We start from the raw sequence: 57,671 nt of genomic DNA on the forward strand, positions 1-57,671 counted from the left end.
CGAACAACTTAGCCATGAAGCTCGACGAGCAAAATGTACCTATTCTTGGTACGGCGGCGCAAGATATTGATGGCGCTGAAGACCGCGCTAAGTTCTCAGCCATGCTTACTCGCAATGGAATCAACCAACCCGAATGGAGTGCTTTGACCAGTATGGACGACATCGGAAAGTTTGTCGAGCGTGTAGGATTTCCGGTATTGGTTCGCCCATCGTATGTTCTTTCGGGGGCAGCGATGAATGTTTGCTCTAACGAAGAGGAACTTGTGAAGTTCTTACAACTTGCTGCTAACGTCAGTGAAGACCATCCTGTGGTTGTATCGAAGTTTATTGAGCACGCCAAGGAAATCGAGATGGATGCCGTAGCTCGCAATGGTGAGATTCTTGCATATGCCATCAGTGAGCACGTAGAGTTTGCCGGTGTGCACTCAGGAGATGCTACCATCGCTTTCCCACCGCAGAAGTTGTATGTTGAAACTGTTCGTCGTGTCAAGCATGTGAGTCGCCAGATAGCTAAAGAACTGCATATTAGCGGTCCTTTCAATATCCAGTTTATGGCTCGTGATAACGATATTTTAGTTATCGAATGTAATCTTCGTGCCTCACGTTCGTTCCCATTTGTCAGCAAAGTGTTGAAGATTAATCTCATCGAGCTGGCTACCAAAGTGATGTTGGGACTCCCTGTAGAGAAACCAAATAAGAACCTTTTTGACCTCGACTACGTAGGAATTAAGGCCAGTCAGTTCTCTTTCAGCCGTTTACAGAAGGCCGATCCGGTCTTAGGAGTGGATATGAGTTCTACTGGAGAGGTTGGTTGTTTGGGTGACGATACCAATGATGCATTGCTCAAGAGTATGCTTAGCGTCGGCCATCGTATCCCTGCTAAGACCGTTCTGCTCTCTACGGGTGGTGCAAAGGAGAAGGCCGGTATGCTTGATGCTGCTAGAGAATTGGTCGAACATGGCTATAAACTCTATGCAACGGGTGGTACCAGCAAGTATCTTGCAGAGAATGGAGTGGCAAACGAACGCGTTTTCTGGCCGTCAGAAGAAGGACAAGAGCCCCAAGCCTTGACCATGTTACATGAGCATAAGATTGATATGGTGGTTAATATTCCTAAGAACTTGACGGTTCATGAACTTACCAACGGTTACAAGATACGCCGTGCAGCTATTGATTTGAACGTTCCATTGATTACCAACAGTCGTTTGGCAAGTGCTTTCATTCATGCTTTCTGTAGCGTACCTTTGGATGAAATAGAGATTAAGAGTTGGTCTGAATATTAATCAGCTAGGCCATATAATATATAAAGAGCGGATGTCCGGTAGGGCATCCGCTCTTTTTCTTTGTGCTTTATCAGTAGTTTCCTTATGCTTGTTTCAACTCTGTGGCAGCTTCGTGTTTTCGCTGTCGCTCTATCACCATATCGAGAAGCTTCTTATTGCGCTTCGGTGTTACCATTCGACGAACGAAGATGTTGGGAATAGCCAAGCCTATGGCGATGAACAAGATAATCAGTGTAGCTCTGATACCATTGTACATAGCCACCGTTACCTCGCCCACAATACCGTGCATATCGATGAATGCAAACAGTGAACGATACATCAATACGCCCGGAATCATAGGGATAACGCAGGGTATAGACAGGCAATGATGAGGCATGTGGAACCAGTGCATGGCTTGCGTACAGATGATACTGATGAGTGCCGAACCCACAAATGAACCTGTAATCAAGCCCATATCCAATCCTATATTATCAGTACTGGGACCTAGATTCACGAAGTTTCGTGTACAGACTGCAATGATTCCGCCTATGGCTAACACTGGTAACAGACGTTTGGGGAAGTTGTATATGGTTGCGAATCCCATGGCCGAGATGGCTGCGGCAATAGAGAATTCAAGATAAGTGTGGTGAGGTATCATACTCAGGTCTTTGACAAAGTTGTCAATACCGCATACTTCTATCGCTAATGCGATACCAAATGCCATAGACAGAACAAACATAAGCGTGATGACAGCACGTGTTATGCCTATCTGGACGTAATTTGTCAGCATGTCGCTTACTGAATTGATGATGGGCACACCCGGCACTATGAATAGCGTACATGCCATCAATGGATGCCACGGAGTGTCTGTATGAAGTACCGAAGCCAGCATATCAGGCATAGCAGCCATAACTTCTGTAGAGAGTGAGAAGTTGGCAAATAGCCAAGCAATGAGTGTTGCTACGAAAGCCGAAATAGCAATATTCACATACGTGTTCGACCCTTTCTTATTCAAGTATGTCTTCAGTTGCATGCCAAACATGGCTGCTATTGAAGCATAGAAGAAGGCGGTCCAGTCGCATCCGAACTGTATACAGAAGCCACCGCAGGCAAATCCGCTGCAAGCTGCTACTTCCCAATCGGTATAACTGTTCTTCTTGTTCTTGATTTCATTCAATGCTTCCTCGTATTGTTCGAGCGAATAGTCTTCCTTTATAGCCAGCCATGATAGTTTACTGATGGCAGTGATGGTGGCCATGTTGATGCCGTGTTTGTCGCAACGCTTGTATTTGCTGTATAAATGGCCGTCGATACACACGTTGACCATCAAGATATTAAAGTTAAAGTAGATATGCATGTCTTCCTCAATGATGCCTAAGAATGCGGCAACACGCTTCATATTGCGCGAAATACGAGCTGTGTCGGCGTTACTCGACATGAGGAGACATCCTGTGTCTAAGAGTAGTTCTAACTTCTTAATGACGATTGCTTCTGAATTACAATTATTATCCATGCTTCTTTTGTAGTCTTTGAAATGATGTTATCTGAATTTTCTGTGCAAAGTTAGTCAAATAAATATTGACGTAAATATGTTTCTGAAGAAATATAAAAAGTCTGCTATCGATTTTGTAGATAGCAGACTTGTAGAATGGGTTAATTCTTGTCTAAATCTAAAATACTAATCTTCTTTACCCCATTGCAAATATCATTATCTGTACCGTAACGATGCGTAAGAACATCGAGAACGGATATACGGTCGCGTAAGCTATGGCAGCCGAGTCGGTCGTAGTCAAATCGTTGCTGTATGCCAGTGCTGCCGGGTTGGTGTTGGCACCCGATAATACGCCCAGCAACGTGAAGTAGTTGAGATGGTATACATAGCGACCTATGAGTCCACCTATTAAGATTGGAAGCAGTGTGATGATGAAACCGAAGGCTATCCAAGTAGCTCCTTGTCGGCTGATAACAGTTTCTACGAACGAGTTACCGGCTCCCAAGCCCACACACGCCAAGAAGATACAGATACCAATCTCGCGTATCATGAGGTTGGCGCTGATGGTATTGTAGGTCACGATGCGATATTTAGGACCGAAACATCCCATCAATATGGCTACGACAAGCGGTCCACCAGTCAGTCCAAGTTTCAAAGGTGCAGGAATACCCGGTATCACGAAGGGTACGTTTGCTAGTATACAACCTAATGCAATACCCCAGAATATGGAGATAATGTTTGGTGTATTGAGGCGTCGCATGGAGTTACCGAGTATCTTCTCGGTATGTCCTATGGCTAATTCTGAGCCGACAACCGTCACACGGTCGCCCATCTGGAGTTGCAATTGTGGTGTGGCTACAAGGTCTACACCCGAACGATTCACTCTCGTAATGTTAGCATTGAAGTTGCTTCTGATTCTTAATTGAGCCAAACTTTTGCCGTTTAGTTCCGGTTTGGTAATTAGAATCCTTCTCGAAATCAACTCTTTCTCGTATGGAGACCAGTCCATCTCAATGGAGTTACCCATCAGTGCGATGATAGGTTCAATGTCTTTAGGGTTGGCGATAATCAGCAATTTGTCGCCAAGATGAATGGTTGTTTGTCCGTTGACGAGTGCATTGTGAGCTGCATTATTGGCATGGACAATACGCGAGATGACGAACTGGCGTTTCACCATAGGACGAATGTGTTTGATGGTCATGCCATCAATCATCTCATTGGTCACCTCTACAGTGAATGTTCTTACGCTTAACTCCTCCAAGTGTCCTAATCCGGTGCGTGCATCCTCATCTTCTTCTTCCTTATTAATTCTAAGGATGTATCTCAAAAGCATGAAAGCTAAGATGACACCGAATATACCTAATGGATAAGTTACGGTGTAACCTAGTGCGATTTCCGGTGCATCAATACCGTTCAAGTCGCTGTTTGCCTGCTGAGCAGCACCTAGTCCCGGTGTATTGGTCACGGCTCCGGAGAGTATACCGGCCAATGTGGTGATAGGAGTCTGCGTGGTGAAGTGCAGCGTGATGGTGATAATCACACTCAAGAATATCGTGATGATGGCTAGCATGGTAAGTGTTTTACCACCCTTACGGAATGAAGAGAAGAAACTTGGACCTACTTGCATACCGATAGAGTAGACAAAGAGAATTAGTCCAAACTCTTTCATGAAGTGCAATAGATGCTCGTCGAGGTTCAAATTGAATTGGCCGAACAGGATACCGAAGAAGAGTATCCACATCAGTCCAAGCGATACATTACCTATTTTGATTTTTCCTAGCGACAATCCCATTGCTATAACAAGGGATAGAATAAGTACGGAGTGGGCTACACCGCCACCCCATAGTCCGGGCATTCCTTGAAATAAGTGCTCGATAATTTCCATGATTGATCGTAATTGATTTTGCAATTGCAAAGTTATTACATTTAATATAGAACATCAAGTGGTGGTAATTATATTCAGAGAGTGCTGTTATTAGTATTTTCGATAGCCATAGTTGTCTTATTGCAAAGTGTCGGCAGCGTTACTGCAATGGCCGAACAGCGTTGCTGCAGTGCTTGTTCAGCATGCTTGCCTCGACTTTGCAGCGAGTTAAGGGGGAGAAATTAGGAGTGGGAAATAAGGAACTTGAGGATGGGAGATAGGCACAATAAAAGGGGAATCGGGTTTAGCCCGATTCCCCTGATGGTCGTTTGTAATATCTTTCTGTTTAATAGTTGTCGTCGTCAGACATATCCTCGGCTTCCATATTGAGGTCGTCCGGATTTTCCTCAAAGGTCGTGCGATAACTCTCTTCTGTCAATTTGTCTTCGTCGAAAACATCCTCATCGTCATCGGGCTCGTTGTAACTATCCTTGATTTCCGGTAAGTCTTCATCATCGGTATCAATGGTATCTCCATCTAAATCCAACTTATCCATATCGTCATCACTATCAAATCTTACCCTTGGTCTTTCTAATTCAGGCTTCTCTTTAGCGAAGATGGCTTCAATCCATCCACCCTTTGGAATTTCAAGCACATCAAATCCGTCGGCTACCTTCTTCTCATACATGCCACCTTTCTTGTGTAGTCTGTCTTTGGGAAGAGTAGTAGTGCTGATGTCGAAACCATGTTCGATGATGTCTCTGATGCTTTGTGAAAGTGAATCCCAGCCACCGCCAAAATTTCGGTCGATGCATTCTAGCAACTTTGTAGCAGAGATATGGTGTATATTTTCGTAGGTAAGATCGGATACACGCATGATGGTGCGTTTCTTCAATGCCCACTTGTTCTTGTTGTTTTCGTCTATTCTGATGCGTCCAATCTTGAATCCGCGGTCTTCATACTTCCTGATGACCTCTGGTTTATCAATCTTAATTTCTTCTGCATCGAATGCACTTTTGATGACATCTATGTAATGTCTCATGTTATCCTTGAGGTCTGCATCTTTCTCAGCAGCCTCCCACATACGGAATATGTCATTCTCCTGAATATCCCATACATTGCTTTTGCTTAGCGTCTTTAGGGTTAATACTTTCTGTTGTCTCATATGTGTGATTGCTATTTATCTTACCTTAAACTCAGTCTTGGATAGCGCTGCAAAAGTACATACTCTGTATCATATTCACAAACTTTTCAAAAGGATTTTTTGTATTTCTCCCCCTTATTCTCTATTTTTGCATACATATATGAGTGAACCGTTAGCAGAGCGAATGCGACCCAAAACTTTGGACGATTATGTCGGCCAAAAACATCTCGTAGGAGAGGGAGCCGTATTGCGCCAAATGATAGACACAGGTAGGATTTCCTCGTTTTTGTTATGGGGACCACCGGGTGTTGGAAAGACTACACTTGCACGTATTATTGCCAATAAGTTAGACACTCCGTTCTATACTTTAAGTGCTGTGACAAGTGGAGTAAAGGACGTTCGCGACGTCATAGCAAAGGCCAAGGAAAGCAGATTCTTCAATACCGCATCGCCAATCTTGTTTATTGACGAGATTCATCGGTTTAGTAAATCGCAGCAGGACTCCTTGCTTGGTGCAGTGGAGCAGGGGGTGGTGACATTGATCGGGGCTACGACGGAGAATCCTTCGTTTGAAGTGATTAGGCCGTTGTTGTCACGTTGTCAGTTGTATGTTTTGAAATCGTTGGAGCAAGACGATTTATTGGAACTGCTCCATAAAGCTATTACGACGGATATATATTTGAAAGAGCGCCGTATAGAACTGAAAGAGACCGGAGCCATGTTGCGGTATAGTGGTGGAGATGCGCGTAAATTGCTGAATATATTGGAACTGGTAGTAGAGTCGGAGGGGAAGAACGATGTGGTGATTACCGACGACTTGGTAGTAAACCGGCTGCAACAGAACCCTTTGGCCTATGATAAAGAGGGGGAAATGCACTACGATATCATCTCAGCATTCATCAAGAGCATCCGTGGGAGCGACCCTGATGCAGCCTTATACTGGATGGCTAGGATGATAGAAGGCGGTGAAGATCCTCAATTTATCGCTCGCCGACTGGTCATTAGTGCCTCCGAAGATATAGGATTAGCCAATCCCAACGCTCTGTTATTGGCTAATGCGGCTTTCGATGCGGTCATGAAAATAGGCTGGCCTGAGGGGCGTATCCCGTTGGCGGAGGCTGTTGTGTATCTCGCTACGAGTGCCAAAAGCAATTCAAGTTATCTTGGTATTGATGCAGCGTTGGAGAAAGTGCGACAGACAGGAAACCTTCCTGTGCCGCTACATTTGCGTAATGCTCCGACCAAACTGATGAAACAGTTGGGTTATCATGATGGTTATAAGTACAGTCATGACTATCCTGAGCACTTCGTACAGCAACAGTATATGCCCGATGAACTGGTGAACGACAGGTTATGGCATGCACAACCCAATGCGGTAGAGACGAAGTTGAAAGATCGCATGACTCGTTTTTGGGGTGATAGATATGAGAAGTAATATATATAAAGGTATAAAGATATTGATAAAATGAAAATCGTTGAATTGGATGCTCATGCTATCAACCCCGGAGATCTGTCTTGGGAAGGGTTGAAATCATTAGGCGAATTTGTGGAATATGAACGTTCTACGGGCAAAGAAGTTGTAGAACGAGCCAAAGATGCTGACGTGGTACTGACCAATAAGGTGTCTATTCGTGAGAAAGAAATGAGCCAATTGCCTAAGTTGAAGTATATTGGTGTGATGGCAACAGGCTATAATACCATAGACTTGGAGGCAGCTCGGAAACGTGGTATTGTCGTGACAAATATTCCGGCATATAGCACTGATAGTGTGGCGCAGATGACTTTTGCCCATATTCTTAATATTATGAATCGGGTAGACCATTATGCTGAGCTTAACAGACAAGGCAAATGGAGCGACAATCCCGACTTTTGTTATTGGGATAGTCCGTTACATGAGATTGCCGGTAAGACGCTTGGTATCATTGGATTAGGCAATATTGGTATGAAAGTAGCAATGATTGCTAAGGAATTCGGAATGGATGTATTTGCTTATACAAGCAAGAATTCGGCTGATTTACCTGATGGCATTCAGAAAACAACGCTTGATGGACTGCTCTCTGTGAGCGATATTCTGACTTTGCATTGTCCACTTACGCCCGAAACAAGGGAGATGATTAATAAGGAAACCATCAAGATGATGAAGCAAGGTGCTATTATTATCAATACCGGGCGTGGTCCGTTGGTTGATGAGCAAGATGTGGCTGACGCGTTGGAAAGTGGCCAATTGGCTGGATATGGGGCTGATGTGATGTACGAGGAACCTCCTCGTAAAGACAATCCATTGCTCCGTCAGCCCAATGCTTTTATAACTCCGCATGTGGCATGGGCCACTTTTGAGGCACGCAAACGCTTGGTTGATATTTGTGTAGAGAATGTGAAAGCTTTTATTGATGGTCATCCTATTCATGTAGTAAACTCATAATAACATGTTCTATCAAGATCCTGAGGTTGTTCGTACGGTTCAACAAGTTCTAGAATTCGTCGGTACTTTCGCGTTTGCTATATCAGGTATCCGTCAGGCGGCGGCTAAACATTTCGATTGGTTTGGCGGTTTTGTGTGTGGATTTGCTGTTGCTATTGGTGGCGGAACGCTGCGCGACGTCATGTTAGGGACCACTCCTTTTTGGATGACATCGTCTATTTATATCGTTTGTACGGTTATTGCGCAGTTGTTTGTGATTGTTTTTGCACGGTCACTTAATAAGTTGGACAATGCGTGGTTGGTTTTTGACACCATAGGTTTGGCTCTGTTTACCATTGCCGGTATGCAGAAAACCTTGCAATTCGGTTATCCTTTCTGGGTTGCCATCATCATGGGATGCATTACCGGAGCCGCTGGTGGAGTGATAAGAGATGTGTTTCTCAATAAAGAACCGCTTATTTTCCAGAAAGATATTTACGCCATGGCTAGTATCTCAGGCGGTTTGGTGTATTGGGGGCTTGTCTCTTTAGAGGTAAATGTGGGTATAGCGTCTATTGTTACGTTTTTGATTATCTGCGTCATTCGCTTCTTGGCCGTTCGATACCATATATCATTGCCTATTTTGAAAGATGAAAATGGAGGTTGATATTTACCAACAATAAAGCCCGACAAGTGTCGGGCTTTATTGTTTTATGCTTGTTTGATTATTTATTCAAATACAAATTTCAGGATAAAGATAATGGATAGAGCTATCAACATGGGGTTGAGCACCTTGAATTGTCCTGTACATAACTTGATGATGACATAGGCAAGGATACCTAAGCAGATACCATCTGCGATAGAATAGCAAAGTACCATCGTAATCATTGTGATGAAAGCAGGGAATGCTTCGCTCACATCGCTAAGGTTAGTCTTCTTTACACAGTCAATCATCAAGACTCCTACGAGTACCAATGCACCACTGGTAGCTGCGCTGGGAATAACCAAGAATAACGGACTCAAGAACAAACTGAGCAGGAACAGGCATCCTACAATGAACGAGGTGAGTCCACTTCGACCGCCTTCAGCAATTCCTGAAGCGCTCTCAATGTATGTTGTGATAGTGGAACTTCCTAGCATTGCACCGCAAGTAGTACCGATAGCGTCGCTCATCATGGCCTCTTTTACATGTGGAATGCTACCGTTCTTTTCTACGATACCGGTTTTTTCTGATAAGCCAACGAGTGTTCCGATGGTATCGAAAACGTTGACAATAAGAAGTGTGAACACCACGATGACCGTGTTGAAGTTCATCAATCCGTCGAAATCAAACTTCCAAAAGACAGGTGATATATCCTGTGGAGTGGAGACGGGAGACCATCCTGACTCCATTTGAGTGACTCCCATGGGGATTCCAATGATGGTTGCTGCCAAGATGCCATAGAACAAAGAGCCTTTCACATTCCTTGCCATGAGGATTCCACTGCCCAAGATGGCGATGAGCCCTAATATACATTCAGGTGTAAAAGCACCTAGACCAACGAATGTTCCTTCCTTGGCTACGATGATACCGGCATTCTTTAATCCGATAAAAGCGATGAACATACCGATTCCGGCACTGATGGCGTAACGCAGATTCAGCGGGATTGAGTCGAGAATCATTTCTCTGACGTTTAAGAAAGTAATCAAGATAAAGATGATACCTTCTATCAACATGATGGTCAAACTCTGTTGCCAAGTGTATCCCATAGCCTGACATAGGGTGTAGGCAAAGAATGCATTCAGTCCCATACTGGGTGCTTGGGCAAATGGAAGCTTTGCCATGAAAGCCAGCAAGAGCGTGGCTATGGCGGCAGCTATGGCCGTTCCGGTGAATAATGCACCTTTATCCATACCTGTTGTAGCTAGGATAGCGGGGTTAACAGCAAGAATGTAACTCATCGTTAAGAAGGTTGTGGCGCCTGCAATAAGCTCCGTCTTCACCTTCATGGTCTGTGGATTGAATCCAAGTGCTTTTTCAAGAAAACTCATATTGATTATTTATGTTAAAGGATTTATTTGTTGTTAGTTAGCCAGTCGTCCAATATCATGCGGGCAATACTTAGTTTTTCGGGGATGGTAGGTAAGGTCTCTTTAGTGAACCAAGCCCCTTTGCTCAGCTCATCGGTCTGCAATTTGATTTCACCGGACACATAGTCGGCATTAAAACCTACCATCAATCCACTGGGATAGGGCCACGGCTGCGACCCAAAATAGCGCAGATTGGTGATGGTGATGCCAGTTTCTTCCATCACTTCGCGATGAACTGCCTCTTCCAAGGTTTCACCTGTCTCCACAAAACCGGCTACAAGACCGTAGAAATTGGTCTTGAAGTTCTTTGCATGAACCAACAAGACTTCATCATCGCGATGTATCAACACGATAATAGCGGTTGCCAACTGGGGCCAAACTTCCTTTCCACACGATGTACAACGCTTACTGATGTCGGTATGCATGCGCATTGGGGCACCACAAACACCACAGAATTGCGTATTCTTATCCCAATATAACAGCTCATGACATTTACCTGCTTTCAGGTAAAGTTCCATGCTTAGTTCATAATACGATGCGCGTAATCCGCACATTTTGAATCCCGGATAATCTGTTATTGGCGCATCAACGCTGAAAGCCTTGGCCGGTGTACCGTCTTCTAAGGCTGGAATGTTGATTACATGTGTCCATGGTTTGAGGGCAACAGGTGGTTCTTCTTCACATGGGATGGAACAACTACCGTCTTCCCGACACTCTAATAGAATGTCTGATTTACAAAATACAAACCAATAAGTCTTCATTATTTAATGTCTTTCGGATCTTGTGCGCGGCCGAAGAGTAGCATACTGTCGCGTTTAGCAGCTTCACGTGTCCATGCTTCCGGTATAAATTTCCAGTTGTTATTGGGCTTCGGATCCATTACCTTCGTCTTTTCTATTTCCTTCATCAAGTAGTATCGTTGGTCTTTCTCGCTTCTCCAGACGATACGACTCTCCAAGCTATCACGCGGAATACCTGCTCCTCGTGTGAGCAACTCGCCTCCACCGTTTCCCCGATAGCTGTTGATAGCTACCTTATACCATTCATTCTCTTTGAACGGACGGCCGTCGGCCATACTGATAATACGTACCTTTTGTCCGTCGGGTTTAGTCACATCTACCTCATAGATGATTCCTGCAGCGCTGTCAAAGTTGAATGTAAAGTTCTTGAAACCAAGTCGTTGTTGGTCTCCTTTGGTATCGGCCAAAAGTAAAAGATGGTCGTTCGGGCTCTTCATCGTGTTCACCCATTGATCGTAACTCATCTCCAAATGCTTACGAATTTCTTCACCTGTGAGCCGCATCACGTAGAGTTGGTTCTCAAACCTATACAGGTTGAACATATCAGATACATGCAACGTGCCGGCTTTGATGCTTGCATCGAAAGCCAAAGGAGCGTTGAAGGCTACATCGGCACCGGTAATCTGCAATTGCAAATTGAGTATTAAGTCGGTAAAAGCAGAGCTGCCGAAATAGCTATCGCGTGTATAAATGGTGTTCTTAAAGCTACCTATTTCACGATTAACAAAGGTATTCACTTTGTCTATATGATCTTTGAAGTAGGCCATGTAAGCCTCGTCAACAGGTTGATTAATCATATCTACCAGTTTTCCTACGACCTTTTTGTCAATCATCTTACCCTTTTTGTTGAGGGTGACGGTAATCTCTGCGTCAGCCACAGTAATAGCGTTGTTAGCTGGATCTAGGCAAACTACCAGTTTACCAGCCACATTTTGTATAGTCTCATTAGAACGTGTGTGGTCGTGACCGAACAATATGAGGTCGAATCCGGGTACCTCTTTGGCTACACGATGTGAAGCGTTCTCCTCGTATTCGTCTGTCTTGATACCGTTGTCTTTACCACTATGGAAGAGGCCGATAATGATATCGGGATGCTCGGTATCTTGAACTGTCTTCACCCACTTACGTGCCGAAACTACCATATCTTCAAAGTAGAGTTCCGACCATAGATTCTTAGAGAGCCAACTGGGGATAGCCGGAGTCAGCATACCGATGATAGCAATCTTCACACCATCCTTATTTAATATGGTATAAGGCTTTACATACGGTTTTTGAGTCTTGGTATCGATGATGTTACAACCCAACATGGGGCAGTTAATCTCTTTTATCCATTTGTCGTACACAGCATGTCCTGTCTCTACATCGTGGTTTCCTACGGACTCGGCATCATACTTCATGTAGTTGATAATGTCTGCTGCCACGTTCCGTTCTTGCGTAGCTATGTAGTTATAGTAGTAACATGTAGGTTGTCCTTGGAGTATATCGCCATTGTCGAGCAACACTACGTTGTTGCCATAATCTTTGCGTAGCGAGTTCACATAGCTGCTCACTCTAGCCAATGTACCTGCTTTTGGTTTGCGATTGATAAAATCGTAAGGGAAAAAACTTCCGTGTACATCGCTCGTTTCAATCACTCTGATATTGATGGTTTTATTCTTTCCCATGGCGTATGTGGAAAGGCAGAGAGCCATGAGACATGCAATGAAGATTCTTTTCATTTTGCTTTTTCATTTATGTGTGCAAAGATAGCGTTTTTTTATGAATGCGGCATGGTTTTTGCTTACTTCTTATTAAAGAATAAAAGAGTACAGAAATTATGGCATTTATAGATTATTACAAGATTCTAGGCGTCGATAAGAGCATCCCACAAAAGGATGTCAGGGCGGCTTATAGGAAGCGTGCAAAGCTGTTCCATCCCGATTTGCATCCCAATGATCCGAAAGCGAAAGCCAAGTTTCAAGCATTAAACGAGGCTTACGATGTGTTGAGCGACCCTGAGAAACGCCGCAAATACGACCAATATGGTGAGAAGTGGCGCGAGGCCGATATGTTTAATGGTGGCAGAGGTGGTGGAAACTACCAGTGGTCTTCGGCCGGTGGTGGTAATCCTTTCGAGGGATTCGACTTTAATAGCTTTGGTGGAGGCGGTTTCTCCAGTTTCTTTAAAGACCTTTTTGGAAGTGGTCGAACTGCCAATACTGGTCGTTCGGCTCGGCAAAGTTCGGGTAGTGTGAATGCCGAAGTGAACATAGACTTTTATACAGCTTTGCTTGGTGGCGAGGTAATCGTACAGTTGGGTGATGGAACTAAGATTAAGTTGAAGATTAAACCCGAAACACAGAATGGCACAAAGGTGCGATTGCGTGGCAAGGGAATGAATCGGGGAGATGGTACTTTCGGCGACTTGATAGTCACCTACAACGTCACTCTGCCCACGGGATTGACCGAACGACAGAAGCAATTGCTTCGGCAGATGCAACAGGGATAAAAGGATGAGGATGCAGAATTGTTCGCATTCTCATCCTTTTTTGTATCTTTGTATTCGTATAAACAAATAAAACGATGCAAGTAGTTTACGAAGATAATCATCTCATCATCGTCTCTAAACGTAGTGGAGAGATTGTTCAGGGCGATAAGACTGGCGATACACCGCTTAGCGAGACGGTGAAAGCATACATCAAAGAGAAATACCAAAAGCCGGGTAATGTATTTATAGGTGTGATACACAGGCTAGATAGGCCTGTGTGGGGACTCGTTGTCTTTGCCAAAACATCCAAGGCTCTTTCGCGAATGAGTGAGATGTTCCGTACCGGAGAGGTGCATAAGACCTATTGGGCTATTACTCGTAACGTACCCAAACAGCTCGAAGGAACCCTTACACATTGGCTTGTGCGCAACGAAAAGCAGAACAAAAGCTATGCTTACGACCATGAAGTGCCACGTTCGAAGAAAGCTGTTTTAAATTATAAGGTAATAGGTAGGTCGGACAACTATACGTTGATAGAGGTAGAATTGCTCACTGGACGACATCATCAGATACGTTGTCAGCTCGCAGCAATGGGGTGGCCTATCAAAGGCGATTTGAAATATGGGGCTCAGCGTAGCAATCCCGACGGCAGTATCTCACTGCTCTCGCATCAAGTAGCGTTCGTTCATCCTGTGTCTAAAGAGTCATTGTGTGTTGTAGCTCCATTACCCGAAGACCGTTTGTGGAGTGCTATTGCGCCGTGAAAGTAGCCATTTATGCCTTTTAAACTTATCCTTCCTCGTTTCAAAGTTTTGTTTCTTGTCTACTCGTTAACTTGTCTACTACCTGACTGCAAGGCCGTGGCAGTTTTGCTGACTAACCCTTGCAGTATTGCTGCCGAGCCTAGACATGAATGTTGCCAAGCCACTGCAGTAATTTCAGAGTGAGGAGCTAGGGGTGAGAAGTGAAGAGTTTGGAAGATACAAATAGTAATGGTAATGATGTGTTGACAAATTGACGAGTAGACAAGTAAATAAATATTAGGGAAAAGATGTGAATGGGTGAAAGATACTGGTAGTTGTAGTAGAGATGGGAGGTCGCCCGTCTCTACTGTAATTAATGTAGGCTTTGGAGCTCAGAGATGGTAAGTTGGAATCGGTAGATCAGTATCGAGAACCTTAAATAATGCAGTTATAGGCTTATCCCACCTATTATAATATAGGCCTTTTTGAAAATTATAGCTGAAGGCATTCGCCATTCTATTAAAAAATAGCTAACTTTGCATGTAGCTAAGAATGGGCTGTCTGCTGCCCGAAAACAGTATTAGATTTCTATGAAAAAGAAGCTGAAGTGGGTCGCTGTCGTTATTCTGACGCCGATACTCTTGTTTGTCGTGCTCGCATTGTTGCTCTATTTCCCTCCCTTTCAGAATTGGGCGGTAGCTAGAGTGGCTGCCTATGCTTCTGAAAAAACCGGTATGGAAATCTCTGTAGAGCATGTGAATCTGGAGTTTCCGCTTGATTTGGGAGTCGAAGGCATCAAGGTGATTCAGCAGAATGATTCTCTTCCACAGCAAAAAGATACGGTGGCAGACATCCGTAAGGTTGTAGCCGATATTCAACTTTGGCCTTTACTCAAGCAACAAGTGCAGATAGACGAACTCGCATTCATCCAATTAAAAGTGAATACGACTAACTTTATTCACGAGGCAAGGGTGAAAGGTACGATCGGAGAACTCAATCTGAAAGCTCATAGTATAGATTTGAAGGCCGATTCTGTGAAGATTGACGATGCCAATCTGAAAGATGCACGAGTGAATATTGAGTTGAGTGATACTGTTCCACCGGACACTTCACAGCAGAAAAGCTACTGGAAGATATCAGTGAATAGGCTTAATGTGGAGCGTACAGACGTGACTGTACACATGCCGGGCGACACCTTGCAAGTGCAAGCTTATATGGGTAAGGCTGTGGCTGAAGGGGGGTATTTTGATTTATACAAAGAGTTGTATCAGGTAAGGAAACTTGATTGGACAGCAGGACGGCTGAAATATGATAACAATTTTGAAATATTCGCTAAAGGATTAGATTATAATCATCTATCAATCAGTAATATATCGCTGGGCCTAGATTCCTTGGATTATTGCAATCCGAAGCTTGTTATGAACTTACGTGAGTGCCAGTTCGACGAGAAAAGTGGCTTGCAAGTGCAGCAAATAGCTGGGCGTGTGCTGATGGATTCGACGAAGTTGTATCTCTCAAAGGTTACATTTAAGACGTCGGAATCATCGCTTCATGGTGATTTGGATATGGACTTGAATACTTTTGCCGATCCCTCCCCCGGGAAATTCAATGCTACCGTGCATGGAAGATTCGGCAAACAAGACCTTATGATATTCATGAACGACATGCCGCCAGCATTCCGTAGGGCGTGGCCCAGCTATCCTTTATCTGTCGATGGAGTGGTGCGAGGTAATATGAAACGTATTGTTTTGGCGGGTCTGAACGTAAAATTACCTTCTGCCTTCGATGTCCGAGCTACCGGATATATACAGAATCCCACTGATGCCAAGCATATGAAAGCTAGCTTGGACTTGAAAGCTGCGAGCTATCGGATGGACTTCCTGACCGCATTATTGGACAGGGAACTGATGAAAACGGTTCGAGTACCGAGTGGAATCACGTTTAATGGGCATGTAGAAGTGAATGGACAGAGCTATGCATCAACTTTTGTGGCCGGTCAAGGAGGCGGTAGATTGAGCGGAACTGCTCGTTTCGACGCGTCAAGAATGTCTTATACGGCTCGTCTCACGGCTTCGCAGCTACCACTTCAGAACTTTGTTCCCAACATGGATTTACATCCTTTTACCGGATTTGTAGATGTTTCGGGTGTCGGGACAGACATGCTTTCGCCCCGAACACATCTTGTGGCCAAGGCACGTATACAGAAATTCAGATACGGGAAGTATAATCTAGACAACACGACGGCTGATGCTACGGTGAATCGTGGGCTTGCTCGTGCCGATATTGTGAGTAAAAACGACTTGTTGAAAGGTAATATACATCTGGATGCAAAATTGAATAGCAAGCATGTGGATGCTAAAGTGATGTGCAATCTAGATAAAGCCGACTTCTATCATCTACGCATTGCCGAGACGCCTTTGACTGCTTCAATGCGTGCCAATGTAGCTTTGCAGATCGATATGAAGCACTTTTATATGGTCAAAGGTACCATGCAAGATGTTGTCATAGACGATGGGAAGCAGATATATCGACCCGGTGGCTTGGATATAGATATGTTGACGCGCCGTGATACAACTCATGCTGTGCTCAATTGCGGTGATTTCCACTTGAAGATGAATGGTCGTGGAGGTTATGAGCGATTGATGGCGCAGGCTAACAGTTTCATGAAAGAAGTGCAATTGCAACTCAAGAACAAGCGGATAGACCAAGTGAAGTTGTGGCAAAGATTGCCCGATGCCAACTTGTATTTGGTGAGTGGCAAGGATAACTTCTTTGTACATATGCTCAATCGTTATGGTTATCAGTTCGCAAGTGCTGATATTAATGTGGTGTCTTCGCATGTAACAGGGCTTAATGGTCGCTTGCAAATCGACTCATTGGTAGCTGATAGTATGCTATTAGATACTGTTCGGTTTAATATTTATTCTACGAATAATGCCTTTACATATTATGCTCAGGTGCGCAACAATGCTAGAAATCCACAGTATGTATTTAATGCGCTCTTCGATGGAGGGCTACATGAACGGGGTGCTAACCTCAAAGTAAGGCTCTATGATGCCAAAGATAATCTTGGAGTAGGGGTCGGTTTGACAGCTTCTATGGAGTCGAATGGCATTCAATTGCATTTGGATGACCAGCCAGTATTGGGCTATAAGACTTTCTCGGTGAACGATAGTAACTTCGTATTCTTGGGTGATAACCGACGCGTAAGGGCTGATTTGAAGTTACGTTCGGCTGATGGAATGGGCGTACAGGTTTATTCTGATGACGAAAACGAGGAAGCATTGCAGGACATAACGTTCAGTTTGAATCAGTTTGATTTAAAGAAAGTACTCTCGGTAGTGCCTTATACGCCTGATTTAGCGGGTATCTTGAATGGCGATTATCACCTGATACAGACCAAAGATGAGTTGTCGGTATCATCTAATATGACCATAGATAATATGGTATATGAAAAGAGTCCGATGGGCAATGTGGGTGCTGAGTTCGTCTATATGCCTAAGGCTGATGGTAGTCATTATGTAGATGGCATTCTCATGCACAATGGTTCGGAGGTGGCAACGGTCAAAGGTACATATCTATCTAAGGGAGATGGCTATCTAGATGCAACGCTTGGATTCGATAAATTGCCCTTGTTGATGGTGAATGGATTTATCCCTCAGCAGTTGTTTGGGTTCAAAGGATATGCCGAAGGAAGCCTAGATGTCAAGGGAAGTTTGAGCAAACCGAATGTCAATGGAGAACTGTATGTGGATTCTGCTTACTTGGTTAGCCAGCCGTATGGAGTGGAAATGCGATTCGATAATGACCCTGTGACCATCACAAACAGTCGATTACTTTTCGAAAACTTCATGATGTATTCGCATAACGATAGTCCGTTAATAATGTCAGGGTATCTGGATTTCGCCGATTTAGACAACATGTTGATGGATGTAAGAATGCGTGCGGACAACTTCTTATTGATAGATGCTAAGGAAAACTTGCGTTCCGAGACTTTTGGTAAAGCCTATGTAGACTTCTTCGGAAGAATGAATGGACGTGTTGAGAACCTACAGTTGAGAGGCAAATTGAATGTTCTTGGCTCTACGGATATGACTTATATACTCCGTGATTCAGAGCTTTCTACCGACACACAACTAGATGAACTCGTGAAGTTTACAGACCTTCAAGACTCTATACAAGAAGTTGTTGAACGGCCAAAGCCCGAAGGTTTCAATATGGCATTGGGCATTAGTATCGATGAGGGAGCCCATGTCGTGTGTGCATTAAACGCAGATAAGACCAATTATATAGACCTAATGGGGGGTGGCGACCTACAAATGACGTATAATGCAGTAGACTTTGTCGGGCTGAAAGGGCGTTATACGCTTAACAGCGGTGAGATGAAATACTCGTTACCGGTTATTCCTTTGAAGACGTTTAACATTCAAGATGGGAGTTATCTAAGCTTTACGGGCGATCCAATGAACCCGAATCTTCATATTACGGCGACCGAAACCGTGAAAGCAACGGTCAATGAATCGGGCAGCAATGGGCGAGTTGTGGACTTTACATGTGGTGTGAAGTTGAGTAAAACACTCAATAAACCGGGCGTAGAGTTTATTATTGATGCCCCCAATGATATGACAATAGCTAATGAATTGAACACGATGTCGACCGAAGGTAGGGGTAAAGTGGCCATTACCATGCTTGCTTCGGGTATGTATTTGGTCGATGGAAACACCAATGCGTTCTCTATGAACAGTGCATTGAGTTCATTCTTACAGGGTGAAATCAGCAAGATTACCGGCACAGCCATGCGTTCTATGGGTCTTGATATAGGCATGAGTGTCGACAATGCCACTACTTCGAGTGGTGCAATGCATACTGATTATAACTTCCGTTTTGCTAAACGACTGTGGAATAATCGTTTGAAAATCATCGTAGGAGGTAAAGTTTCCACTGGTTCGGAGTTGGAACAAACTCGTAGCAATACTTTCTTTGACAACGTGGAAATGCAATATCGACTTGACCAAAAGTCGAGTAAGTACCTCCGTTTGTTCTATAACAACAGCACCTACGACTGGTTGGAAGGATTAATCGGGGAATATGGGGTCGGTTTTAAGTGGCGTCGGAAACTTGATCACTTCAAAGATATATTCCGATTCAATACTCCTAAGGGGAATGAACTGCCTGCATTGCCTGCCGATTCAGTAAAAATGAAGAAGAAAAAATGAAAAGGAATGCCAATAAGATAGTCGTGCAAGTGTTGTTAGGAGCCATTGTTCTGTTAGCAACACAGTTGACTTCATGTTCTTCAACAAGCGCTATCCCCGATGGTGAACAACTTTATACGGGGTTAGAGAAGATACAATACACCAATTACGAAAAGAATTTGCATGCTGAAACCACTCAGTTGGAAATGGAATCGGCACTTGCTGCCATTCCCAATGGATCGCTTTTTGGCAGCAGTTATTACCGTACGCCTTTCCCAATACGCCTTTGGATATGGAATGCCTTTTCTCAATCGGAGTCTACTTTAGGCAAATGGATGACGAAAACATTTGGCACTCAGCCTAAACTAATGAGCCAAGTGAATCCTGATTTGCGCTCTTCGGTGGCCGAATCTCAGCTCAAGAAGTTCGGTTATTTCAATGGAAAGGTGACTTATAACATCAAAACCGGACATAATCCAAAGAAAGCCAAGCTCTCTTATACGGTCGATATGGGACATTTGTGGACAGTAGATACACTGCAATACACAAACTTTCCGATGACAACAGATAGTCTTATACGTGCTAGTAGAGCCGATGCGCTCATCAAGAGGGGGTATCCGTTCAGTGTATCTACACTGGATGGCGAGCGTCAGCGCATTGCCCGATTGCTCCGTAACAATGGTTTCTATTACCAACAAGCAGGTTATAGCTCTTATTTGGCAGATACTTTGAATGCTAAAGGCAAGGTTGCACTCAAGCTACAGATGGCAGATAGTTTGGATACCGATGTACTTACGAAATGGTATATAGGCAAGGTGACATATAATCTGAGACGTTCTTTCCTTGATACATTATACAATTCGACTACCCGAAGAGCTATAACCATTAACTATAACGGTCGTAAATCGCCCATACGAACAGGTGTTTTGCTACGTGGTCTGCGTCTTCGTCCACGTAAGTTGTACTGTTTGGCCGATGAAGAAGAGACAACCAAGTATCTACAAGGCACAGGATTGTTTGCCAATAGCGATTTGGTTTTCACTAAAAGAAGCGAAGATACGGAGACGGATACCCTCGATTTGTCTGTCAATTGTGTGATGGAAAAGAGGTATGACTTCTATGTTGGAGCCAATGCAAAAGGTAAGACTACGGGGCGGATGGGGCCTGAACTCGTACTAGGTTTTACCAAGTTGAACACTTTCCGTGGCGGTGAAAAGCTCGATATTAACGTTCATGGTTCTTACGAATGGCAGACAGCCCATCGCTCTGAAGGTGCTGCTGCGCAGATAAACTCTTATTATTATGGTGCAGACGTGGCTTTGGTACTTCCTCGATTGTTGACACCTAGGAATCTGTTTGGATTCCGTCGAGATTATACCAAGCTGCTTGACCGCAATCGTCGACATTATTATTTCATGCCGACAACAACTCTTAAAGCTTCATCAGATGTGCTTAACAGAGCCGGATACTACAAAAGACATGTGGTATCCGGCGAACTTACGTATGATTTTTGGACCAGTGCACAGTCTCATCACAGCTTTAGTCCCTTGATACTTTCTTATGAATACATGACGAGTACGACACATGCGTTTGACAGCCTGTTAAATACAAATGCCTATTTGCAGGTTTCTATGCGCGACCAATTCGTACCAAAGATGAGCTATACTTATCAGTATACCAGCCCATCTACTTATCGTAATCCTATCACTTGGTCGGCTACAGTGAGCGAGGCCGGCAATCTAATCTCGTTGGGATATATGGTTGCGGGTAAGAAATGGGACGATAAGAATAAGAAGATGTTTAAGAATCCTTTCGCACAATTCTTTAAGCTGGAGGGCGACTTTGTGAAGTTGTGGCATTTGTCAGAGTCTTCTTATATCGTGGGACATGCTTCTGCCGGTGCAATATGGAGCTACGGAAATGCTACGAAAGCCCCTTATTACGAGCAATTCTACATAGGTGGTGCCAATAGTGTGCGTGCGTTTACGGTCAGGAGCATCGGACCGGGACGTTACAAACCTACGTCTTCCAAGTATTCTTACATAGAACAGACGGGCGATTTGAAACTTTTGTTCAACACGGAATACCGTACGAAACTCTTCGGAAGCCTTCATGGTGCTGTATTCTTGGATGCCGGCAATGTCTGGACACTGAAAAAAGATGAGGCACGTCCCCAATCCCAGTTCAAGTTGAATCGCTTTTACCGCGATATGGCGGTGGGAACAGGTGTTGGCTTGCGTTATGATATGGGCATGTTTGTCATTCGTGTGGACTGGGGAATAGGTCTCCACGTGCCTTATGATACCGGAAAAAGCGGGTTCTACAATGTCTCCAGCTTCAAGGATGCACAGAGTATACATCTTGCTGTGGGCTATCCGTTCTAGCAAAATAACCTTTGTGGAAATGTTCGGGTTCTCATTATAATTGTTTACTTTTGCATAAAAGAAAATCTATATATACCAAAATACATAAAAATCAATAGTATGAAACCAACTTTGTTGCTTCTTGCTGCCGGAATGGGCAGTCGTTATGGTGGACTGAAACAGTTAGACGGATTAGGTCCTAATGGTGAGACTATCATGGATTATTCTATCTATGATGCCATGAAAGCCGGTTTTGGAAAAATTGTTTTCGTGATTCGTAAGGACTTTGAACAGGATTTCCGCGAGAAAATATTGTCTAAATACGAAGGTCATATACCTGCCGAACTGTGCTATCAAGCACTAGATAGTCTGCCCGAAGGGTTCAGTGTACCCGAAGGAAGAGAAAAACCATGGGGTACAAACCATGCTGTGATGATGGCTAAGGGAATCATTAACGAACCTTTCTGTGTTATCAATTGCGACGATTTCTACAATCGTGACTCTTTTATGGTTATCGGTAAGTTCTTGGCCGACCTGCCTGAGGGTGCTAAGAATCAGTATTCTATGGTAGGTTTCCGTGTAGGTAACACGTTGAGCGATAATGGTACGGTGGCTCGTGGAGTCTGTGCCAAGAGCGAGGAAGGCAATCTGACTACTGTAGTAGAGCGTACTGAGATTATGCGTGTGGATGGTAAGGTGTCTTATAAAGATGAAAATGGTGAATGGGTAGCCATTGAAGACAACACACCTGTGTCTATGAACATGTGGGGATTCACTCCCGACTACTTCGAACATAGCGATGCTTACTTCAAAGAGTTCCTTAGCGACCCCAAGAACATGGAAAACTTGAAGGCTGAGTTCTTCATTCCATTGATGGTCAATAAGCTCGTGAACGAAGGTACTGCTACCGTTAAGGTACTTGATACTACAAGTAAATGGTTCGGTGTAACCTATGCTGCTGACCGTCAAGCTACTGTAGATCGCATTCAGAGCCTTGTTTCTGAAGGCGTATACCCTAATAAATTGTTCTAAATGAGATACTCCTTGGCTCGTGATAGTATCAAGGTTGCTACTTGATAAGATTACTATTCGAGCATGAGGATGCTTCTTTTGATTTGATGCCAAGGCTTAACAGCGATGCTGCCGAGCCTTGGCATTTTTGTTGAAAAGCCTTGGCAGTGATGCTGCAGGGGCGTTGCAGGGAGTTAAGAGTGATGAGTTAGGAGTGAGAATTTATTGAGTTAGGAGTGAGAAGTGAATAGTTTGGAGTGATAGGAGTATTCTGTTTTAAGAGAATGTGTGGCTCTCCGGCTATGGCATTCTCTTTTTTTTATTACCTTTGCAGCACTATGCAAATGAACATTCTAAACGATATTGAACTTGCACAATTACAGCAGGCTATTGGAGAATCGAATCATATAGTGGTGTGTTGTCATAAAGGACCGGACGGAGATGCCATCGGTTCGTCGCTGGCATGGACCGAGTATCTGCGTCAAGCAGGCAAAGAAGCTACGTTGGTTATACCCGATGCCTTCCCCGATTTTCTGAAATGGCTGCCCGGTGTGGAGCGTATTGTGCGCCATGATCGCCATCCAAAGAGTGTGGAAAAGTTGTTCGGACAGGCCGACTTGGTCTTCTGTCTCGACTTCAATGTGCTGGGTAGGGTGGAAGATATGGAACAAGTGCTCACGGCATCACCTGCCAAGAAGATTATGATAGACCATCATTTGAATCCTGATATGGACACAGTTTTGACGGTATCTCATCCGGAAATGAGCAGTACTTCGGAGATGATATTCCGCATTATATGGCAATTGGGAGCCTTCGATATGATGACCAAGAAGATAGCTGTGCCTATCTATTGTGGCATGATGACCGACACGGGTGGGTTTACGTATAATTCTTCGCGTCCGGAAATTTACTTTATCATTGGTCAACTTTTGACCAAAGGATTTGATAAGGATAAGATTTATCGGCAAGTATTCAACAACTATAGTTCTTGGGCCATTCGTTTCCGAGGCTATTTGATGAGTCAAAAGTTAAATGTCTTTGAAGATTTGCATGCTTCTTATTTTGCCGTTACTAAGCAAGATATGGAAGACTACCATTTCATCAAGGGCGATTTGGAAGGCTTGGTGAACGAACCTTTACGTATCAAGGGGCTGAAACTCTCTATTTCTCTGCGTGAAGACGACCGTCACGAGAACACTGTTTTGGTGAGTACACGCTCGGTCGACGACTTCCCTTGTAACCTTTTGGCTGCTGAATTCTTCAATGGTGGCGGCCATATGAATGCTGCAGGTGGAAAACTACATTGCTCTATGGCCGAAGCAGAGCAGATAGCACGTCGCGCCATAGCCCATTATGAGAGTTTTTTAAAAGGTTAAAAGTTTTATAAAACATGTAAGGTCAATCATAAATAGTAATCTTTTTTGTACCTTTGCGCGATAACATACAACACAATGAAGAAATTTACATTCCTCTTTCTCGCCTTGATAGGTGTCATTATCTTTGCTTCTTGTCGCGATCATGAGACGTATGCAGATAAGAAGAAGAAAGAACGTACAGCTATATCTCAGTATCTTGCGAAGGAAAAAGTCAATGTTATTAATGAATCGGAGTTCTTTAAAGATACAACTACCGATGTCAGTAAGAACGAATTTGTGCTACTTGAAAGCTCCGGAATCTATTTGCAGATAGTCAGGAGGGGAGCAGGTAAGCCTATTAAGAAAGGTGAGACTGCTAATGTGTTGTGTCGTTTTACAGAGACAAACTTGATGACCGACTCTGTCATCTTGAGTAATAATGTAGCTTATTATTCGATGATTTCGGATAAAATGACGGTTTGGAATACCAGTGGAACATACACCGGTGTGTTTGATAGTCGCAATAGTGTGATGTTTACTGCTTATAAAAGCACTTCAGTTCCGACTGGTTGGATGTCGGTGTTCCCCTATATTAAGTTGGGACGCCAAACTAAAGAGAATGAAGAAATAGCCAAAGTAAAGATTATTGTTCCTAGTGATCGAGGTACATTGGCGGCTTCTCGTGCGGTCTATCCCAGTCTCTTTGAGTTGACATTCCAACGAGATATCTAATAAAAACAACATAGTTAAAACCTTAATCCATGACATTAATAAAATCTATTTCAGGTATCCGTGGAACGATTGGTGGTTCTACGGGCGACACACTGAATCCACTTGACATCGTCAAGTTCACTTCAGCTTATGCAACTTTCATTCGTCGTAGCAAGCAGTCTAGCAGCAATACGATTGTGGTTGGGCGCGATGCACGTATCTCTGGTGAGATGGTTAAGAACGTAGTATGCGGTACTTTGATGGGTATTGGCTACGATGTGCTTGACATTGGATTGGCAACGACTCCAACAACCGAACTCGCTGTCCGTATGAGTGGTGCTGCTGGTGGCCTTATTTTGACTGCCAGTCATAACCCACGTCATTGGAATGCATTGAAATTGTTGAATCATGAAGGTGAATTCTTGACCAAAGACGATGGTAATGAAGTGTTAGCTTTGGCTGAGAAAGAAGACTTTGAGTATGCTGATGTAGACCACTTAGGTAAGTATACAGCCGATTCTACATTTGATAAGCGACACATAGAGTCGGTGCTGGCATTGAAATTGGTTGATGTAGAAGCCATTAAGAATGCTCATTTCAAGGTAGCTGTCGACACAGTTAACAGTGTTGGTGGTGTTATCCTGCCTCATTTGTTTGAAGCATTAGGCGTGGAATACACTTTATTGAATGGTGAACCAAATGGCGATTTTGCTCATAATCCGGAACCATTGGAGAAGAATTTGGGGGATATCATGACCGAAGTAGCCAAGGGCGGATACGATTTGGGTGTTGTGGTTGACCCCGATGTAGACCGTTTGGTGTTCATTTGTGAGGATGGAAAGATGTATGGCGAGGAATATACACTTGTTTCTGTGGCTGATTATGTGCTCGAGCATACACCCGGTAACACCGTAAGTAATTTGAGTTCTACGCGTGCTTTGCGTGATGTTACGGAGAAATATGGTTGTCAGTATGCTGCCGCTGCTGTTGGAGAGGTAAATGTTACAACCAAGATGAAGGCTGTGAACGCTGTTATTGGTGGCGAAGGCAACGGTGGAGTTATCTATCCTGAAAGCCATTATGGTCGTGATGCACTTGTAGGTATTGCCCTCTTCTTGTCTTTATTGGCTCATAAGGGCTGCAAGGTGAGCGAACTTCGTGCTAGCTATCCTAACTATTTCATCGCTAAGAATCGCATTGATTTGACTCCATCTACCGATGTTGATGCTATCTTGGAGAAGGTGAAGGAGATGTTTAAAGACGAACAAGTGACCGATATTGATGGTGTCAAGATTGATTTCCCCGATAAGTGGGTTCACTTACGTAAGAGTAATACCGAGCCAATTATCCGTGTTTACAGTGAAGCTGCAACAATGGAAGAGGCCGATGCCATTGGTAAGAAACTGATGCAGGTGGTTTATGATATGCAATAAAAATGGAATTACCAAATGAGGTAAATCTGTTTGGCGAGCCAAATGAGGCTCCATATCATACCAATAATCATCAAGATTAATACAACGAGGGTTAGAACAGAAAGGGCAGCCTTTCTGTTCACTTCGTTTATAACGGTTTTATCATCGTTGATAAAGCCATCTAGAAGTTGCATATTCTTGCTGTTGGCGCGATGAAAGAAGTCTATTACGTTGCCAACATAGAAAGGAATCAAGCCCAATAGCACATCGCGCAGCGTGTTGTTGAGTATTGCAAGCGTGAGTGGAATGGACCGTAGCTTGAACAAACTGAAGTAGATATGGACGAGAGAAAATAGGGCTGCGACCGTATCTCCGATTCCGCCGGGTACGAAACCAATCACCGCGTCTAGATAATATTGGTCTAGATACTGCGTTATTTGTTTCATACGGGCATACAATGCCGTCTTTTTGAGGTTCTCTTTTCTAATTTGATTGGTCATTGGTAGAGACGATTCCTTCTTCTTTGATAAGCTCTTGATAGGTTTCATCAAGGGTGTTCAACATCACGTTCATGTTGGTTTCGCTACCACAAGCAGTGAGGAATAGCTCGTTTAAATCGGCTTCTCCGGGTTTAAGTTGGCTGTCATTGATGAGTAAATGGATGTTGATAATCAGCAAACGGAGGATAGTTGGCTGATGGAGTGAGGCTTTCTTGGTTTTTGAAAGTTTGATGCCTGTAGTGTAGGATTTAAGGATTGTGCGCACCATCAAGTTGATAGCAAGTGGCTCGTTGGCTACAGACAGTTGGTTGCCATGCGTATATTGCTTCAGGTATTCGGCTACATCATAGAACTTTCCACGCAGTAAGTAGTCGAAATTTTGCTTGTATTCAGTGACCATAGCATCGTACAACTTCTGTGTTTTACATGCAAAACGCAGGTAATCTTGCATTGTTGGCTTTTTCGTTTCAAACTCTTTGGTGAGTCGTTGTTGTGCATCTGCTACGTCACGGTAGTTCAATCGGATGAACATGGTGAACATTATCATGAAGAAAGCGTCTGCAATCTGGTCGTAATGTTCCAGCATTGCTTGCTTGATGTTACGCGGGTTGTATTTCTTGTCGGTGTCGTCGGTAGGGTAGAGACTATCCATGATGCCCATGGTAAAGGCTTCGAAGAATGCCCTTATCAATGCGGTTGTGGCCTGATAACTGTTTACGTGTTTGCTATTCATCGTCTTGTTGTTTGGTATCCAAAGTTAATTCATTTCCTTCATAATCGCAAGTAGCGGCCTTGATATTTCTCATGAGTCCGGCATATTTGGCTCTCTTGACAGCACTCCCTTTGAAAAGTTTGCGGTAATCTTCCTCGCTTAGATTTATCCAATCGCCCCGTTTCATACGCAAAAGTTCTTCTTTGGGCTGCAATTCGGGTGTATCGTTGGGATGAGCGAAGCGATTCCATGGGCATACTTGTTGACAACGGTCGCATCCATAGATGGTTTCTCCCATCTTACATGCATATTTCTGTGGTATATCATTGCGATTTTCAATGGTCTGATAACTCAGACAAGCAAGTGCATTGAGTTCCTTTCCTTCTTGTAGAGCGCCTGTCGGACAGTTGTCTATACACCGATGGCAGTTTCCACATCGGTTCTTTGCTGGTTCATCGTATTCCAACTCAATGTCTAAAAACAACTCTCCAAGGAAGAACATGCTGCCTGCATGGGGAATAATCAATTGATGATTCTTGCCTATCCAGCCCAATCCTGCTTGCGCAGCCCAGTATCGTTCGAGCACAGGAGCGCTGTCGCAAAACACACGATAGTTTTCTACTCCTATCTTATCTGCCAACTCTCTGAGTTTATTTTTCACGATATCGTGGTAGTCTTGCCCCAATGCGTAAGCGGCAAAACGAAGTTCTCCGTCCTCAAAATCATGTGCCGGAGCATAGTTTAATGCCACACATACGATGCTCTTGAGTCCATCCATGAGCAGTCGAGGGTCGAGTCGCCTGTCGGTATAGTTATTCATATAAGCCATACCGGCATAATATTCTGCATCCAACCAGCGTCTGACGTGACATGCTGTAGCCTCGTCTACTCTGTCGGCTTGCGCAATGCCACAAGCAAAGAAGCCGAGGTTTTTAGCCTCGGCTTTTATTATTTCGCTTAATTCTTGCTTATTCGAAGATTTTAAACTCATATCCTTGCTCTTGCAACCATTCCAAAGCTCTCGGCAAAGCATACTTTAATTTATCGATACTTTTAAGAGAATCGTGGAAAGTAATGATGGAACCGTTACGCGCATAACGCTTTACGTTGTTCAAAACATCCTCGCCTGACAGCCATTTAGAGTAGTCGCGAGTGACTAAGTCCCACATGATAATCTTGTAACCACGCTTCAACCACCAGTATTCACTGGGTCTTAACCAACCGTGGGGAGGCCTGAATAGATGGGCATGTATCAATTCATTGGCCTTATGCGTGTTGATAGCGTAAGTGAATGTCCAATGTTTGAAAGCTCCGATGTGATTGAATGTGTGGTTTCCAACCTGATGTCCGTCCTCTAATATTTGGTTGTAGAGATCGTGATGGCGCAACACATTCTCGCCAACCATGAAGAAAGTGGCTTTCGCATTGTACTTCTTCAGGGTCTCAAGAATGAAAGGTGTTGATTCGGGAATGGGTCCATCGTCGAACGTCAGATACACTGAATGATCGTTAGGATCCATTCTCCAAATAGCACCGGGATATAACCAGCGCAGCCATTTAGCAGGTTGTTCAATTAGCATGCGCCTTTAATCCCTGTTTGGTAAGATTCCACCTTTTGCTCGATAACGTGCAAATACGGTGTTAAACATATTGTTCCACTTGCCAGCCAGCTTCTTATCAACCATAGGAGCGTCGTCTGCAATTTGTCGCATAATAGTCATCTCGCGGAGGCATTCGCTCATTGATTGTGCAAATCGATCGGCATTGAGGCTCAAGTACCACTCCATGAGTTGCTTAGAATGCTTCCATACGTCATTCATAATGGTCATGGATTGCTGCTTTTTGCCCAAAAGAGCATATGCACGAGCCAAATCCAAAGCCCCTATGGCATACAGATAAGACCCGTTATATGATGCACTGTAGGGTACATTATAGCTTGGAATCTCTTTGTCAACCTTCTCTAATACCTTTAAAGCCTTCTGCTTTTGTCCTTCGGCAATGAGTCGATTGGCCAGTTCGGCATATAGATTTCGATGTGTATAACACATGCGTATGACCGTTTCATCGAGATAAAGTCCGGGCTTGGAGAGGCCTCCGAACTTGTAACGATTCATCAAGTTGTTGTACACTTTCTCCGTATCGTAGCGCTTAGCACCGGGTTTATTGGTGGTGAAAGGAGTAATACGATTGGCCAATCCTTCTTGTACGAAGTTGTCACCAAGGTTCATATAGTTGTCTTCACCTACTGTCAGAGCCACGTAAATAGGACGTTTCCAGTCGCATTGTGCTATCATTTCGAGCATCATCAGGTCGCCCTTGTAGAGCGCATCCTTGTTAGCTAGAGAGATAACCATGCGATCAGGGATGGTATCACTGGCCATTAACATACCGCTTTTACGCACAGCGTCTTTATCAACCGTTACATATACGGTGTCGGTAGGGATGAAATGCATATCAGCATCCTTTGAGCGTACCCAGTATTTCAGAATGTTCTTTAATTCAAACGGGTTGTCGCCAAATTGCTTCTTGGCTGCTTCTGGATTGGTCTTATAGAACTCCAAAATCTGTTTTTTGGCTTCGGGCTGAATCGATACATACTCATTGGTACCTGAACAGTAGTCGAGTCGAGGCCATGTGATAGGCACAGAAGGGGAGTCGTAAGCCGGACGCCTCATCTGATCGATATACCAATCGGTCTGTAGATAGCTGAGATTGCAGACGCGTGCATCTGTGCGAACACCCTCAACATCCTGATTATACCATAGCGGGAAGGTGTCGTTATCTCCATTGGTAAAGATAATGGGGTTGCCTTTATCTTGCAATGTCATCAGATAATTCTGTCCGAAGTCGCGGCAAGTGTATCTTCCACTGCGGTCATGGTCGTCCCATGTCTGGCTTGCCATTTGTATTGGAACGAGCAATGCTAGCAATGATACGACGGCAGCTACGACAGTTCCACTTACATGCAGGTACTTCTTGATGAGGTCATAGATTGCTGCGACACCGATACCACACCAAATTGCAAATGCATAGAACGAACCGGCGTAGGCGTAATCGCGCTCACGTGGCTGCATAGGTGTTTGGTTCAGATAGATAACGATAGCTAAACCAGTCATGAAGAACAAGAAGAATACCACCCAGAACTGGCGTATTCCACATTGTCCACGCCATGCTTGCCAGAACAATCCGAGCAATCCGAGCAACAAAGGCAGGCAATAGAACACATTGTGTCCCTTGTTATTCTTTAAGTCATCGGGCAGTTTGCTCTGGTCGCCCAGTCGTGCATTGTCCACGAAAGGAATACCGGTAATCCAGTTACCATGCTCCAATTCTCCGTTACCTTGTATATCATTCTGTCTTCCGGCAAAGTTCCACATAAAGTAACGCCAATACATGAAGTTGCATTGGTAGGAGAGGAAGAAGCGGATATTCTCCAGTTGTGAAGGCATTTTCACCGTCATGGCTTCCCCACAACGATCATATGCCACGTCGTAACCGTCTACACCGCCCATCCAGTCTTCGTAGGCTTGGGCGTGGGGAGCATCATACATGCGTGGGAACAACATGTTCTGTGCATATTGGTACTTGTTTTTATGGCTTACGATGAAGTAAGAATCCTTCTCGTTTTTGTTGGCTTTTTCCTTGCGACTATAGATAGGTGCACCCTGTTTGGTAACAGGTCGGCACATATTGCCGTCTGTTTTCAATGCCACCTGCGATGTGTAGGCCTGTCCATAAACCAATGGGCGGTCGCCATACTGGTCGCGACTCAGGTAATTTCCGAGCGTGAAGATGTCTTCAGGAGAGTTCTGATCCATCGGTGGATTGGCCGATGAGCGGATGACAACAAGCGCGTAGCTGGAGTAACCAATCATCAGCATGAGCATACAGAGTAAGGTTGTATTCTTTATACGAGCCGAGACGTAGCTCACCTTTGCTTTTCCCTCTGTCTTTTTGAGGTTGAGGGCAAACCACAATACTGCCAATACGATGATACCAACTGCGGCTGCGCCCACACCATTACCAAAGAAAGGAATACCCAACATGGCAACAGAAAGCACGAAAGCCAGATTTTGTCGTTTCTCACTTTGATCGGTATAGCTCTCGTAAATAGCCCAAATGACGGTAGCTACCAAGAGAATGATGTAGACAATCTCACCTGTATTGAATGGGCATCCGAGTACGTTGACGAACAACAATTCAAACCATCCACCCACGGTAATGATTCCCGGAACGACACCATAAAGAACGGCTGCCACAATGACAAACGCTCCTAAGAGTGCGAACAGTGAACCTTTAAGTTCGATATTGGGGAACTTGCGGTAGCAGTAAACCAGTACAATAGCCGGAATACACAGCAAATTGAGCAGGTGTACACCAATGCTTAAGCCGGTCATATAGGCTATGAGCACGAGCCAACGGTCACTATGAGGTTCGTCGGCGTGGTCTTCCCACTTCAATATGAGCCAGAATACAATGGCTGTGAAGGCCGATGAATAGGCATAAACCTCACCCTCTACGGCTGAGAACCAGAATGTATCGCTGAATGTATAAATCAATGCACCGACCAAACCTGCACCTTCAATGATGATCAATTTGGCTGTTGTGAGCTCGTCCCAGTCCTTCATGATGAGCTTACGGGTTAAGTGTGTGACGGTCCAAAAGAGGAACATGATGGTCGTAGCACTCAATAATGCGCTCATTGTATTCACCATTCGAGCTACTTGTGAAGGCTCGTTGACAAACTGACTAAACAAGTTTGCGGTGAGCATGAAGAATGGTGCTCCGGGTGGGTGTCCGATTTCGAGTTTAAATGCAGTCGTGATAAACTCTGGACAGTCCCAGAAACTGGCTGTCGGTTCAATTGTTGAACAATATACGAATGCCGCAATAAAGAATGCAACCCATCCAAGTATATTGTCCACTAATTTGTACTGTCTCATAAATTTGTTTGTGAATAATGATTGCAAAGATAGATTAAATCAAGCATATTGCAAAATATTGCTTGCGTTTTTAAACATTATTGTATGGCTATTTAGGCTCTCTTATGGCGTAACTCATTAACTAATGAACTTATAAACTCACAAACTTATTTTGTTGCAGAGCCTAGGCAGTATTGCTGCAGGGGCTTGTCAAAAATGCTGAAGAGGCTAGGCAGGAAAGTTGCCGAGGCTTTGCAGTCATTTCGTTGACAAGTTAACGAGTAGACAAGTTGACGAGGTCTGGAGTTAAGAGTGGGGATTTAGGAGTGAAGAATGGTGAGTTTTTATAGACCACTTCTATGGTCTGATAGATAGAAAATGCTGTTCTATTTTGGTTATGGGTATGTCGGTGTGTTCATGATAATGCAGTGTGCGATTGACACAAGCTACGTGTTTCACGTTCTCAATGATTTCGGCGATGTCGTGACTTACCACAATGACAGCGCAATCGTCATTGATGCGGTGCAGCATCTCGTACATCTGTTCTTGGAAACGTTTGTCGATGTAGGTATTGGGCTCGTCTAATACCACGACTTCGGGATTGGAAACAATGGCTCTCGCCAATAATACACGTTGTAATTGGCCACCGCTGAGCTGTCCAATGTGTCGTTTTTCGAGTCCTTCGAGCTCCAGCCTTTCAATGGCGTGACGTACCTGTTGGTGTTGTTCTTTGGTGTAGGGATGTAGAAAACGTTTCTGTCTGCTGAGTCCGGAGAGTACCACTTCGTATACGGAAATAGGAAATTTGCGGTCTATTTTGTTATATTGTGGCAGATAACCCATGGAAAGTTCATTTACAACTTTGCCTTCGCGTCGGTAGATAATTTCTCCTGTTTGTGGCTTCATCAGGCCGAGTATGACGCGCATGAGCGTAGTTTTGCCACCCCCGTTAGGCCCTATGATGCCTAGATAGTCGTGGTCGTAGACTTTCAACGACACGTCTTCCAATGCCATGACAGCTCCGTAGGTGGCTGAGATATGGTTGAGTTCGATGATTGGTTGTGCCATGTCTTACTTCAAAAGTTTTGCAATATAAACCATCTCTTGATCCCAATGGTAGCCTAGTGGATTGATGATAGATTGCTTTGCAGCTACTCCAGCTGCAACAACGTTCAAATTTCGATTGGCTATCTCTTTTTGTACGAAGATGACTTTTACCTGTTTTTGCTTGGCTAATCGAATGACTTGTTGCAGTTGTGCAGCACTTGGCTCGTGTCCCTCTTCCTCAACAGGTATTTGAGTAAGCCCATAGTCGCGGGCAAAATAGGTGAGAATGGGATGATAGATGAGAAAAGCGTTGGCCTTTTCCTGAGTGATATGCTCTCTCACCTCGTTGTCTACCATGCTGATATGGTCTAGTAGATTTTCCAAATTCTGCTTGAAATAGAGGCTGTCTCGCGAATCTATCTCTTTTAACTTGTTGAAAATGTTGATGGCAATGATGCGGGCATTGGTTGCACTCATCCATGTATGGGGGTCGTCGAAGCCATTAAGGGTCTTCACAGGGGCTATACCGTCTGATGTATCTACCATGATGGTGTGCGGAGCGTTGGCTATGAGTTTCTTCATCCATGTGCGCTCAAATCCGATATTGCCTATTTTTAAAAACAAATCGCTCTTCGAGAGCTCCATCATTTGCTTAGGCGTGGGCTCGTAGGTTTCGGGATTGCCACCTTTGGGTACCATGGTGATGACTTTGAACTTATCGCCTGCTATCTGTTCTGTGAAATAACGAAGGGGCTCTATGGACACCATGATGGTGCGTTGATTGTCTACTTTGCCACCCGTACACGAAGTCAGTGAGGCCACTGACAGGATAAGGATGACGTATCTTAGAAACTTTCCCATACTCATACTAATAGTTGAAATAAAAAAATTGGCTCTCATGAGCCCTAATGCAATGGTGATGGCACTTCCAAGGAAAGGTATGAAACCGAAGAATCCCATCCAAGCGCCTCGTCCACCCATGAATTTCGTGGCACGATTAAGGTTTTCTGGACTTACATGTAGATATTTCTCTATCCAGTCGAGACGCCCTAAGCGCCCTACACTGTAGTTGAAGAGTCCGCCCATCACGTTGCCGATGGTAGCAGAAAATACTAAAGGCCAAGGTTTCAAACCGGCAGCCAACAGTCCTAGCATAACGGCTTCGCTGCTGAATGGTAAGAAACTACCGGCCAAAAAGGCAGCCAACAGCATGCCCCAATTGCCCCAATTGATTAGAAACTCAGTGATGGAACCCATAGATTGATGGCTGTTAGAGTGAGTGCTATGACCAACATCATACAGAAAGCAATGTTGGTTATCCGCGTACGAGTGAGTGCTAAGAAGTGCCCAATGAGTGGTGCTGTGGTGATAATGCTGATGCGTAGTAGCTCAGAATAGTGTTGAGGCTGTAGAAAAATGAAAATAAACGCGGCTGCATCTATCACGACAAAGACTTCATAAAACATGCGGGTTCTAATCTTATCGTTGTAGCTATGACGGAAAAAGTGGATAGTTCCGGTCATGGCAAGAATGATTAAGAAACCGCAAGTGAGTAGTTGGTTGAATGGAAGTTGCTGGATTTGTCCTATAGGTTGGAATAGGGCTAGTTGCTGGAAATGCAAAATCAATTCCGTAGGGTTATCCATCCATACATCATAACCAGCTAGGAACCAATAGGGGACTGACAGTCCGAGCAGACTGGCACATAGGGTTTTCACGCTTCCGGCAAGGATGTTGGTGTAGAGTATCACCCAAAGAATGGGTACAAAATAGAGTATTTGAACAAAGAAGATACTGGCAATGCCCCACATCGCAAAGGCATAGAACACCCAGCCGGTGGCTCTATTATCTTGGTATCCTCTAAAGAAAAACAGGAAGAAAGCGATGATGCATAACTGTAAAAGGCTTCCTTCTAAGGATGGAAGCAAGAAAGCTGCCATCGTACATAGCACGAGGAAGGAGCAGGAAACCATACGACTATAAATACGGATAAGTGCATATGCATTGTTAAGTTGTACCATCATGAATGAGGCTAATGCCAAACAAGCCGTTTGAATCCACAATTGATGCTCCATCAATGCATAGGCACACACTCCCAAAGCATAGATGCTGGTCAATGGGAGCGCGTATCTACTGGTTGCAATTTTTCTCTGTAAACTCTTGTTTACCAATCTGCTATACCTTCCTTGTTATGTTTTTAGTGAATAATAGTTATTGAATTACAAGTCTTGACCGATGTCAGTTCTAAAGTATTTATCCTTGAATATAATCTTCTGAGCACCTCGGAAACTCTTTTGGAGAGCTTCTTCTTTGTCCTTTCCATAGCTGCTAACGGCAATAACACGGCCACCATTGGTGACAACCTCGCCTTCTTTAAGAGCTGTGCCGGCATGGAAGACGATGGAATCTTCTACATCTTTGATGCCTGAAATGGGATAACCTTTGACATATTGCTGTGGATAACCACCGCTAACAAGCATGACACAGACGGCCGAACGGTCATCGAATTCAATCGAACGTTGGTCTAGATTGTCCTCGGCAACGCCCTCGAACAGTTCGACAATATCGCTCTTGAGCCGCAGCATGACGCTTTCGGTCTCTGGATCACCCATACGACAGTTGTATTCTATAACCATTGGCTCGCCATCAACATTAATTAAGCCAAAGAAGATAAATCCTTTGTAGTCGATACCTTCGGTAGCCAATCCCTCAACAGTGGGGCGGATGATGCGATCTTCGACTTTTTGCATCCACTCTTTAGTGGCAAATGGAACCGGCGAAACGCTTCCCATACCACCGGTATTCAACCCCGTGTCGTGCTCACCAATGCGTTTGTAGTCTTTGGCTTCGGGCAAAATCTTGTAATTTTTACCATCCGTCAGTACGAATACAGAACATTCGATACCACTGAGAAATTCCTCTATAACCACGGAAGCACTGGCATCGCCGAACATTCCACCCAACATGTCGCGGAGTTCTTGCTTGGCTTCATCGAGTGTAGGGAGTATCAAGACGCCTTTTCCGGCACATAATCCATCGGCTTTGAGCACGTATGGTGCTTTCAATGTCTCAAGAAACTTCACTCCTTCTTCAATATTTGTACCGTTGAAAGTGCGATATTGAGCCGTAGGTATGTTGTGTCGCATCATGAAACCCTTTGCAAAATCCTTGCTACCTTCAAGTACCGCTCCTGCTTTAGAGGGACCGATAACTGGGATATGAGCCGTTCTTACATCCTGTTTCAGGTTGTCGTAGATTCCTTTTACCAATGGATCTTCCGGTCCAACGACTATCATGTGGATATTATTCTGCAAAGCGAAGTCTTTGATAGCGTCGAAATCGTCGGCTTTGAGATTCACATTGGTGCCGCAGTTGGCCGTTCCGGCATTGCCCGGAGCTATATATAATTGGTCTACTTTGTTGCTTTGTGCAATCTTCCAAGCCAAGGCGTGCTCACGACCTCCGCTTCCTAGTAATAATATATTCATCGTTGTTGTTGGATTTAAAGGGTTATGTAGATTCTTACACCAATATGCTTGTTATTTATTTACGGGCAGATAGTCAAAGAAGTATTGGCTGATACGCTTGTGTAAGTGGGTACTTTGATGCCCACGCATGTTGTGTGGCTCGCCCGGATACATGAAGAAATCAGGCTGAGTACCATCTAATATGCACTGATGGATAAATGCTTTGGCATGTTGTGGCACCACTACGGGGTCGTTCTCGCCAATGATTATCTGCAATTTTCCTTTGAGATTCTTGGCTTGTTTGATTAAGCTCGTCTTGCCATATCCCTCCGGATTGTTCTGTGGAGTGTCCATATAGCGTTCGCCATACATCACTTCGTACCACTTCCAATCGATAACCGGACCACCGGCAACGCCCACTTTGAACACGTCGGGATAGTTGGTCATGAGCGAGGTGGTCATAAATCCGCCGAAACTCCAGCCATGTACGCCTATCTTATCGGCATCCACATAGGGCAATGTCTTCAAGTATGCGATGCCTTGCATTTGGTCTTTCATCTCTTCTTGGCCAAGTTGGCGGAATGTAGCCTGCTCGAAAGCCTTGCCACGATTCTCACTTCCGCGGTTATCAAGAATGAAAAGAAGGTATCCACTCTGCGCCATGAAAGTCTCCCAACCACGACTTGCATAGTGCCAACGGGCATCTACGTTGTGTGCATGAGGCCCTCCGTAAACGTAAATGATAGTCGGATATTTTTTCGTTGGGTCGAAATTGGTAGGTTTCACCATACGATAATAAAGGTCGGTGGTACCATCTGCGGCTTTCAAAGAGCCGCAACTGTATTCCGGAACATCGTAATCTTTCCATGGATTGACCGCAGTGAAGTAGCGGATGTGCTTTCCATTCTCCGTATTCATGATGTCGATGTTGCGTGGAACAGTCGGTTCGGAATAGTTATCAAGAATGTATTGTCCGCTAGTGCTGATTTTTGCGGTGTGCCAACCGGCACCATTGTCCATCAAAGCACGCTTTCCTGTCTCAATATCTACAAGCCATGTGTTCTTTTGAATGGACTTACACTCATTGCTAGAGATGATAATCGCGCGGCGTTTGGTATTGAATCCGAGCACATCCATGACCACCCAATTGCCTTGGGTAATTTGTTTGAGTTGCGTACCATCGCTACTGAACAAGTATAGGTGGTTGTAACCGTCTTTTTGGCTCTGCATGATGAACTTAGAATGATCCCATGGTAAAAAGACGATAGGGTGTTGAGGCTCTACATACTTGCTATCTGTCTCGCGATAAAGTTCGGCAATCTTATCACCTGTAGTGGCGTTGTAGCTCACCAATCGACAATCGTTTTGGTCTCTATTGAGCTCAAACATGTAGATAATCTTGGAATCTGGACTCCATGAAATGTTCGTGAAATAGCGGTCGGTAGGGTCACCTGCTTTCAAATAAACAGTATGGCCGCTCTGCAAATCGTATACTCCGACGGTCACTTTGTGCGATGTCTCGCCAGCCATAGGATATTTTAGCGGAGCAGGGGTAGCCATGCGCGATTGCCCATCTTGGGGCTTCCAGTCATTTTCGGGGATGTCAACGAGGGGAAACGAAGCCACCATGCTCTGATCCATACGATAGAATGCCAACTTATTACCATCGTTGCTCCAGTATGTTCCCTTTGATATGCCGAATTCATCGCGGTGTACACTCTGTCCATAAACGATGTCATTACTGCCATCGGTGGTTAGTTGTACGGTGCGATTTCCTTGCTTTACGTAGAGCTGAGAGTCTTTCACATAAGCTACGGCCTTACTGATGGCATTCCAATCTGCATGCTCTTGTCCAGTCAAAGACTGTGACCAAACAACCGATTTCTTCCGAAAATCATAGAGAAGACGGCTTTTCATGTTGGTCAATAGAACTACCGTCTTACCGCTATAGGGGAACTCTGCATAGTATAAACTATGTACTTTGCCCAAGCTATCGGCCACATGCTTGTTCACATCTGATAGATTAAAGAGTATCTTCTCTTTACCATTCTTCGCATCAATAGTCTTGCATGCGTCGGCATCAAGTCGCACCAATTGGTCTCCCCACCATGTTGTGTAACGGTTTTGGGGCACCATATTATAATAATTGTTACCTCCGAAGTTGAGATCTTCAAGGGTAAAGTGCTTTAATTGCGCCTGACTCATGGTCGTGGTTGCTATGAATAGAATGGTAAGTAAACTCTTAATCTTCATCATTATCAAATCTTTTACGTCTTTTATCAAATCCTGTGCGACGGTCACCTTTACCGAATCCACCTTTAAAATCTTTCTTTCCGAACGAGCCTTTGCGGTCGTTGGTGAAGCGTTTACGTGGACGTGAGTCGTCATCATCAGCCCGGCGAGGTTCCCGACGTTCCAATGAATGGAATTTAAAGGAGCGAATATCGGCTGCTTCATTCTCTTCTTCTTCGTCCAATCGTTTCTTGAATTCGCGGTTTTTCTTAAAGCGATGCTTCTCTGCCATTTCTGCTTTTTCTTTCTCAGTCTTCACGATACCGCCCTCAGAACGGAATTCTTTCATTCTACCATCGAACATAGCATACTTGCGGAACTCGCATTCCAGACTTCCATTGTATACAGGTATCTTGATAGAAGGCTTGAGGCCAATTTGGTCGAAACACTCTTCACGATAGCTTAATACCCATGCTTCGTTGCCTGTAAACTGATGCTTGAGTCGTTCACCAATCATTTTATAAGTGCCTAATAGATTAGGTGTGGAGATACGCTCGCCGTATGGAGGATTCATCACCATGATAGCAGGGGTCTCTGGCTTTGTGAAATTCTTGAAATCTTGCTGTTCTATCGTTACGTCTTTGGTAAGTCCGGCAGCTCTAACATTCAGTCTTGCTGTGTTTACGGCCTTCATATCAATGTCGTAACCATAAATATGGTGTGTGAACTCGCGCTCTTGTGAGTCGTCATTATATATCTCATCGAACATTTCTTGGTCGAAGTCGGGCCATTTCTCGAACGCATATTCTTTGCGGAATACACCCGGACTGATGTTTCTAGCAATTAAAGCGGCTTCCACAACGATGGTACCTGAACCGCACATTGGGTCTATAAAGTCGGTATCGCCTTTCCATCCAGTCATCAATATCATACCCGCTGCAAGTACTTCGTTAAGCGGTGCCTCTACCGACTCTTGTCGATAACCGCGGCGATGAAGACTTTCTCCACTGGAATCGAGCGACAGTGTGGCTTTATCTTCGGCTACATGAATATTCAATCTGATGTCCGGATTGCTTACACTGATATTGGGTCGCTTGCCGGTTTTCTCACGAAACTGGTCTACAATGGCATCTTTCACCTTGTAAGTCACGAAACGTGAGTTTCTAAACTCTTCTGAATAAACCACCGAATCAACCGAGAAAGTCTTACCTTCTTCTATATATTTGCTCCAGTCTATCTTCTTTACTTCCTCGTACATATCGTCAGCCGACTTCGCTTTGAAGTGTGCGATAGGTTTCAATATACGAATAGCTGTGTGCAATTGGAAGTTCGCACGATACATCATTCGCTTGTCGCCGGTAAACGAAACCATGCGTCTACCAATCTGTACATTGTTTGCTCCCAGTTGGGTTAGCTCTTGTGCCAAGACTGTTTCCAATCCCATAAAGGTCTTGGCAATGAGTTCAAATTCCATTGTTTAATTTGCTATGTTTAATTTTTCTTATATTTCTTCGTCTGCGGTTCCATGTCCTCGGTCACCCATACGTTTGCTCCGATGATGCAACTGTCGCCGATTGTGATGCGACCTAATACGGTAGCGTTGGCATAAACTATTACGTTGTCTTCCAAGATGGGGTGGCGTGGGATGCCTTTGATGGGGTTTCCGTTCTCGTCGAGTGGGAAACTCTTGGCTCCTAACGTCACACCTTGATAGAGTTTTACGTTATTTCCGATAATACAGGTAGCACCGATAACCACACCCGTACCGTGGTCTATGGTGAAATATTGGCCTATAGTGGCCTCCGGATGGATGTCGATACCGGTCTCGGAGTGTGCCATCTCTGTCATCATACGAGGAATCAAAGGCACGTTTAATTTATATAGTTCGTGAGCCACACGATAGTTTGTCAGCGCTTTTATCACCGGATAACATGATATAATCTCTGCATAACTGTCAGCGGCAGGGTCTCCGTTGAAAGCAGCTATGACGTCTGTGCTCAGTGTTTGTCTGATTTCTGGTAACTTAGCTATGAGCTTCATGGCCAAGTCTTCGGCCGATTGGCGAAGTGAATCCATCACATGTTCATCCTCTTGTTTATCACAATCGGAGAAACATAAGCCCGCCAGAATTTGGTCGGACAATAGTTTATAAAGGCGTTCGACGTTTACACCGATATGAAATTTGATGGTATTGGTATTTACGGAAGATTTTCCGTAATAGCCGGGAAATAGAATTGCACGTGACAAATCGATGATTTCCTCAAGCACCTTGCCTGAGGGAATAGGGTCGCCGTCGCGATGTTGATGGAACAAACCTTTCAATGAGCGTGGTTCAGATAGCTCTTCTACTGTCTGTGCCAACACACGAGTAAGATGTTCATGACTCATTCCGATGTTGATGTATCAATAATTTGGGAACAAAGATAATCATTTTTTGTCTGCATAAGTGTATGAATGTGCTATTTTTTGTATGTGTGAATTATGATTTTTAGCAACTTTTAGACAATGTAATCCTTTGTCCCACCATCACATATTTGTCAGAACTGTCTGTCAGATTCTTATTTTTCTATATCTTTGCAGCATATAATCAACATTTGAAAAGATGAAGATGAATTCCCAACCCCTTTCAACTATCATACCAAATCGAAAGAGAGGACAACAGGATGTATTGCAGTTGGCTACGGAACCTTTAGATAGAATACGCATTGGTTTTGTAGGATTAGGGTATCGTGGACAGTCGGCTGTCAAGCGATGGTCGCATATTGATGGAGTGGAAATCGTAGCATTATGCGATGTTAATATCGATTTTGTCAATCAATGTGCTGTTGTCATTGGGAAGGAAAACGTGAATTTATTTTCTGGGCAAGATGGTTATGCCCGGCTATGTGCATTGTCTAGTCTCGATATTGTATATATATGTACCGATTGGCAGAGCCATACCGAGATAGCACTATGTGCTATGGAGCATGGCAAGCATGTGGGCATAGAGGTGCCGGCAGCTTTGTCGCTGACCGATATATGGCAGTTGATAGACAAGGCGGAGCAGACTCGACGGCATTGTATGATGTTGGAGAATTCTGTATACGATTATTTTGAAACTGCTATTCGGCAGTTATATCATCGTGGAATATTCGGTAATGTTGTGCATGTGGAGGGTGGTTACACTCATTTTATGACCGACCAATGGACGACTTGGCGCATAGAATACAACCGAACACATTGTGGTGATGTGTACCCCACGCATGGATTGGGACCACTCTGCCAGTTGCTTGATATTCATCGCACTGATCGCTTCGATTATTTGGTGGCTATGCAGAGCGATGCTTATACCGGTGGAGCAGTGTATCAGCGCCTGATGGATAAACCATGTGAGGAATTCTCGAATGGCGACGAAACCACTATGCTTATTCGAACATTGTGTGGAAAAACTATTACGCTCAGTCATAATGTGATGAATCCACGCCCTTATAGTCGTGGATATAAAGTTGTCGGCACACAAGGATATGCTTCAAAATATCCTCATCCACAAGTAGTGTTGGCAGAGGGTAGCCTCCAACAGTTGCAATTACCATTGGAGTTTGCTAATCAGGTGTTGAGTAACGATGTGGTGGAACCACTGCTTCAAGCGCATTATCCTACTTATTTCGGCGAGCAACAAGCCTTGGCTCACAAGCTAGACCCACGTGGTGGTATGTCGTTTTATATGGATTATCGGTTGGCTTATTGTCTACATCGTGGCTTGCCGCTCGATATGGATGTGTATGATATGGCCGAATGGTGTTGTGTGAGTGAATTGTCGGCTCTCTCCATAGCCCATGGGGCGATGCCAGTAAGCGTTCCCGATTTCACAAGAGGGGCTGCGCAAGTGTAGTCTTGTTTTTATTTGAAGAAGTGGTGTAAGTCGAATAGCATTACAATCCAATAACTGTTATTTCTTTAGGATAGATAAGTTGGATTTCTGCAGGGGCTTGGCAATATTGCTGCCAAGCCCCTGCAGAAATGCTGAAAGCCCCTTGCAACATTGCTGTTTGTGCTCGGCAGTAAAATGGGTGATTGCCATGAAGATTGCATATGAGTTTATCCTATTTTCTTATATCGGCTTGCAACTTTTCTAAGTAAGTCTACGTCAAACATCTAGAATCAAATAAATACACGGATAGAGATGAAGAAATTATTGACATTGGCATTGGTTGCTGTCTTTATTTTAGGTACAGTAGGTTGTCGTTCGTATAGCAATAGCAGCTCGAAAGAGCAGATAGGACGACGCATTCAGGTTCGTCCTTTTGAACAAATAGAAACCCGTCTGTTGGGAAAAGTTGTTTATCAGCAGGCTGATACTTTGGGAGTACGATTGGAAGGAGATAAAGATAGGGTTAATAACGTATTGGTTTCGTACGACGGAAATCGTATTGTCTTGAGTCAAAAGAACAGCGTTAACTTTTTCCCTTTTGGCAATAATCAAGATGGAAAACTTACTATCTATATCTCATCTCCCGATTTGACGGCTGTCGAATTAAAGGGAGCCGGCTCTTTTGAAGTTGATGGCAAACTGGATACTGATACATTATCGTTGATATTGCGGGGTGCTGGAGATATGAATGTGCCTGATATTGTATGCGATTATTTTGCAGCTCAGCTTCATGGAGCAGGCGATATGCGCTTCGGACATGTAGAAACAGTGAGCAGCGATGTGCAGGTACGGGGGGTAGGTGATATTGATATGAACCTACGAAATGCTGCTCGTGCCTATTTTAGTGTACATGGTACGGGCGATATAGATGCCAGTTTAGATCGTTGTGGAACGGTAGATTGCGAACTTGCGGGTGTGGGTGACATCACCCTAAAGGGACAAGTCAAGCAGTTGAAGCAATCACTTCGTGGTACAGGAGATATTGATGTGTCTGATTTGCGTGTAGGGAAATAGACTAGAACACAAGTGAAATAGAATGTATGTTATGCACGCTTATTAGATTAGGTGTGCATAATGTGTATCGTGAAAAACAAAAATGTGCTAAAAAGTTTTTGCTTTTTAGTGAATATGCTTAACTTTGTCACTGTTTAATATATTGACAGTTTTAATGGATTATGCAATTATTGCAGCCGGCGAAGGTTCTCGTTTGGCCCAAGAGGGGGTGGAAGCGCCGAAGCCTCTAGTTAGAATTCAGGATGAACATTTGATTGATAGACTGATAAGAATCTTTATGGCGAATGATGCAGAGAGGATTTTTGTCATCTGTAATAGCAAAATGTCCGACGTAAGTTTACATTTGGTTAATCTTGAGAGAGATGGTTTGAATGGGCGCCCTATACCTTTGAACTTCTTGGTAAAGTCTACCCCAAGTTCGATGCATAGCTTCTTTGAGTTGAGTAAGCATCTAACTCATGGGCCGTTCGTGCTGACTACAGTAGATACAATCTTCCGTGAGGATGAGTTTTCTGACTATATTCAAGCTTTTAAAAAGACTATCGAAGTGGGAGAAGATGGGCTGATGGGAGTAACAGACTACATTGATGACGAGAAACCGCTGTATGTAGGAACCGATCAAGAGATGAATGTGACAGGATTCTATGATGACTCTGTAGAGGGATGTCGGTATATATCGGGTGGTATATATGGCTTGACGGGGAGCGCAATCAATACACTTGCCGACTGCATGGAGCGAGGAGAAAGTCGTATGCGCAACTTCCAACGCGGACTAGTTAGAGATGGTCGCCGGTTGAAAGCATTTGCCTTTTCGAAGGTAATGGATGTTGATCATGCGTCGGATATAGTAAAAGCAGAGACGTTTTTGTCTAATCAATAACTTGAAAGAGTTGAAAACGAGAGAGTTAAAAGTTGTAGGTGTTCGTCGAGACGATCGCTTTTCACCTAATTCTGTGGAGAAAGATCGGCTGATTTTAGAGGCTGTCGGACACCATTTGGCTATGGATATGGTCGTAATAGATGAATCATTGCTCGATGAGAGTGTTGAAGCCGACATCATATTCTCTATGGCTCGCCTACCCAAGACGCTACAAGTGCTTCGCTTATTGGAGCAACGGGGAACTTTGGTTATTAATTCTCCGGTTAGTGTGGAGAACTGTTCGCGTACCAAACTGGAGCAAATGATGGCGGCAATGGGTGTTCCTATGCCGGAAAAAACGGGACGAAACGGTTATTGGTTGAAGCGTGGCGATGCCGCAGCACAACAAAAAAGCGATGTCGTCTATTGTCGAGATGCCGATGAATTGGCTGCTGCTAAGACTGAATTTGAGCGCCGTGGCATTACAAACTGGGTGGTGAGTGCACATGTTCTGGGCGATTTGATTAAATTTTATGGCGTTAGAGGAGGTTTTTTCAAGTATTATTATCCCAGTGATGATGGTATCAGTAAGTTTGGAGCAGAGGCGATTAACGGGCAAGCCCAGCATTATCCGTTTGCTCTAGACGATTTGAAAGAGACCGTGGCAAAGGTTGCTGATATTACCGGTTTGGCTGTCTATGGTGGTGATGCCATTGTTGATGCTACCGGACATTATTATATTATAGATTTTAATGACTGGCCTAGCTTCTCTCGTTGTCGCGAGGAAGCAGCTGCAGAGATAGCACGTTTGGCCGTCGATAATGATAGATAAAAGAAATGGAAAGTAGTTTTAAAGAGCTGTTACAGGCATCGTTTAAATCCCAAGATACCGAGGAGTGGTTGGATGTACACTTTACCCGTCCCATAGGACTGGTGTTTGCGCTCCTTTGGAATAAGTTGAATATCCATCCAAATGCAATTACTATCCTCTCTATTTTCTTAGGGATAGGTGCCGGATATATGTTCTATTTCACAGATTTGACGCATAATATCATGGGCGTATTGCTGTTGATGTTTGCCAATTTCTGTGATTCTACCGACGGACAGATGGCTCGTCTCACCGGTAAGAAGACTTTGGTAGGTCGTGTTTTGGATGGTTTTTCGGGCGATGTATGGTTTGCTTGTATTTATATAGCGATTAGTTTGCGCCTCATGAATGAGTATATGCCTTATACAGATGTCAAGTGGGGCGTATGGATTTGGCTTCTTAATATTGTTGCCGGGCTTGTTTGTCATTCTCCACAAAGCTCTTTAAGCGACTATTATCGTCAGATACATCTGTTCTTCTTGAAAGGTAAGAGTGGTAGCGAGCTAGATAATTATGCCAGTCAGCGTGCTGTTTACGAGCAGATGAAGCGAGATGGTAATCTCTTGGGACGCATATTCTACTACAATTATGCCAATTATTGCAAGAGTCAAGAGCGTCGTACGCCTAAATTTCAGGCTTTCTTCAAGCATTGGCAAGAGCAGCCTAACGAGGTGGTGAGGCAAGAATTCTTAACAGGAAGCCGCCCATTGATGGCTTATACCAATATTTTGACTTTCAATACACGTGCTATTGTCATTTACATTACGTGTTTGTTGAATTGTCCTTGGGTCTATCCGTTGTTTGAATTGTCGGTGATGACCTGTCTTTATATCTATATGCACAGTCGTCACGAGAGCCTGTGTGGTCGGCTGACCGGTAAACTTGCTCAATAGTTATTTAATATTTTAAAGCGTAAAAAGATGATGGACGGGATAAAAGGATATATATTTGATTATGGGGGAACGCTTGATACTGCTGGTTGTCATTGGGGAAAAGTCTTGTGGTATGCCTATCAACGGCAGCAAGTCCCGGTGACCGAGCAGCAGTTTAGAGATGCTTATGTGTATGGAGAGCGTACATTAGGCAATAGTCCTATTATCAAACCGGACTTTACTTTCTACCGAACGCTTGATGTAAAGATTCGCTTAGAGATGGAATGGTTGTGCGAACATGGGGCTTGGGATGCAGATCTTGAAGCCTTTAACCGAGCACACGATGCCGTATTAAACGAAGTTTACGAACTTGTAAAGTGTAATACGGCGCACAGCCGTGAGGTATTGACCCGCCTGTCAAAGGTTTATCCCATGGTATTGGTGAGCAATTTCTATGGTAATGTAGAAGTTGTATTGCACGAATTTGAATTTGAGAAATTCTTTAAGAGTGTGGTAGAGAGTGCTGTTGTGGGCATCAGAAAACCCGATTCCCGTATCTTTAAGATTGGAGTAGAACGATTGGGGCTGAACGCCGAAGACGTAGTTGTGGTAGGTGACAGCTTCTATAAAGATATAGAACCCGCACAGAAGATCGGTTGTAAGACCGTATGGTTTAAGGGAGAGGGGTGGACCGACAAGCAATATGACGAGTCGTTGCCCGACAAAGTGATTACTGATTTAGAGCAGTTATGAAAAGAATATTCAGGATATACATATTGTTAATAGGACTGTTGCTATACTCTTCAGGAGTAAAAGCGCAGATAACGGGTACCGTTACCGATGCAGCGACAGGCGATACACTGTTTTATCCTAGTGCATCTTACAAAGGACACCATATCGCAGTAAGTGGTAATGCTTCGGGATTGTACAGTATTGAGCGGCACGAAGGATGGGTATTGACCATCAGTGCAGTAGGTTATCAGCCACGAACCTTTATGATTAAGGCAAATACCCCGTCGGTATTGAATGTAAAACTGCGCGAGGATACGAAGACATTAACCGAAGTTGTGGTTAAAAGTAGTCGTGGTAAGTACTCTCGAAAGAATAATCCTGCAGTGGAATTGATGAAGCGTGTGGTTGCTGCCAAGAAGAAGACAGACTTGGATAATCATCCTTATTATCAGTATAATAAGTATCAGAAGATAACTCTAGCAGTCAATGATATTAAGCCATTAGACATAGATAGCGGTTTCTTTGCGAAGAAACAATGGCTCATAGACCAAATAGAGACGAGCCCATATACTAACAAACTGATTCTTCCTGTATCGGTAGACGAGACCGTTTCGCAGCATATTTATCGTAAAGACCCGAAGTCTGAGAAGGATATTATCACCGGTCAGAACTCCAATGGTATCAATCAACTTATCCAGACCGGTGATATTCTGAATACAGCCATGAAGGATGTGTTCACCGATGTCGACTTGTACGATGACCAAATCAGGCTTTTACAGTATCCGTTTACAAGTCCTATAGGTAAGAATGCCGTGTCGTTTTACCGTTATTATATAGAAGATACGGTCTATGTAGACCATGATTTATGTTATCATCTACAGTTTCTACCCAACAATCAACAAGATTTTGGATTCCGTGGAGAGCTGTATGTATTGGCCGATTCTACCCTGCATGTGAAACGATGTGAACTTACTATCCCGAAAAGAAGCGATGTAAACTTCGTCGAGAATCTACATGTAACGCAGGAATTCAAGAAATTGGAGAATGGCGAATGGGTGTTGAGCGTCGACGATATGTTTGTGGAGATGAAGCTAGCTAGCTTTCTTTCCAAGTTCCTCGTGGTGCGGACAACCCGTTTAAGCGACTATGCATTCGATGAATTGCCAAAACAATTGTTTAAAGGTAAGGGCAAGGAGCGGCGTGAGGCCAACTCTATGATGCGCGACGAAGCTTTCTGGAACAGGTACAGAGGGGTGGAATTGACAAAGAGCGAAAGTTCTATGGAGGCGTTTATCCACCGAGTTGAGCAAATCAAAGGATTCAAATACATCATCTTCGGAGCCAAAGCTTTCATTGAAAATTTTGTTGAAACTGGCGATTTAAACCATCCGAGCAAGGTAGATATTGGCCCCATCAACACTATGTTGACCAAGAATTTCATTGATGGATTGCGTACTCGCGTGAGCGCACAGACCACTGCTAATCTGAATAAGCATTGGTTTGCATCGGGATATTTGGCTCGTGGATGGCGCAGTAAGAAGATTTATTACGAGGGAAATCTTACTTATTCGTTCAATAAGAAGGACTATTTGCCGCGCGAATTCCCCAAGCGTACCCTTACGTTTACCTCAGCTTATGATGTGATGTCGCCTTCCGACCGTTTCATGCAAACCGATAAGGATAATGTATTTACAGCATTCAAGTGGGCAAAGGTAGATAAAATGATGTTCTACAATCGCCAACAATTGAAGTTTGAATACGAAGAAGAGTGGGGATTGAAGACCACTATAGGTCTCAAAACGGAAGCCAATGAAGCTGTGGGACGTCTGTTTTTCGAGCCTCTTAGTGCGATTTCGGCCACTAATCCTTCTATGTTACCTACCTTGTCAGTGCTGGATGATAGCGAGGTTGGACGATATTTACACAACGGAAAGATTCGCACGACAGAATTGAGCATACAGTTTAATTTGGCACCGGGACGTACTTATATTAATACCAAGCAACGTCGACTGCCTATTAATCTCGATGCACCGGTATTTACCCTTGGCCATACGATGGGTATTAAAGGAGTATTGGGTGGTCAGTATAACTATAACTTCACCGAAGCTGGTGTCTATAAGCGCTTCTGGATGAATTCTTGGGGTAAGGTAGATGTGAAATTGAGGGCTGGAGCACAATGGAACAAGGTGCCTTATCCACTGCTTATCATGCCTGCGGCCAACCTTAGTTACATAGTACAAGAGGGAACTTTCAACATGATTAACAACATGGAGTTCTTGAACGACCGCTATGCGAGCCTCGATGTAAGTTGGGATTTGAATGGTAAGATATTCAATCGTATCCCTTTGCTGAAGAAGTTGAAGTGGAGAGAATACCTTGGTGTGAAGACATTGTGGGGCAAATTGACCGACAAGAATAATCCATTGCTTGAAAAGAATGCCGGTGATCATGTTTTGATGGCATTCCCCGAAGGTACGTATGTGATGGATTCCAAACGGCCATATGTGGAGTTGGTGGCTGGTATTCACAATATCTTCAAGATTCTGCATGTGGAGTTCGTACATCGCATGAACTACAACAATTTGCCTACAGCAAAGAAAAACGGTGTTCGTTTCATGTTGCGTATGACATTCTAGAGGCTTTCTTAAAATACAATCAATATGAAAATATTCCTCGCAGACAGGCAAGATATCACCCGCGCAGGCCTCATGTATCTGATAGAGCGACTACCGGATGCAGACTATAAGTATATAGAGGATAAGGGAGAACTATTGTTGGGTTTGCACGAATATCCCGACAGCATTGTTATTCTCGATTATACGCTGTTCGATATTAATGATGGTGAGGAATTGGTGATTCTAAGCCAGCGTTTCAAACGAGTCCATTGGATACTTTTCAGTGAAGATTTGAGTTTGGATTTTGTACGCTATTTGATTGCAAGCGGCCCTGAATTCAGTATCGTTATGAAAGAATCTCCCTTGTCAGAGATAAAGACTTCGATAGATTATGCTATTCGGAAACAACGTTTCATCAGCCAACGTATGGCAGAGATGTTGCTGGCTCCGGTTCCTCAGATGGAAGAAAGAGTGGAGCTTACGAAGACAGAAACCGAAATATTAAAGGATATAGCGCTCGGTATGACGACCAAGGAGATTGCTGAAAAAAGGTTTTCCAGTTTCCACACCATCAATACCCATCGCAAGAATATCTTCCGTAAACTAAGCGTGAATAATGTGCATGAAGCCACTAAATATGCACTTCGGGCAGGCTTGATAGACTCTGCCGAGTATTACATATAATACTTTGATGTTGCTGCTAAGCTTTGGCAGCATTGCTGTCTCAATTAGTCAGCATTACAGTAAAGGCCTTACAGCATCGCTGCAAGGCCTTTGCAATTATTAGTAATGGATTCCTTGGAATCCTCATATTAATCTTTAGAACTGATTACAACGCTCGAAGAAGTTGATGGCTTCTAGTTCTTTGCGCATGGCATCTTCCTCTTCTGCTGTCATATTGCGGAATGGTTTACGATTAGGACCAAGGTCGAAGCCCATCAATTTCATGATACGTTTGCCTCCAACGATGTTTCCGCGATAATGGCAAATGACGTTGATGACCTCCTGAGCGAAGTTCTGATGTTCGCGAGCTGCCTCAATATCGCCCTTCTTCCAAGCGTCGATGATGGCTGTCAACTCGCGTCCATTGTAGTTGGTTGTACCCCCGATACCACCTTGAGCACCACCTTGAGCAAGTGAAGGCAGGATGGTTTCGTCCTGTCCGTGCAACATATCAAACTTACCGTTCTTATACAAGCGGCATTGGTTGTACTCATACAGGCTCTCAAAGGTATATTTGATGCCGGCGAAGTTAGGTATACGACTGTCTACAGCCTTCAATAAGTCGAGCATGGGGAGGAATGCTCCGTTGAAAGCAGGGATGTGATAATAGTAGAAAGGCAACTCCGGTGCAGCGGCAGCTATCTCTTCACAGTATTCTACTAGTTCTTCAATGCGTCCGATTTTAGGGAATGGAGGCGCCATAGAACCGATACCGAAAGCGCCAATCTGCTGTGCATGGGCAGCCAATTCTCGGCTGTCGCGCAGACAGCAGCTTCCTACATGGACAATCACCTTGAATCCTTCGGGAGCTTCGGCAATCCATTTTTCGGCCAGTTGTTTGCGTTCTTCGGTAGTCAGCATGTAGCCTTCACCGGAAGAACCATTGATGAAAACACCCTTTAACCCATTCTTTTGCAGCATACGAGCATATGCTCCGATGGGTTCTAAGTTTACGTCGCCATTCTCATAAAACGGAGTAAATGGTGCGTCAATCAATCCAATAATCTTTTCCATATTCATAATTATATGTATGTTTTTATGTTTGAATCTGTTTTATTCTAAGTTGTCGGCCTTCGGTTTAAGGAAGATGAGCTGCAATAATAGGGCAGCCAACATGACCAAACTGAGCCAAGCAAAGCCTTCACCCAGCATTCCACCGTCTTTCCATTTGCCTAGTACCTGTGTCACGGCAGCTCCGGCAAACACACCGGTCATGTTCATGAGGCCGTAAGCAGTAGCACGATAACGTGAGGAAATGAACTGGCAAAGTATCGGCATGTTGTTGGCGTCGAACATTCCAAAGCCAATACCGAATAGACAGCCGGCTCCGACGATGGCCAACAGACTATGTCCGTAGCCTAAAAGCAGGAGCGATGGGATGGTAAGACCAAGTCCGATGGCACTGGTATAGATGCGACCACGCAGGCATCGTTGCACCCATCGGTCGGATAAGATACCACCTAAGATGACTCCTAAGAACGAAGAAGCGGCTATAGTTATGGTAGAGATGGGGCCGGCTTGTTCCATTGAAATACCAAGATTGGTAGCGAAGAGTGTCGGTAGCCAGTTTTTAGTAGCCCAGCCCGGCAGACTTGGGGCTGCAAAGAAGAAGAGGATTATCCAAAAAGTCCATATAGAGAGGACGATACCTAGACCACTGAAGACTGAGGATATACCACGTTTTTGGCCTTCCTCGGCCGAAGCTTTCGCATGTTCGGGTTTCTCGTGGAGGAGCAACAATAGCACAACGGCGTAGGCAATGCCTATCAATCCGAAGCTATGGAAGGCTGTGTGCCATGTGAATAGTGAGGCTACGGCAGCACCGAAACCACCAATAGCCTGCCCCACATAGAGGCCGGTCATGTGGATTCCAATAGCTAGTGAGCGCGTTTTTCCATCGTGCCAGTCGGCAATGAGCGATAGGGCAGAGGGTATATAGAGTGCTTCGCTGATGCCCATGATGCCACGTAACCAGTAGAGAGTGTGGAAATCGTTGGCATAGCCCATAAGGAATGTGACTAAAGACCATACGAACAAGCTACCTACGATGAGCCATTTACGACTTACGCGGTCGGCAATGACGCCTGAGAAGGGGCTGGCAAGGCCATAGACCCATAAAAATGCTGCCATCAAAGCACCGAATGCCTCGGCACTATTGAGCTCGTGTATATCTAGCGACATAGCTTCCTGCATGGTGGAAAGCATCTGTCTGTCCATGTAGTTGAGTAGAGCTACAATCCATAGTAGGGCTACGACTACCCATGGATAATATTTCTTATTTGTCATTAGGTTTTGGTTTTATTAGTCAATGGGGCTTATTGGCCTCATCGATATTATTTAATCGTTATCTTGTAAATGCCTGTTGAGCGGATGCCCGGCTTGAGTTCGCCGCCAATCTCATAGAGATGAGTACCGTCGGTGAATAATGCTGCACCAGCACGAGCTGTTGCTTCGCTCTCTCCGATAGTTTTCCATTGTCCATCTTTAAACTGCATGACGAGCCGATTGAAGCGATACCATTCTACAGGATGGGTCATATAGCCCAGTTGGGGATGGTTTACGGCATTGAGGAATATGTCTTTGTTGACACCACCCATGGCGATAATGCTTCCATCGGACAGGGTTGTGGCACATCCACCACCTAGGAAAACGGTCTCTCCTGTGTTGTCGGTAGCAGCAGGGAGAGCAGTCCATGTGGCAGTATTGAAATCGTATTGCCAACCTTCTAAGCCTAATTGGGTGTCTTGAGCTTCCGTCCTTGGCGACGAACCGCCCCAAAGGCAAATGCTATTTTCGACGAAGGCGCAAACTGGTTGTACGCGTGGAATTCCGGGAAAGTCGGGTAATTGCTGCCAACCTTTATCAAGTGCCGACAGTTCCAGCATCAATACGCGATTAGAAGCATGTCCGTTCCAGTTGCCACCTAGCACAATTAAACTGTCGCCAATGGCACATCCGGCATGATTGTCTAGCTTGGCAGGAAGTGTAGGAAGATTGGTTATCTCGGCTTTACCGCCTTTTAACGTGATGGCATAAGTGGTATTCAGGCTTGATTCAGCGTTGTTGCCACCGATACAATAGAGCGTTTCGCCCTTCACAATGCTTACGCCGTAAGCTATTGGGGTAGGGAGCTCTCCCACTTTTTCCCAAACGTTGGTATCAGAACCATTGACAGCTGTAGCGTAGATACCTTGATAGTATCTTTTTTCTCCTTTCTCTGCTGCTGGTCGTTCGGGGAAATTACATCCTCCGACCATAACAAGATGGTCTTGAATGAGTCCGGCAAAGCATGCCGATACTCCCTTTTCTATACCAGCTTCTGCAGTAGGAAAACCTTTTAATTGTTGGATATTCATCTGTAGCGTATATTCTTGGCTTGCTCCACACATCGATGTGAGGCAGGCAGTTAGTAATAACAAAATAAATCTTAAGGCCATGCTTCGTAGAAATCTTCTGTTTTTTCGATTTTAGCAAAGTCGCGTAAAAACTCGGCATAGCTCTCACATACAGCATTAGCAAACTTCTTTCCCTTTTCAGCCGTAGATAGGTGAGGGGCGCCAATGCCTGTATCATGCGATACCATATCCCACTGTCGGGGCATCCAAACGTTGCCAGTCTTCATCGCTTTGATGGCATAGCCACGGCTTTTGCCGTTCCCAGTCTCATCAAGACGGACAAGTTCGGGATGATAATGCATCATGACAGAGGTCTCAACCTCATCGGCATGGTCGCCCGGTGTGGTAAAAAAGTCTTTAGGATTGATATGATTGAACCAGTTGCTAACCGTTATTAAAAAGTTAGGATAGTCTATTGATAGGTCTCGAATCATGTTCTTGAAGTTGTTTCCGCCATGCCCGTTGATAATAAAAAGTTTACGGAAACCTTGATGATGGAGCGAACTTACGATGTCGGTGAGGATAGCTTTCTGCGTTTCATAGCGTCCGTGAATGCAGAAAGGAAGTTCGCGTTGTCCCGGATTTTGTGAACCTAGCGTGATAGGAGGCATTACCATACACCTTACATTATATTTCTGAAAAGCTAATTGGGCTGCGTCTGCGGCAACGGCATGTGAGAGAATACAGTCTGTCATGTAAGGTAAGTGCCAGTTGTGAGGCTCTGTTGCTCCCCAAGGCAACACGATCACTTCGTAATCTAAGTCTTTGGCAATGCCGTAAGTGGATACTGTTAAGTCTGTTTCTCTATTCATAAGAAGGTGTAGGTCAATGAGTTAATAACGTTCGTGATAAGATATGATAGCTTGAAATTGAACATAGGAGGATTGGAGTCCTCCTATGTTACGAAGTAATTACTTCTTAGATTTCTTGTCTATTTTTTCCCAATACTTCTTACCTTGAACTTTGAGCTTCGCTGTGAAAGCCTTAGCTTCTGCGGCAGTCAGAGCTTCTTGCTCCGGACTAGCGAATGCATGGGCGTATCCTTTGACGTCGTTGGAGTGTCCACGAGTGAAGTCTGGAACTTCTACAGGAATGTTGCCGTTGTCCATAGAGATAGCGCCTAGTTCGGCGAGGCAGCACCATTCACCGAGATCATAAACGTCCATATCTAGTGGAAGACCGTTTTGTAGACAGTAAACTAAGCGACTATCCATGATAAAGTCCATACCGCCGTGTCCACCAACTTCCTTTGCTTCTTCGCCATACTTCTTGACTATGGGGCTAGTATACTTCTCTACGAGTGCTTGAGCATCTTTTGCCGAGAGGTATTCGTGTCCAGAGAGGTTGTCGGAAGAGGGAGCTACACCCGAACTTTGCATCTTCTTAGAAGATACAGCATAGCCTTCTACTGGGTATTTATTAGCAAATCCTTCAGTACCGGTGAGCTGATACATACGGTTGTAAGGCTGTGGATTCATGACATTGTGATGGATTTCCAACACTTTGCCGTTATCAGTACGAATCAGAGTAGTAGTGTGGTCGCCATTCTTGAATTCAGTACATGCCTTACCGGTAGCTTCTTCAACCTTCTTCTTACCATTAACCGACTTGGTATCCATGGCAATCAAGGTACGCATGCGGTCGCCACGGTGGATGTTAAGAACCTGAGCGATGGGGCCTAGACCGTGAGTTGCATATACATCACCGCGGAACTTTTGATTGTAATCAAGTCTCCAGCCAAGCTTGTCGTTAGCATCTTTTTTCCAGTAATATGACCAGTACGGACTCAAATCATGGCGATAAGCACCTTGAGTATAGAGTACGTCGCCGAATACACCGTGCTGTGCCATGTTCAAAGTATTCAACTCAAAGAAGTCATAGCAGCAGTTTTCCAGCATCATACAGTGGAGACGATTTTTCTCTGACAAGTTAATCAAAGTCCAAATCTCGTTCATGTTCATAGCAGAAGGTACTTCAATAGCAACATGTTTGCCATGTTCCATAGCGTATTTTGCAACGATGAAATGGTGTAACCAGTCGGTTGCAATGTACACGAGGTCAATGTCTTTGCGCTGACATAGTTCCTTGTAGCCCTCTTCTCCATAGTAAACATCGGCAGCAGGCATTGAAGCTTTTCTCAAAATGTTTTGGCATTTCTCTGCACGTTCTTTCTCATGATCGCACAAAGCCATAATCTGGATGCCGGGAATGTGAGTCCACCGCTCTACAGCACCGGGTCCACGCATACCTAAACCTACGAATGCTACACGTACAACTTTCAATTTAGGTGTTACCAAATTGATTACATCTTTTTGGCCTTCAGGGCGTGTAGGCACATCAGTCACGGCAGTACCGTTCTTAATGGTGTAGTGCCAGTCGAACTGTGCAAATGCTTGAACGGACCACATAGTTGCCATTAACGTGCAAATAGTGGCCAACATAAACCTTTTACTTCTTCTCATTGTGAGTTTCATTTTGTTTGGTTTCTAGTTTTTAACGGTAAATTATTTGAATTGCAAATATAGTAACTTTTGATAATATAAGCGAATTTATTTTGTTATTATTTTAATATCTTAATTGATTAAAATTTCATTGTGAGGCTGATTCTTTTTCGTTGGAAATCTACCTCTAATACTTTCACCCGTACATGCTGGTGTAAATGCACCGCTTCATTGGGATCTTTGACGAAATGATGGGACAATTGAGAGATGTGTACAAGCCCGTCTTGGTGCACGCCAATATCTACAAAGGCACCGAAATTAGTGATATTGGTAACGATACCCGGTAGTTCCATGCCTGTTTCCAAATCTTTGATGTCTTTCACTCGCTCGTCGAATTCAAATGTTTCAATCTCATTTCGAGGGTCCCGGCCGGGCTTTTCCAACTCTTTCATAATGTCGTTGAGTGTCGGTAGGCCTCTTTCGGCGGTGATATAGCGATTCAAATCGATGGTTTGTTGTATGTCTTTATGCTTGATAAGTTCTGCTACGGTGCAACGATTGTCCTTGGCCATGGCTTCAACAATGCCGTAACTTTCAGGGTGTACAGCACTGTTATCAAGTGGATTCTTACTGTTTGGGATGCGTAGGAAGCCAGCACATTGTTGGAATGCTGCCGGTCCGAGACGTGGAACCTTTTTTAATTCAGCACGAGTAGCGAAAGGACCGTTCTTCATTCTGTATTCAACGATGTTGCTAGCAAGTGTCGGACCGAGCCCACTTACGTATGTAAGCAATTGCTGGCTAGCCGTGTTGAGGTTGACACCAACCGTATTTACGCAACTTTCAATAGTTTGATCAAGGCTCTTTTTAAGTTGTGTTTGGTCAACATCGTGCTGATATTGCCCCACGCCAATGTTCTTTGGATCAATCTTAACAAGTTCTGCCAGTGGGTCCATGAGGCGTCGGGCGATGGAAACTGCGCCTCGAACAGTGACGTCTTCATTTGGGAATTCTTCACGAGCAACCTTTGATGCTGAGTAAATAGAGGCCCCATCTTCGCTCACAACATACA

General features: G+C 44.2%; 44 protein-coding genes (2 of these 44 cut by a window edge). 20 read left to right on the forward strand and 24 right to left on the reverse strand.

The window, feature by feature from the left end; translation table 11 throughout:
* Positions 1–1,283 carry the 3' end of a carbamoyl-phosphate synthase (glutamine-hydrolyzing) large subunit gene (carB, locus tag AC1EK4_RS02605; RefSeq protein WP_036895889.1) on the forward strand. Its footprint begins 1,942 nt before the window's first position, so only the last 1,283 of its 3,225 coding nucleotides appear in the window; the start codon falls outside the window, past its left edge; its stop codon occupies positions 1,281–1,283.
* 82 nt (positions 1,284–1,365) lie between these two features.
* Here carB and AC1EK4_RS02610 read toward each other — a convergent pair whose 3' ends face one another.
* From AC1EK4_RS02610 to AC1EK4_RS02620, 3 genes are all read right to left on the reverse strand, one after another.
* Positions 1,366–2,775 carry a threonine/serine exporter family protein gene (locus AC1EK4_RS02610; protein ID WP_062432620.1) on the reverse strand — a complete coding sequence of 470 codons (1,410 nt, stop codon included), beginning with the start codon at positions 2,773–2,775 and terminating at the stop codon, positions 1,366–1,368.
* Positions 2,776–2,950: 175 nt separating this feature from the next.
* Positions 2,951–4,639, reverse strand: a complete 1,689-nt coding sequence (locus AC1EK4_RS02615; RefSeq protein WP_062432623.1) for a putative transporter — start codon at positions 4,637–4,639, stop codon at positions 2,951–2,953.
* Between the two features lie 325 nt (positions 4,640–4,964).
* Complete coding sequence (locus AC1EK4_RS02620) at positions 4,965–5,783, reverse strand: hypothetical protein (protein WP_480356912.1); 819 nt, start codon at positions 5,781–5,783, stop codon at positions 4,965–4,967.
* 139 nt (positions 5,784–5,922) lie between these two features.
* On the opposite strand from AC1EK4_RS02620, the gene AC1EK4_RS02625 reads away from it, so the two are divergent.
* Genes AC1EK4_RS02625 through AC1EK4_RS02635 form a run of 3 tightly spaced genes read left to right on the forward strand, consistent with a single transcriptional unit; the run spans position 5,923 to position 8,830 of the window.
* Entirely contained in the window at positions 5,923–7,197 is a 1,275-nt protein-coding gene (locus AC1EK4_RS02625; protein WP_062432626.1) for a replication-associated recombination protein A, read from the forward strand.
* Positions 7,198–7,227: 30 nt separating this feature from the next.
* Positions 7,228–8,184 carry a D-2-hydroxyacid dehydrogenase gene (locus AC1EK4_RS02630; RefSeq protein ID WP_062432629.1) on the forward strand — a complete coding sequence of 319 codons (957 nt, stop codon included), beginning with the start codon at positions 7,228–7,230 and terminating at the stop codon, positions 8,182–8,184.
* 4 nt (positions 8,185–8,188) lie between these two features.
* Complete coding sequence (locus AC1EK4_RS02635; protein ID WP_036895879.1) at positions 8,189–8,830, forward strand: trimeric intracellular cation channel family protein; 642 nt, start codon at positions 8,189–8,191, stop codon at positions 8,828–8,830.
* A gap of 62 nt (positions 8,831–8,892) precedes the next feature.
* On the opposite strand, the gene AC1EK4_RS02640 is transcribed toward AC1EK4_RS02635, so the two are convergent.
* From AC1EK4_RS02640 to AC1EK4_RS02650, 3 genes are read right to left on the reverse strand one after another with little or no spacing between them, the layout of a single operon-like run.
* The gene (locus AC1EK4_RS02640) at positions 8,893–10,194 is read right to left on the reverse strand and encodes an NCS2 family permease (RefSeq protein ID WP_480356913.1); all 1,302 of its coding nucleotides are present in this window, start codon (positions 10,192–10,194) and stop codon (positions 8,893–8,895) included.
* Between the two features lie 23 nt (positions 10,195–10,217).
* Positions 10,218–10,994, reverse strand: a complete 777-nt coding sequence (gene nudC, locus AC1EK4_RS02645) for an NAD(+) diphosphatase (RefSeq protein ID WP_036895876.1) — start codon at positions 10,992–10,994, stop codon at positions 10,218–10,220.
* Positions 10,994–12,751 carry a bifunctional metallophosphatase/5'-nucleotidase gene (locus tag AC1EK4_RS02650; protein WP_062432635.1) on the reverse strand — a complete coding sequence of 586 codons (1,758 nt, stop codon included), beginning with the start codon at positions 12,749–12,751 and terminating at the stop codon, positions 10,994–10,996. The genes nudC and AC1EK4_RS02650 overlap by 1 nt, the downstream gene beginning before the upstream one ends.
* Before the next feature lie 98 nt (positions 12,752–12,849).
* Between AC1EK4_RS02650 and AC1EK4_RS02655 the strand changes: the two genes are divergently transcribed.
* From AC1EK4_RS02655 to glmM, 8 genes are all read left to right on the forward strand, one after another.
* The gene (locus AC1EK4_RS02655) at positions 12,850–13,521 is read left to right on the forward strand and encodes a DnaJ domain-containing protein (protein ID WP_036895873.1); all 672 of its coding nucleotides are present in this window, start codon (positions 12,850–12,852) and stop codon (positions 13,519–13,521) included.
* Positions 13,522–13,595: 74 nt separating this feature from the next.
* On the forward strand, positions 13,596–14,264 hold the full coding sequence (locus AC1EK4_RS02660; protein ID WP_036895871.1) for an RluA family pseudouridine synthase: 669 nt from the start codon (positions 13,596–13,598) through the stop codon (positions 14,262–14,264).
* A 569-nt stretch (positions 14,265–14,833) separates the two neighbouring features.
* Positions 14,834–19,459: a translocation/assembly module TamB domain-containing protein gene (locus AC1EK4_RS02665; RefSeq protein WP_480356914.1), complete on the forward strand. Its 4,626-nt coding sequence runs from the start codon at positions 14,834–14,836 to the stop codon at positions 19,457–19,459.
* Positions 19,456–21,822, forward strand: a complete 2,367-nt coding sequence (gene tamL / locus AC1EK4_RS02670) for a translocation and assembly module lipoprotein TamL (RefSeq protein WP_480356915.1) — start codon at positions 19,456–19,458, stop codon at positions 21,820–21,822. The genes AC1EK4_RS02665 and tamL overlap by 4 nt, the downstream gene beginning before the upstream one ends.
* 99 nt (positions 21,823–21,921) lie before the next feature.
* The gene (locus AC1EK4_RS02675) at positions 21,922–22,833 is read left to right on the forward strand and encodes a glycosyltransferase family protein (RefSeq protein ID WP_062432642.1); all 912 of its coding nucleotides are present in this window, start codon (positions 21,922–21,924) and stop codon (positions 22,831–22,833) included.
* Between the two features lie 317 nt (positions 22,834–23,150).
* Entirely contained in the window at positions 23,151–24,188 is a 1,038-nt protein-coding gene (locus AC1EK4_RS02680) for a DHH family phosphoesterase (RefSeq protein WP_480356916.1), read from the forward strand.
* 75 nt (positions 24,189–24,263) lie between these two features.
* Positions 24,264–24,899, forward strand: a complete 636-nt coding sequence (bamK, locus tag AC1EK4_RS02685; protein WP_036895862.1) for a BamK family beta-barrel-assembly machinery protein — start codon at positions 24,264–24,266, stop codon at positions 24,897–24,899.
* Positions 24,900–24,928: 29 nt separating this feature from the next.
* A complete protein-coding gene (gene glmM / locus AC1EK4_RS02690) occupies positions 24,929–26,311 on the forward strand; it encodes a phosphoglucosamine mutase (protein ID WP_036895861.1) in 1,383 nt (460 codons plus the stop codon).
* Between the two features lie 8 nt (positions 26,312–26,319).
* Here the strand turns inward: glmM and AC1EK4_RS02695 are convergent, their stop codons facing one another.
* From AC1EK4_RS02695 to epsC, 12 genes are all read right to left on the reverse strand, one after another.
* A complete protein-coding gene (locus tag AC1EK4_RS02695; protein WP_480356918.1) occupies positions 26,320–26,790 on the reverse strand; it encodes a DUF4112 domain-containing protein in 471 nt (156 codons plus the stop codon).
* Positions 26,774–27,523, reverse strand: a complete 750-nt coding sequence (locus AC1EK4_RS02700) for a hypothetical protein (protein ID WP_036895856.1) — start codon at positions 27,521–27,523, stop codon at positions 26,774–26,776. Before AC1EK4_RS02700 ends, AC1EK4_RS02695 begins: the two co-directional genes overlap by 17 nt.
* Positions 27,516–28,493, reverse strand: coding sequence for a tRNA epoxyqueuosine(34) reductase QueG (queG, locus tag AC1EK4_RS02705; protein ID WP_062432652.1), 978 nt, complete (start codon positions 28,491–28,493; stop codon positions 27,516–27,518). The genes AC1EK4_RS02700 and queG overlap by 8 nt, the downstream gene beginning before the upstream one ends.
* Positions 28,471–29,082, reverse strand: coding sequence for a polysaccharide deacetylase family protein (locus AC1EK4_RS02710; RefSeq protein WP_036895850.1), 612 nt, complete (start codon positions 29,080–29,082; stop codon positions 28,471–28,473). The genes queG and AC1EK4_RS02710 overlap by 23 nt, the downstream gene beginning before the upstream one ends.
* 6 nt (positions 29,083–29,088) lie before the next feature.
* Positions 29,089–32,445 carry a glycosyltransferase family 117 protein gene (locus tag AC1EK4_RS02715; RefSeq protein ID WP_480356922.1) on the reverse strand — a complete coding sequence of 1,119 codons (3,357 nt, stop codon included), beginning with the start codon at positions 32,443–32,445 and terminating at the stop codon, positions 29,089–29,091.
* A gap of 336 nt (positions 32,446–32,781) precedes the next feature.
* Positions 32,782–33,492, reverse strand: coding sequence for a metal ABC transporter ATP-binding protein (locus tag AC1EK4_RS02720; RefSeq protein ID WP_480356923.1), 711 nt, complete (start codon positions 33,490–33,492; stop codon positions 32,782–32,784).
* A gap of 3 nt (positions 33,493–33,495) precedes the next feature.
* On the reverse strand, positions 33,496–34,728 hold the full coding sequence (locus AC1EK4_RS02725) for a metal ABC transporter solute-binding protein, Zn/Mn family (protein ID WP_480356924.1): 1,233 nt from the start codon (positions 34,726–34,728) through the stop codon (positions 33,496–33,498).
* On the reverse strand, positions 34,704–35,642 hold the full coding sequence (locus AC1EK4_RS02730; protein ID WP_036895842.1) for a hypothetical protein: 939 nt from the start codon (positions 35,640–35,642) through the stop codon (positions 34,704–34,706). Before AC1EK4_RS02730 ends, AC1EK4_RS02725 begins: the two co-directional genes overlap by 25 nt.
* Positions 35,643–35,690: 48 nt before the next feature.
* Complete coding sequence (gene purD, locus AC1EK4_RS02735; RefSeq protein ID WP_036895839.1) at positions 35,691–36,959, reverse strand: phosphoribosylamine--glycine ligase; 1,269 nt, start codon at positions 36,957–36,959, stop codon at positions 35,691–35,693.
* Between the two features lie 51 nt (positions 36,960–37,010).
* Positions 37,011–39,191 (reverse strand): S9 family peptidase, encoded by a 2,181-nt coding sequence (locus AC1EK4_RS02740; protein WP_036895989.1) that lies wholly within the window; start codon positions 39,189–39,191, stop codon positions 37,011–37,013.
* Positions 39,181–40,644, reverse strand: a complete 1,464-nt coding sequence (locus AC1EK4_RS02745) for a THUMP domain-containing class I SAM-dependent RNA methyltransferase (protein ID WP_062432657.1) — start codon at positions 40,642–40,644, stop codon at positions 39,181–39,183. The genes AC1EK4_RS02740 and AC1EK4_RS02745 overlap by 11 nt, the downstream gene beginning before the upstream one ends.
* A gap of 17 nt (positions 40,645–40,661) precedes the next feature.
* Positions 40,662–41,558 carry a serine O-acetyltransferase EpsC gene (gene epsC, locus AC1EK4_RS02750; protein ID WP_062432659.1) on the reverse strand — a complete coding sequence of 299 codons (897 nt, stop codon included), beginning with the start codon at positions 41,556–41,558 and terminating at the stop codon, positions 40,662–40,664.
* A 214-nt stretch (positions 41,559–41,772) separates the two neighbouring features.
* Here epsC and AC1EK4_RS02755 point away from each other — a divergent pair, with 214 nt between their 5' ends.
* From AC1EK4_RS02755 to AC1EK4_RS02790, 8 genes are all read left to right on the forward strand, one after another.
* Complete coding sequence (locus AC1EK4_RS02755) at positions 41,773–43,041, forward strand: Gfo/Idh/MocA family protein (RefSeq protein WP_480356926.1); 1,269 nt, start codon at positions 41,773–41,775, stop codon at positions 43,039–43,041.
* Positions 43,042–43,332: 291 nt separating this feature from the next.
* Positions 43,333–44,094: a GIN domain-containing protein gene (locus AC1EK4_RS02760; protein ID WP_036895832.1), complete on the forward strand. Its 762-nt coding sequence runs from the start codon at positions 43,333–43,335 to the stop codon at positions 44,092–44,094.
* Positions 44,095–44,248: 154 nt separating this feature from the next.
* Positions 44,249–44,974 (forward strand): sugar phosphate nucleotidyltransferase, encoded by a 726-nt coding sequence (locus AC1EK4_RS02765; RefSeq protein ID WP_036895830.1) that lies wholly within the window; start codon positions 44,249–44,251, stop codon positions 44,972–44,974.
* A 1-nt stretch (position 44,975) separates the two neighbouring features.
* Complete coding sequence (locus tag AC1EK4_RS02770; RefSeq protein WP_480356929.1) at positions 44,976–45,785, forward strand: ATP-grasp domain-containing protein; 810 nt, start codon at positions 44,976–44,978, stop codon at positions 45,783–45,785.
* A gap of 5 nt (positions 45,786–45,790) precedes the next feature.
* Positions 45,791–46,714: a CDP-alcohol phosphatidyltransferase family protein gene (locus tag AC1EK4_RS02775; RefSeq protein WP_480356930.1), complete on the forward strand. Its 924-nt coding sequence runs from the start codon at positions 45,791–45,793 to the stop codon at positions 46,712–46,714.
* 27 nt (positions 46,715–46,741) lie between these two features.
* Positions 46,742–47,446, forward strand: coding sequence for an HAD family hydrolase (locus AC1EK4_RS02780; protein WP_480356932.1), 705 nt, complete (start codon positions 46,742–46,744; stop codon positions 47,444–47,446).
* Positions 47,443–50,061 carry a DUF5686 family protein gene (locus AC1EK4_RS02785; RefSeq protein WP_480356934.1) on the forward strand — a complete coding sequence of 873 codons (2,619 nt, stop codon included), beginning with the start codon at positions 47,443–47,445 and terminating at the stop codon, positions 50,059–50,061. Before AC1EK4_RS02780 ends, AC1EK4_RS02785 begins: the two co-directional genes overlap by 4 nt.
* 24 nt (positions 50,062–50,085) lie before the next feature.
* Positions 50,086–50,724 (forward strand): LuxR C-terminal-related transcriptional regulator, encoded by a 639-nt coding sequence (locus tag AC1EK4_RS02790; RefSeq protein ID WP_480356935.1) that lies wholly within the window; start codon positions 50,086–50,088, stop codon positions 50,722–50,724.
* A gap of 135 nt (positions 50,725–50,859) precedes the next feature.
* On the opposite strand, the gene AC1EK4_RS02795 is transcribed toward AC1EK4_RS02790, so the two are convergent.
* The 6 genes from AC1EK4_RS02795 to AC1EK4_RS02820 form a co-directional block, all read right to left on the reverse strand.
* Complete coding sequence (locus AC1EK4_RS02795; RefSeq protein WP_036895821.1) at positions 50,860–51,777, reverse strand: dihydrodipicolinate synthase family protein; 918 nt, start codon at positions 51,775–51,777, stop codon at positions 50,860–50,862.
* A 39-nt stretch (positions 51,778–51,816) separates the two neighbouring features.
* On the reverse strand, positions 51,817–53,049 hold the full coding sequence (locus tag AC1EK4_RS02800; RefSeq protein WP_480356938.1) for an MFS transporter: 1,233 nt from the start codon (positions 53,047–53,049) through the stop codon (positions 51,817–51,819).
* Positions 53,050–53,096: 47 nt separating this feature from the next.
* Entirely contained in the window at positions 53,097–54,200 is a 1,104-nt protein-coding gene (locus AC1EK4_RS02805; RefSeq protein WP_036895815.1) for a cyclically-permuted mutarotase family protein, read from the reverse strand.
* A complete protein-coding gene (locus AC1EK4_RS02810) occupies positions 54,191–54,970 on the reverse strand; it encodes a creatininase family protein (RefSeq protein WP_036895813.1) in 780 nt (259 codons plus the stop codon). Before AC1EK4_RS02810 ends, AC1EK4_RS02805 begins: the two co-directional genes overlap by 10 nt.
* Before the next feature lie 99 nt (positions 54,971–55,069).
* On the reverse strand, positions 55,070–56,575 hold the full coding sequence (locus AC1EK4_RS02815) for a Gfo/Idh/MocA family protein (RefSeq protein WP_480356995.1): 1,506 nt from the start codon (positions 56,573–56,575) through the stop codon (positions 55,070–55,072).
* 164 nt (positions 56,576–56,739) lie between these two features.
* Positions 56,740–57,671, reverse strand: partial view of a Tex family protein gene (locus AC1EK4_RS02820; protein ID WP_480356940.1) — the final stretch only. 1,198 nt of this gene lie beyond the right edge of the window; only the last 932 of its 2,130 coding nucleotides appear in the window; its start codon lies beyond the right edge, outside the window — the gene reads right to left on this strand; it ends in the stop codon at positions 56,740–56,742.

The organism is Prevotella sp. C0026C3, assembly GCF_056590795.1.

Excerpts from the sequence above, each read along its gene's own strand:
- AC1EK4_RS02725 (WP_480356924.1), bottom strand. The coding sequence starts at position 34,728 with ATGGGTTCCATCACTGAGTTTCTAATCAATTGGGGCAATTGGGGCATG.
- AC1EK4_RS02780 (WP_480356932.1), top strand. The coding sequence starts at position 46,742 with ATGATGGACGGGATAAAAGGATATATATTTGATTATGGGGGAACGCTT.
- queG (WP_062432652.1), bottom strand. The coding sequence starts at position 28,493 with ATGAGTTTAAAATCTTCGAATAAGCAAGAATTAAGCGAAATAATAAAA.
- AC1EK4_RS02665 (WP_480356914.1), top strand. The coding sequence starts at position 14,834 with ATGAAAAAGAAGCTGAAGTGGGTCGCTGTCGTTATTCTGACGCCGATA.
- AC1EK4_RS02695 (WP_480356918.1), bottom strand. The coding sequence starts at position 26,790 with ATGACCAATCAAATTAGAAAAGAGAACCTCAAAAAGACGGCATTGTAT.
- bamK (WP_036895862.1), top strand. The coding sequence starts at position 24,264 with ATGAAGAAATTTACATTCCTCTTTCTCGCCTTGATAGGTGTCATTATC.
- glmM (WP_036895861.1), top strand. The coding sequence starts at position 24,929 with ATGACATTAATAAAATCTATTTCAGGTATCCGTGGAACGATTGGTGGT.
- AC1EK4_RS02660 (WP_036895871.1), top strand. The coding sequence starts at position 13,596 with ATGCAAGTAGTTTACGAAGATAATCATCTCATCATCGTCTCTAAACGT.
- AC1EK4_RS02790 (WP_480356935.1), top strand. The coding sequence starts at position 50,086 with ATGAAAATATTCCTCGCAGACAGGCAAGATATCACCCGCGCAGGCCTC.
- AC1EK4_RS02810 (WP_036895813.1), bottom strand. The coding sequence starts at position 54,970 with ATGAATAGAGAAACAGACTTAACAGTATCCACTTACGGCATTGCCAAA.
- AC1EK4_RS02795 (WP_036895821.1), bottom strand. The coding sequence starts at position 51,777 with ATGGAAAAGATTATTGGATTGATTGACGCACCATTTACTCCGTTTTAT.
- AC1EK4_RS02635 (WP_036895879.1), top strand. The coding sequence starts at position 8,189 with ATGTTCTATCAAGATCCTGAGGTTGTTCGTACGGTTCAACAAGTTCTA.
- tamL (WP_480356915.1), top strand. The coding sequence starts at position 19,456 with ATGAAAAGGAATGCCAATAAGATAGTCGTGCAAGTGTTGTTAGGAGCC.
- AC1EK4_RS02610 (WP_062432620.1), bottom strand. The coding sequence starts at position 2,775 with ATGGATAATAATTGTAATTCAGAAGCAATCGTCATTAAGAAGTTAGAA.
- AC1EK4_RS02800 (WP_480356938.1), bottom strand. The coding sequence starts at position 53,049 with ATGACAAATAAGAAATATTATCCATGGGTAGTCGTAGCCCTACTATGG.
- AC1EK4_RS02715 (WP_480356922.1), bottom strand. The coding sequence starts at position 32,445 with ATGAGACAGTACAAATTAGTGGACAATATACTTGGATGGGTTGCATTC.
- AC1EK4_RS02755 (WP_480356926.1), top strand. The coding sequence starts at position 41,773 with ATGAAGATGAATTCCCAACCCCTTTCAACTATCATACCAAATCGAAAG.
- AC1EK4_RS02655 (WP_036895873.1), top strand. The coding sequence starts at position 12,850 with ATGGCATTTATAGATTATTACAAGATTCTAGGCGTCGATAAGAGCATC.
- AC1EK4_RS02720 (WP_480356923.1), bottom strand. The coding sequence starts at position 33,492 with ATGGCACAACCAATCATCGAACTCAACCATATCTCAGCCACCTACGGA.
- AC1EK4_RS02740 (WP_036895989.1), bottom strand. The coding sequence starts at position 39,191 with ATGAAGATTAAGAGTTTACTTACCATTCTATTCATAGCAACCACGACC.
- purD (WP_036895839.1), bottom strand. The coding sequence starts at position 36,959 with ATGAATATATTATTACTAGGAAGCGGAGGTCGTGAGCACGCCTTGGCT.
- AC1EK4_RS02785 (WP_480356934.1), top strand. The coding sequence starts at position 47,443 with ATGAAAAGAATATTCAGGATATACATATTGTTAATAGGACTGTTGCTA.
- AC1EK4_RS02805 (WP_036895815.1), bottom strand. The coding sequence starts at position 54,200 with ATGGCCTTAAGATTTATTTTGTTATTACTAACTGCCTGCCTCACATCG.
- AC1EK4_RS02675 (WP_062432642.1), top strand. The coding sequence starts at position 21,922 with ATGAAACCAACTTTGTTGCTTCTTGCTGCCGGAATGGGCAGTCGTTAT.
- AC1EK4_RS02775 (WP_480356930.1), top strand. The coding sequence starts at position 45,791 with ATGGAAAGTAGTTTTAAAGAGCTGTTACAGGCATCGTTTAAATCCCAA.
- AC1EK4_RS02710 (WP_036895850.1), bottom strand. The coding sequence starts at position 29,082 with ATGCTAATTGAACAACCTGCTAAATGGCTGCGCTGGTTATATCCCGGT.
- AC1EK4_RS02680 (WP_480356916.1), top strand. The coding sequence starts at position 23,151 with ATGCAAATGAACATTCTAAACGATATTGAACTTGCACAATTACAGCAG.
- AC1EK4_RS02620 (WP_480356912.1), bottom strand. The coding sequence starts at position 5,783 with ATGAGACAACAGAAAGTATTAACCCTAAAGACGCTAAGCAAAAGCAAT.
- nudC (WP_036895876.1), bottom strand. The coding sequence starts at position 10,994 with ATGAAGACTTATTGGTTTGTATTTTGTAAATCAGACATTCTATTAGAG.
- epsC (WP_062432659.1), bottom strand. The coding sequence starts at position 41,558 with ATGAGTCATGAACATCTTACTCGTGTGTTGGCACAGACAGTAGAAGAG.
- AC1EK4_RS02700 (WP_036895856.1), bottom strand. The coding sequence starts at position 27,523 with ATGAATAGCAAACACGTAAACAGTTATCAGGCCACAACCGCATTGATA.
- AC1EK4_RS02760 (WP_036895832.1), top strand. The coding sequence starts at position 43,333 with ATGAAGAAATTATTGACATTGGCATTGGTTGCTGTCTTTATTTTAGGT.
- AC1EK4_RS02745 (WP_062432657.1), bottom strand. The coding sequence starts at position 40,644 with ATGGAATTTGAACTCATTGCCAAGACCTTTATGGGATTGGAAACAGTC.
- AC1EK4_RS02815 (WP_480356995.1), bottom strand. The coding sequence starts at position 56,575 with ATGGCAACTATGTGGTCCGTTCAAGCATTTGCACAGTTCGACTGGCAC.
- AC1EK4_RS02615 (WP_062432623.1), bottom strand. The coding sequence starts at position 4,639 with ATGGAAATTATCGAGCACTTATTTCAAGGAATGCCCGGACTATGGGGT.
- AC1EK4_RS02625 (WP_062432626.1), top strand. The coding sequence starts at position 5,923 with ATGAGTGAACCGTTAGCAGAGCGAATGCGACCCAAAACTTTGGACGAT.
- AC1EK4_RS02765 (WP_036895830.1), top strand. The coding sequence starts at position 44,249 with ATGGATTATGCAATTATTGCAGCCGGCGAAGGTTCTCGTTTGGCCCAA.
- AC1EK4_RS02640 (WP_480356913.1), bottom strand. The coding sequence starts at position 10,194 with ATGAGTTTTCTTGAAAAAGCACTTGGATTCAATCCACAGACCATGAAG.
- AC1EK4_RS02630 (WP_062432629.1), top strand. The coding sequence starts at position 7,228 with ATGAAAATCGTTGAATTGGATGCTCATGCTATCAACCCCGGAGATCTG.
- AC1EK4_RS02650 (WP_062432635.1), bottom strand. The coding sequence starts at position 12,751 with ATGAAAAGAATCTTCATTGCATGTCTCATGGCTCTCTGCCTTTCCACA.